We start from the raw sequence: 56035 nt of genomic DNA, 5'->3' as shown, positions 1-56035 counted from the left end.
GGCGGCTTTCCATTCTCGGAAAGCCGCCGCCTCGCTATATTTTTACTGCTTCCTGCTCAGATGGAGGGGCAGAAACTAGGAACAGGGTGCGAGCGCCTCCAGCACCTGCTGCTGGACCGCCGCCGTATTACTTGCCACCAGGGACACCGGGTGCACGCCGGAGACCGAAACACCCGCATGCTCGGGCAAATCGCCCTCCAGGGTGGAGGCGACGCCGCCAGCTTCGCGGATCAGCGGCAGTAGCGCCGCCACCTCGTAGAAAGACAGGGATGCGTCCACGACGGTGTCCACGGCACCCTCAGCGAGCATACACGCCGCCCAGAACGAACCGTACGCGCGGGAACGACCCACGCAGCCCAGAAGCTGTACAAGCTCGCCAGAGCGGTCCACAGCGCCTTCAGAGGCCGCCTTCCAGGAGGAGAGGTCGGTGTACGCGGCAGACAGCTGATCCAGCTGAGTCAGCGAAGACACCTCAAGACGAGTTGCCTGCGCCAAGGACTTACCCGTGTACGCGCCCGAGCCGCGAGCAGCCCACCAGCGGCGACCCAGCGCGGGTGCAGACACCACACCCACCACCGGCTCACCCTGCTCCAGCAGAGCAATCAGAGTCGCCCACACCGGCACGCCGCGGCGAAAATTATCCAGCTCAGCAATCGGTGCAATCACCCACTGGCGCGACGCCTGACCGTTATAGCCGGCATGCGCACCGGCAATACCGTCGCGAGTACGCACACGCGACAGCTGCGCGCGCAGAAGCTCCTCAACCTCCTGAGCCACACCCGAGGCGTAATCGGCAGGCTCCTGCACCGGCGCCTGCGGTTCTACGGGCTGCTGAGTAGCCTGCTGCCACGGCGCCAACGGTGCCGCAGCGGGTGCCGCCTCGGGTGCCGCCTCGGCGGGCTCTACCACCTCGGAAGCGGGGGAGAAGACCGGGCGGTCACGAAAACGCATGGCGCTCACACGATCGACGCTATCGGCAAGAATATGCGCAAGACGCAAATCGTCGGTGTACTGCTGGGGACGGCTCATAGTAATGCTCTTCTTCAGTATTCGGTGATGTAGTCAGCAAAAATGTGTGTGTAGTGCTGTGTGCAGTGCAGGGGAGAGAACCTAGACGAGAGCGCCCAGTTCCTTCTCCGAATCGCCCTCTTCAGGGGTCAACAGCAGCAGCTTACGCAAGGACTCCAGGCGGTCGGGACCGCTCTCACCGGCGTGACCGGCAGCAACGTACGCCTCCAGACCGCACTCGGGAGCCTGCGCCGCGTGCGTACACGCCTTCGGGCAATCCGCCGCACCTGGCGCCAGATCCACGAACGCCTCCACAACGGTCTCCGGCGGCACATGCGCCAGACCGAAAGAACGAATACCCGGAGTATCAATAATCCAGGTGCCCGGCTCCATCGGGTCGCCGTTCGCATTCACCGGACGCAACGCCAACGCCGACGAGGAAGTATGGCGGCCACGGCCCGTCACCGCGTTCACATGACCGGTCGCACGCTCGGAGCCGGTCAGCGCATTCACCAGGGTCGACTTGCCCACACCCGAGTGGCCCAGAAGCACCGACACCTGACCCAGCAGCTCCTGCAGAAGCTCCTGAACCGGTGCCGACTCCAAACCGGCAGCGCCCTCCTGGCTCGGCGCCAAACCATCCGAAGACGAAGACAGCACAATCTTCAAACCGCTCGCCGCATAGTAATCCAGCAGGTTCTGCGGGTACCGCACATCGGTCTTGGTAATGCACAGGATCGGCTCAATCCCGGCATCAAACGCCGCCACCACGGCACGGTCAATGAAGCCGGTGCGCGGCTCCGGGTTCGCCGCAGCAACCACAATCACCAGCTGCTGAGCATTCGCCACGACCACGCGCTCCGACGGGTCGGTGTCATCGGCGCTACGGCGCAGAATCGAGGTGCGCTCGCCCAGACGCACAATGCGTGCCAGGGTATCCTTCGCGCCGGAGGTATCACCCACCAGGTCCACAAAGTCACCGGTCACAATCGCGGTGCGGCGCAGCTCCTTAGCGCGCGCCGCAATGAGGGTACGCTCCTTCTCAGTACCCTCATCAACGACAACCGACCAGCGGCCGCGGTCCACCGTAATGACCCTGCCACGAATCGCTTCTTTGAAGGTCGGGCGGTCCTTCGTGCGGGGGCGGGAGCCCTTCTTGTTTGGGCGCACGCGCACATCCGACTCATCCCATTCGGAGAAATCGCGCACGTTCATACGGGAAGAACCCATTTAGAAGACCTCCTGGTCGGCGGTAACGTCAGAGGTGGAAGCGCCGGCCTGCCATTGCGCCAGCATGTCCTCCCACATTGCGGTAAATTCGGGCATGGTCTTAGCCACGGTGGCTACGTTCTGCACCACCACATTGGGGCGGCGCAGACCAATAATCGCCGCGAAGGTTGCCATGCGGTGATCGTCGTAGGTGCGGGCCAGAACCGGCGCAGCCTCAGCGGCAGCGGGGATGGGCGCCTCAATCACCAGCGAATCGGCGGTATCGTGGGCGGTACCTCCCAGACGGTTAATCTCAGCGGCGAGCGCTGCGAGGCGGTCCGTCTCATGACCGCGCAGATGCGCAATACCGGTCAGCTCCACGCGGCCCTTCACGAAAGCGCAGGCAGCCGCCATGGTCGGCGCCAGCTCACCACCGGCAGACAGGTCAAAGGAGAAGTCGCCCTCGGGAAGCTGCGCCGGACCGCTCACGGTCAGACGGCCTTCAGCGTAGCGAACCTGCGCACCCAGCGCGGGCAGAAGCTCACGCCACATATCGCCCACCTGGGTCGTACCCGCCGAAGAATCAGCCGCGGGTGCCGGCCAGTGAGGAATAGTCACCGACTCGCCGGTAACCACGGCGGCGGCAAGGAACGGACCGGCATTCGAAAGGTCCGGCTCAATGGTCATCTCAAAGCCGGGGAAAGAACCGGGGTGAACCGTCCAACGGTACTCGCCGCCCTCTGCTTCGTTGCCTTGGTTCGGGTAGTGCTCCTGCACCCGAATACCCATCTGGCGTAGCGCCTCCACGGTCATCTGAATGTGCGGGATGGACGGCACCGAAGAGCCCTCGTGCACCAGCACCATGCCCTGCGGCAGGCGAGGCGCCATCAGCAACAGCGCCGAAACGAACTGGGACGACGTCGAAGCATCAATACGAACCACGGGCGCCTCAGAAACACCCTCTGCGCTCGCCAGGCCGGGGGAGCGCAGCACGAAGGGCAGAGCGTTCTCGCCCTGCTCACACTCCACCTGCACGCCCAGCTGACGCAGACCCTCCAGAACCGGACCCATCGGACGCTGACGAGCATGCGGGTCACCGTCAAAAGCGAACTCACCCGGCAACAGCGCCGCCAGGGCGGGCACAAAACGCATCACGGTACCGGCAAGACCGCACTCAATCGACACCGCTTGTGCGGAACCGGGCTGTGCAAAGTTGAGGGGAGTAACTTTTACATCCGGACCGAACGGCGAATCGGTCGGCACCAGCTCAATACCCGCCCCCAGCTGGCGCAACGCCTCAATCATCAGCGCCGAATCGCGCGAATGTAGCGGCGCACGCAAATACGAGGGGGAATCAGCCAGAGCAGCAAGCAACAGATAACGGTTCGTGAGCGACTTAGAACCCGGAATATGCACCAGCGCGTTCTTGCCAACGGCTTCGCTGGAGGCGGGTGCCAGGGGAGCGGGCCAATCACCGGGGGAAAGCTGCACTGCTGCGTCGCTCATACATCCTCTTCTGGTTCAAATCATGGGGAGGGCGCAGAATCAGAGACGCTGCGCCGGTTGATGTCTACCCCTATTCTACCGGTTGAGGGTTTGCGAGCCGCTGAGGGCTCCAGCGGTGAGATAGGCAGCGCGAACCAGACAACACGAACCAGACAGCGCGAACCAATCAATACGCGTAAAGGCGGCGCACCGTTATTGGTGCACCGCCTTCACTCATCATCAGATGTCTGTACCCCCAGCGGGGCAAGAGCTTGAGGTAGCTTAGAGGTTAGCCTCGGCGCAGAACTTCTGCACATCCTGTAGCAGACGAGCCTTCAGCTGCTCGGGCGCCTGCTGAGCGCATGAAGAACGCATCTTCTCACGAATCATTAGCTCAAAGTCCTTCACATCCGCGCACTCGGGGCAGGCATCCAGATGCGCCTGAACCGTGCGCAGCTGCTCGGGGCTCAGCTCCCTATCGAGGAATTCATAGAGGCGCTTGAGGGCCGCCGAGCAGGGCTGGCCGCCGCAATCCTCCAGCGGCTCAGAAGCCGCGGAGGCTTCAGGGACAGAAGAATTCTTGTCTGTGGTTGACATCGGGGTTCCTTTCACACGGAAGGTATAAAGCGTTAGGGGAGTCTAGCCCCAACCTCATGGGGCTAGCTCACGTGTAGAAGAGCGAAGCTAAGAATCTGCAGGCGCCTTGGAGCCAGAGCCCGCCGGAGGGGACTTTACGCCCTTGGCCGCCTTAGTGCCCTTAGTAGCCTTTGCCGGCTGCCCCTTAGCGCTCGCCTTTGCTACGGCTTTCGCCTCAGCCTTCGCTTCTACCTTTGCGATGGTCGACGGGCGCAGACCGTTCTCACGCGCATAATCGAGCAGCTTCTCACGCAGAATACGGCGGCCACGATGCAGACGAGACATCACCGTGCCCAGGGGGATATCCAGAATCTCCGCAATATCCTTGTACGCGAACCCCTCCACATCGGAGTAGTACACCACCATGCGGAAATCCTCAGACAGCTCGTTCAGAGCCTCACGAACCTCCGTATTCGGCAGGGCACTCAGCGCCTCCGCCTCGGCAGAACGCAGACCCACCGCATCATGCTCACCGGCCTGAGCCAGCTGCCAATCCTCCACCGTCTCACCCTGAGACTGCTGCGGCTCACGCTGACGCTTACGGTACAAATTGATGTACGTATTCGTCAGGATGCGGTACAGCCACGCCTTCAGGTTCGTACCCTCGGTGAACTGGTGGTACGAAGCAAAAGCCTTCATGTAGGTTTCCTGCACCAGGTCTTCAGCATCGGCAGAGTTGCGGCTCATCCGCAGGGCGGCAGCGTAGAGCTGATCCACATACTGCATAGCGTCCGCGGTAAAGCGTTCGCGCAGCTCGCGGGTATCCGCTGCGGTGTTGGTTTCAGCCATGTTTCTCCTCTACAGGAACGCGCCAGGCGTTCACTTCCATAACGTAGAATTCTTCTCTTTATTCCGCAGAATGCGCACAAACATCTGCGGGTAAAGCAAAACCCCGGGTCCGAATAATATCCGAAACGCCGGGGTTTTAAAGTGTATGCAAGATACCTTATGCGTTGGGGCGCTTACCGTGGTTTGCGCCGCCCTTACGACGGTCCTTGCGCTTACGACCGCGCTTGCTCATCAGAGCCTCCTTATAGTGTTCATGGATGCACGCCCCACCTTCGCGGTGCGCGCTCCCTATTACCTGCCCTAGCAGAGGCGGTCACCGAAAACCGGTGGCCCACGCTATAAGGGCAACGCCGTCTATTTTTTCATAGAAACGGCATGATTGCATCTTGGAACCGGGATATGAGCTAAAAAACACGAACTTTCTTCGCCTCAGCTCACAACCCCAGCCGGGGGAGCAGGCTCTTAGCCGTGCTCAGGAATGTTCAGCCAGTTGTACCAGCCGCGGTGCAGAACCAGCCACGCCATCAGACCGTAACCGGACTGACCCGGGCGGCCGTCATTAGCGGCAAGGTCGTTGCGCCACTGCTCGTGGTGAAGCAGCGGGTTGAACGTATCCACGTACACGTGGTTACGGCGGGTCACCACATCCGCGTACGCCGCCGAAAGGTCAGCGATACGGCGGTTACGCTCAGCGTCCAGGGTCGGCGGCGGACCAACAACCAGAACCTTAATGTTGTTCTGCGACGCCATGTCCACAATGTTCGCCAGGTTCAAACGCGAACGAGCGCTGGTCAGACCCAAATCAATGTCAAAGGTCGACGGAGCAATAATGAGGCGGTTATCAGCACCGGGAACGAAGCGGCGGCGCGCCTCCTCGAACCAGCGTGCATTCAGCTGCTCGCTACCTTCATTGGGGGCGGCAAGGTTATATGCCGCAATGGATGCGGTGGTCTGCGGGGTGCGCGCCATAACGCGGCCAAACCAGCCGAGGGTACGGGGGTCGCCAACACCGGCGAGCAGGTCATCGCCGACTGCCACAATTCGAATATTGCGTTGCTCCACGGAATTCTTTCTTCAGCAGGATGCGCCCGCCGTGAGAGGCGGCAAGGCACGTGAGTAATAGTCTTCATATCTAGGATAAGCGCTTACCGGCCTCTTTTCGAACTTAATACCCTATCCGGTAAGCATCCGAGACTAAAAAACCCGTCTGCCCGCCAGAAACATCTGACGGGAAGACGGGTTTTGAAGAGCTAAATCATGAGCCGATTAGCTGTAGAAGACCTTAGCCTTCGAAGACCTTAGCCTTCGAAGACCTGCTTGAGCAGAGCCTCAGCCTCAGCTGCGTGCAGCTTACCGGTACCGGCAGCCGGGGAAGCAGCTGCGGGGCGGGAAGCCAGGCGCATGCGGCGGTCGAGCAGCGGCTGCAGGTTGAGAGCCATGAACGGCCACTGACCCTGGTTAGCAGGCTCGTCCTGAGCCCACACAATGTCGGTAGCGTTCGAGTACAGAGCCAGCTGCTCCTTGATCTCCTGCTCGGGTAGCGGGTACAGCTGCTCCACCGAGACAATAGCGGTCTTGGTGTCGCCGCGGCGCTCGCGCTCAGCTTCCAGATCGTAGTAGAGACGACCGGATACGAAGACCACACGCTCAACCTGAGCCGGGTTGATACCCGAACGGTCACCAATCACCGGCTGGAACGAACCCTCGGTGAAGTCCTCGATGGAGGACGCAGCAGCCTTCAGACGCAGCAGCTGCTTGGGGCTGATCACCACGAGCGGCTTGTACGGACGGTGCTGAGAGTGGCGACGCAACAGGTGGAAGTGCGAAGCCGGGGTCGAGGGGCATGCAACAGTCATGTTGTTCTCAGCGCACAGCTGCAGGTAACGCTCAACACGAGCCGAGGAGTGGTCAGGACCCTGACCCTCGTAGCCGTGAGGAAGCAGCATAACCAGCGAGGAGCGCTGGCCCCACTTCTGCTCGGAGGAAGACACGAACTCATCAATGATGGTCTGAGCGCCGTTTGCGAAGTCACCGAACTGAGCCTCCCACACCACGAGCGAGTCGGGGCGCTCCACCGAGTAGCCGTACTCGAAGCCGAGAACGCCGTACTCAGAGAGGAAGGAGTTGTAGATACGGAACTTGCCCTGGTCCTCAGAGAGGTGCTCCAGCGGCGACCACTCTTCATCAGTGATGTGGTCGTGCAGAACAGCGTGACGCTGAACGAAGGTACCGCGCTGAACATCCTGACCGCTCATACGAACGTCGGTGCCCTCCATCAGCAGCGAACCGAAGGCGAGCAGTTCACCCATACCCCAGTTCACGTTGCCGGTGCGGCCCATCTCAACGCGCTGCTCCATGAGCTTCTTCAGCTTCTTGTGGACGGTGAAGCCCTCGGGCTCCTTACCGAACGCATCAGCGATGTGCTGCAGAGTCTCACGGGAAATTGCAGTCTTACCGCCGTGAACGACCTCGGTGTTCTGCTGGGATGCGGGCAGTTCCAGACCGGAAACGTGCGCGCCAGCAGGAGCCGGTGCCGAAGACTGAGTCTCGACGAAGATAGCGTCCAGCTTCGAGTGGTAGGAGTCCAGAACTTCGTCTGCCTCTTCCTGAGAGACATCGCCGCGACCGACCAGGTCCTGTGCGTACAGGGTGCGGGTCGAGGGCAGGACGTCAATATCCTGGTACATCTTCGGCTGGGTCATCGACGGATCGTCAGCCTCGTTGTGACCGCGGCGGCGGTAGCAAATCAGGTCAATGACAACGTCGCGACCGAAGCGCTCACGGTACTCGAATGCCAGGCGTGCGGCGCGAACCACTGCGTCCGGGTCATCAGCGTTGACGTGGAAGACCGGAGCCTTAGTCATGCGCGCAATGTCGGTAGCGTGGGTTGCGGTGCGGCCGTCGTTCGGCAGGGTGGTGAAGCCAATCTGGTTGTTCACCACAACGTGCACGGTGCCGCCGGTGGTGTACGCCTTCAGGTCAGCCATCTGCAGGGTCTCCATGACGATACCCTGGCCAGCGAACGCTGCGTCACCGTGAATCAGGATCGGCAGAACCGGGTGGCCCTCAACGCCCTGCTCGCGGTAGACGTCCTGCTTAGCGCGGACGATACCCTCGAGCACGGTGTTTGCAGCCTCAAGGTGCGAGGGGTTAGCAGCCACGTAAACCTGGGTCTGCTTACCGGAATCGGAGGTGAAGACACCCTCGGTACCGAGGTGGTACTTCACGTCACCGGAGCCACCCTCGTAGGGTGCTGCGGTGCCGGAGAACTCACGGAAAATCTGAGCGTAGGACTTACCAGCAATGTTGGTCAGCACGTTCAGGCGACCGCGGTGTGCCATACCAATGGCAACGCCCTTCAGGTCGTTGTTAGCTGCCTTGTCCAGAACAGCGTCCAGCAGCGGAATCAGGGACTCGCCGCCCTCCAGGGAGAAACGCTTCTGACCCAGGTACTTGGTCTGCAGGAAGTTCTCGAATGCCTCAGCCTCAACCAGCTTGGAGAGAACACGCAGCTGCTCCTCGCGGGTGGGCTTAGCAACGCCGCGCTCCAGGCGCTCCTGGAACCATGCGCGAACCTCGGGGTCCTCAGAGTACATGTACTCAACGGACAGAGAGCCGGAGTATGCCTCGTGCAGGCGCTCCAGGATGGTGCGCAGCGGCAGACGCTCGGAACCGCCGAAGCCACCGGTCGGGTAGACGCGGTCCAGATCCCACAGGGTCAGGCCGTAGTTCTCCAGCTTCAGGTCCGGGTGCGAACGCATCTTGTAACCAACGGGGTTGGTTGCTGCGGTCAGGTGGCCGTGCACGCGGTACGCGTGAATCAGCTGCTGGATACGTGCAACCTTGGAAATCTCGTGAGCGTCATCGACGTGGTTGTCGCGTGCCCAACGAACCGGCTCGAAAGGAACCTTCAGGTCGCGGAAGATTGCGTCGTAGAAGTCGTCGCCGCCGAGCAGGTAGTGCTCAACCAGCTTCAGGAACTCACCGGAACCTGCACCCTGAATGACGCGGTGGTCGTAAGTGCTGGTCAGGGTGATGATCTTGGACAGACCCTGCTGGGTGATGAGCTTCTCGGACAGACCACGGAACTCAGCCGGGTACTCCAGCGCACCCACACCGATGATGGCTGCCTGGCCCTTGGAGAGGCGGGGCACCGAGTGGACGGTACCAATACCACCGGGGTTGGTCAGCGAAACAGTGGTGCCGCGGAAGTCCTCAATGGTCAGCGCGCCGTTACGGCCACGCTTAACGATGTCGTTGTACGCATCCCAGAACTCGCGGAAGCTCAGCTGCTCAGCACCCTTGAGGTTCGGAACGACCAGGTTACGGGAACCATCGGGGCGGGGCAGGTCAATAGCCAGACCAAAGTTCACGTGTGCGTTGTGGATTGCAACGGGCTTGCCCTTCTCGTCCACACCGTAGGTCACGTTCATCGAAGGCATCGCTGCCACTGCGCGAATTACTGCGTAACCAATCAGGTGGGTGAAGGAGACCTTGCCGCCGCGGGTGCTTGCCAGGTACTTGTTGATGGCAGCACGGTTCTCAATGAGCAGCTTTGCGGGGACCGCACGAACGGTGGTTGCGGTGGGGACAGTCAGCGACTCTTCCATGGTCGTGACAACTGCCTTAGCAGGGCCGCGGAGGGGGACAATCTTGTCTTCAGCAGGTTCCACAGGTTCAGCCTTCTTGGTAGCAGCGGGAGGGGTGGGGTTAGCAGGCGCAGCCGCAGGCTTCGGTGCCGCGGGGGCGGGAGTTGCTACAGGTGCGGCAGGTGCAGCCGGTGCGGCGGGTGCCGCAGCAGGAGCTGCACTAGCGGTACCGGCGCCTCCCAGCGCCTTGTCGATGGTCTCAAAAATGGGCCACCATGAAGGGTCCACGAGGTTCTTGTCCTTCTGGTAACGCTCGTACTGTTCTTCAACGAACCATTCGTTACCGGCAAATTCCTCAGGCACCAGATGTTCTGGCAGATTTGGCACGTTAAACGCCTCTTCCAATTAGTGTGAATTTATCCGTCGCGTCCGGGACTCTCCCCGGCATAGACGACCCGCGTCTTCGAGGGGCGAATCATCACGCTGAGCATGTGCGCATCGCCTAAGATGGTGGCTGTATGTGCGGGGTGTGCACCGTACAAACCTGCCTAGCGTGCCGTGAACGTCGGGGTTCATCCGCTTGCATGGCGGCACACTCATGCTCCTATGTATAAGTGTAAAGAGAAGCACGGTGAACTTTCCAGCTCATCGCGCCATATCCGCAATGCAATTTTTCACTCTTACGGATTAGCAATGAGCCGCGTGTGCAACAAGTGCTGTCTTGTGCTTGTGAGCAGGCACTCTACAGCACTGGGAAGAGACGAAACCTTCGCTAAAATATGGGGTATGGATGACCCTTTGAGTAAGACTCTGACTACTAGCCAGCGCAGAATACTGCCCGCGTACTCTGCACAACACGGCACTGTAACACCCAAAAACACCACCTCCGATGCTCAGCATCTGGACAGCCTGGCTGCGGGGCTACCCCGCCAAGCCCAAGGCGCAGCACACCAGTCGATGGAGGCGGTGGCTGAGTGGATCTAATCCTCCTGCTCATCGGCCTGCTGCTCATCCTGGGAACGGGCTTCTTCGTTGCTGTAGAGTTCTCACTCGTGGCGCTCGAAACCGCCACCGTGCAGCAGGCAAAGGACTCCGGCGATAAAGCAGCCGACGCCGTCCTGCGCTGCCTCAAGACGCTCTCTACTCAGCTCTCCAGCTGCCAGATCGGCATCACCATCACCACGCTGCTGACCGGTTACACCCTCGACGCTGCCATCAAGGCGCTCACCACCGGCGCCATCAGCAGCTTGGGTCTGCCCACCAGCGTGACCGACGTATTCACCCTGGTGCTGGCGATGCTCATCGCGACCCTGCTCTCCATGGTCGTCGGCGAGCTGCTGCCCAAGGGCCTCGCTATCGCCGAACCCTACGATGTGGCGCGTCGAGTCGCCCCCGCGCAGCTCGCCTTCACCCGCGTCATGTCCCCGCTCGTGCGCATCATGAACGGCTCCGCCAACTGGATCCTCGGACGCTTCGGCATGGAAGCCAAAGAAGAACTCTCCGCCGCACGCACCCCCGAAGAGCTCTCCTCCATGGTGCGCCGCTCCGCAGAAGAAGGCACCCTCGACTCCGACGCGGCTCGCTTCGTGGACCGCACCCTGCGCTTCTCCGAGCTGACCGCCTCCGAAGTCATGACCCCGCGCGGCCAGGTCGCCATGCTCGAAGACACTGCCCCCGTTGCCGAAGTCATCAAGCTGGCACGCTCCACCGGCCACTCCCGATTCCCCCTCTATAAGGGCGACCACGACAACATCGTGGGCGTCGTGCACGTGAAGAAGGCGGTCGGTGTGCCCCCGGAGGTACGCGAAACCCTCGAAGCCGGCGCCCTCGCAGAAGACGTGCTGCAGGTCCCCGAAACCCTGCACCTGGATGCGCTGCTCACCCAGCTACGCCAGGGCGCCCTGCAGCTCGCCGTGGTCCTCGACGAATACGGCGGAACCGCCGGCATCGCAACCCTCGAAGACCTCGTCGAAGAAATCGTCGGCGAAGTCTCCGACGAACACGACCGCGGCCGCACCGAACGCCCCCTACGCTACGGCAACGGCGACTGGGTGTTCTCCGGCCTGCGCCGCCCCGATGAAATCAACGCGCTCATCCCCGGACTCGAGGTTGAGGAAAGCCCCGAATACGAAACCGTCGGCGGCTTCATGATGGAACGCCTCGGCCGCATCCCCGAAGTAGGCGACAGCGTCCCCGTACCCGGCGGCACCCTGCGCGTCGACACCCTTGAAGGCCGCCGCGTGGACCGCATCCGATTCACCCCCACGCCCGCCACTAGTGCACAGGAACAGACCGAGAAGGGAGGCAACGCATGAACGACTGGGTAGCCATCGCACTGCTCGTCATCCTGCTCGCCGGAAACGCCTTCTTCGTCGCCGGTGAATTCGCCATCATGTCCACCCGACGAGCACAAATCGAACCGCTCGCCGAAGAAGGCAATAAGCGAGCGCAGACCGTCATCTACGCGCTAGAAAACGTCTCGCTCATGCTCGCCACCTGCCAGCTGGGCATCACCATCTGCTCGCTGCTGATTCTGAACGTCTCAGAACCGGCGCTGCACCACATGCTGGAGGTGCCCCTGCACCTGGTCGGCCTGCCCCACGCCATTGTGGACGTAATCGCCTTCGGTATCACCCTGATCCTGGTTACCTACCTGCACGTGATCTTCGGCGAGATGGTTCCCAAGAACGCCGCCGTGACCCTCGCCGCCCGCGGCGTGGCTCTCTGGATTGTGCCGACCCTGGTGACCATCTCCAAGATTTTCGCCCCCGTGGTCGCCCTGCTGAACAACCTGTCCAATAAGCTGCTGGCGCTCATGAAGGTCGAAGCGAAGGACGAAGTCGCCTCCACCTTCACCCTGGGCGAGCTGCAGACCATCGTGGCAACCTCAACCGCAGAAGGCACCGTGGAAGACGACGCCGGCGTGATTGAAAGCGCCCTCGAATTCACCGAGAAGGACGTCTACGAAATCATGGTGCCCGGCGATAAGCTCGTCACCCTGCCCTTCGGCAGCACCCCCTCCGAACTGGAACGCGCCGTGGCACGCAGCGGCTACTCCCGCTTCGTCATTACCGACAGCGACGGAACCTACATGGGCTACCTGCACGTGAAGGACGCCCTCGCCATCGCCCCCGAGCGGTTCGAGGAGCCCTTCCCCTGGTACAAGCTGCGTTCCCTGGATACGCTCACCCCGACTACCGATATTGATGATGCGCTCGCCTCCATGCAGCGCAGCCGAACCCATATCGCACAGGTTATGGATGAACAGGGCGTAACCCTCGGCGTGGTCTTCCTCGAAGACGTGCTGGAGGAGCTCGTCGGCGAAATCAACGACACCACCCAGGATGCGGTGCGTGAGCGTGTACGCCGACAGCAGGCGCGCGAAGTCCAGTAGCCGCATGAAGCACAGTAACCGCATCGTGAGATATCCCGAATAAAACGGGAGAATCTTTGAACGCACAGTCCGCCCGGCGCCCTCGTCAAGGAGGGCGCGGGGCGGGCTGTTTTGCGGTCAAAAACGGCTTATGGGTGCTCCCAAGGGGTGGTCTCAGGCGGCGGGATGAAGCGGCAGTATAAAGTAGCGGTGGGGGAGCGCAGTAGGCTGAGCTAACTATCCCTGTTGCATAAGCTACTAACAGGGAAAAGGGTTGCCTAACAGCACCCAAATGACAACAATAAAGAGTTGTTTATACGGGTGTGCGCATGATGTAGTTAAGGAACCTACAGACTAGAACGAACCGAAAGAGAGCCCTCATGTCGCACCCGAAGATCACCCGCAAGCACTTCCTCACCGCAATGGGCTCACTCGCCGCGTCCTCCCTGCTACTGGCAGGCTGCGCAACCGAGAACAGCACCTCCTCCGGTTCGTCCTCCTCGGCTGGCTCCAACAATGGCAAGGTGAAGGTCGTCGCCTCCACCGACGTCTACGCAGACATCGCCAAGCAGGTCGGCGGCGACTACATTGAGGTCACCGCACTCATCGCCTCCACCAGCACCGACCCCCACTCCTACGAAGCCACCAGCGCCGACCGCCTCAAGGCAAAGGACGCTTCCCTGATCGTCATCAACGGCGCAGGCTACGACCTGTTCCTCGAAGACCTCGCCGGCAAGGACAACGCCTCCCAGAAGATCGTGAACGCGGTCAAGGTCAGCGGCAAGCTCACCGACGCCGAATACACCCACCTGGTCGAGGACCACCGCGGCGGCGAACACCACGAAGACGGCGGCGACCACGCCCACGCACACGAGTTCAATGAGCACCTCTGGTACGACTTCGAAACCATGAAGAAGGTCGCCCAGAAGATCGCTGAAGAGCTCGCAGGCCTCGACTCCGCACACGCTGAGACGTTCCGCACCAACGCATCCACCTTCTCCAAGGAACTGGACGCACTGGACACCACCGCCAAGGCAATCGCCGGTGAAGGTAAGAAGTACCTGTCCACCGAGCCCGTGCCGGACTACCTGATTTCCTCCACCGGCGCAGAGAACGCAACCCCCAGCGAATTCGCTGAGGCGGCAGAAGCCGGCAACGACGTCCCCGCCCTCGTCCTGAAGGAAACCAAGGACATGATCACCGAGAAGAAGGTCCAGCTGCTCGCCTACAACGAGCAGACCTCCACCTCTCAGACCAACGAGGTGCTGCAGGCAGCTAAGGACGCCTCGGTGAACTACGTATCCTTCACCGAAACCCTGCCGGAAAACACCAACTACCTGGCATGGATGAAGACCAACGTCAGCAACCTCGAAAAGGCGCTCTCCTAAGTGACTGACAACAATAACGGTGCCGCCCCCGCGATTTCCATTCGCGGGGGTAGCCTCGCTTTCGGGGCCCGCACCCTCTGGAAAGATCTAACCCTCGACATCGGCGCAGGCGAATACTTCGCCGTGCTCGGACCCAACGGCTCCGGCAAGTCCACCTTCCTCAAAGTCGTTCTCGGCTTGACCGGACTCAACGCCGGAGAAATCTCTGTGCTCGGCAAACCCGCACGTTTGGGCAACGCTGGCGTCGGCTACGTACCGCAGCAGAAGTCCATCCCCACCTCCACCCCGATGCGTGCCCGCGACCTCGTGGGACTTGGCGTGGACGGGCACCGCTGGGGCATCCGCCTGCACGGCCGCAAATACCGCGCCAAGGTTGACGAACTCCTCGAAGCCGTCGGCGCGACCGAATACGCGAACGTGCCGGTGGGGCTGCTCTCCGGCGGTGAGCAGCAGCGCCTGCGTATCGCCCAGGCGCTCGCGAACGACCCGAAGATTCTGCTGGCTGACGAGGCGCTACTCTCCCTGGATCTCAACCACCAGTACGCGGTGGCTGAGCTGATTCACCGGTTCAACCGTGAACGCGGCGTGGCGGTAGTGTTCGTGACCCACGAAATCAACCCCATCATTGAGCATGTGGATCGTGTGCTCTACCTGGCGAACGGTCGTTTCACGGTCGGCTCGGTGGAAGAGGTCATGACCAGCGAGACTCTCACCTCCCTGTACGGAACCCCGGTGAGCGTGCTCAAGTCTAATGGCCGTTACGTGGTGGTGGGTGAGACTCACGCCAGCGACCACTGCCATATTGAGGGCACCGACCAGAACATTCACGGCTCCCACCTGAAATCTGGTCTTTCTGAACCGCAGCGCACTCTACACCTTCCGGGAGGAACCACTCGATGACCATTCTTGCTTCCCTCCCCGCTCTGGCACCGGTTGCCGCCGCGCAGAACGATTTGCTCTCCCGTATCTTCGTTTTTGACCGCTACGGCGAGCTGCTGCAGATGCTGCAGAACTCCATTTTTGCTGGCGCTGTGCTAGGCCTTATTGGCGGTTTCGTCGGCATTTTCGTGATGATGCGCGACCATGCCTTTGCGGTGCACGGCGTCTCTGAAATGTCTTTCGCGGGTGCAGCCCTTGCCCTGTTGCTCGGCTATGACGTGGTGACCGGCTCCATGGTCGGTTCGATTGCCTCGGCTCTGCTGATTGCCTTTCTGGGTTCTAAAGCGAGCAATTCGAACTCGGTCATTGGTGCGCTCATGCCGTTCGGCCTGGGCTTGGGTATTCTCTTCCTCTCCCTGTACCAGGGCCGTAGCGCGAATAAGTTTGGTCTGCTGACCGGTCAGATCGTGTCCGTGGATGCCGACCAGCTGCACACCATGATTATTGGTGCGGTGGTTATTATTTCCCTGCTGGTGATGGTGTGGCGTCCGCTGAGCTTTGCTTCCCTGGACCCGGAGGTCGCGCGCGCTAAGGGCGTGCCGATGCGCTTCCTGTCCCTGGTGTTCATGGTGATTCTGGGTATTGCTGTGGCGCTGTCGGTGCAGGTGGTCGGTTCGCTGCTGGTGCTGGCGCTGCTGATTACTCCGGCGGCTGCGGCGATGCAGGTAACGGCATCTCCGGTACGCACCCTGATTCTGTCGGTGCTGTTTGCGGAGGCGTCTATTGTGGGCGGTATTCTGCTGGCTCTTGCCGGTTCGCTGCCGATTAGCCCCTACGTGACCAGTATTTCCTTCCTGATTTACGTGGTGTGCCGTGTGATTGGTGGCGTGAAGCGCCGCCATAGCGCGTCGGGCCGCCAGCTGGCTGAGAAGGCATAAGATCTATAGAAAGAGCCCCACCTCGGGAATGAGGTGGGGCTCTTTCGTTGTCGTGCTGTGTTAGCGCTACGGGTCATGTACCCGGTGCGCAATGCGGGCTCAACCTGTGTGGCGTTGTGTTGTCCTGTCCAGATGCCCTGTGTGTCGTGCTGTAGTGGCGCCGAAGATCTTTGAAGACGCCGTATCCTTCGTTGAGAAGGTTTTCCCCGGTGGGGGAGAGCTCCTCAGATGGAGGGGCTTAGAGGTTGCGGCTTAGCCTGCAACGTTAGCGTGCAGCGCCGCCCTGCGATTCTTCCTCGCGACGTGCCAAAGTGCAGTCCGGGCAGTAACCGGTCACTTCAACCACGTGCTCCAGCTCCGAGAAGCCGTGCTGCTTACCCATGGCCAGTGCCCAGTCCTCGAGGGCGGGTGCTTCCAGCTCAATGGCGGTGCCGCATCGGCGGCAGAGCAGGTGGTGGTGGTGATCTTTCACCCGGCAGTGGCGGTACAGGGTCTCACCCTCAACGCCCTTGACCGAGTCGAGCTCACCGGCGTTAGCCAGCGACTGCAGCACGCGGTAGGTGGTTGCGAGAGAGACCTGTTCCTTGCGGTTCGCGAGGGTCAGGTGCAGATCCTGTGCTGAGATGAAATCGCCGAGCTCTTCCATGGTCGCCTTGATGATGCGACGCTGGCGGGTATTTCGGGCTTCGGCGGGCTTCGTAATTCTCCGTACGGGAATATGAGTGTCCATTGCTGAACCTTTCGGGGCGGAAATCCGTCCCATTGTGTGGTCGATCTTGTCTTACGACTTTACACTAGAGGCGTTCAAAAGGTGGTTGATTTGCGCTTTATCTCAAAAATTGAAGTCATCAACAGGCACGAATGAGGGTTAACGGTAGACTAAAACTATGAAAATGACGAAGTACACCCACTCATGTATCCGCCTTGAGAATGAGGGGCGCACCCTCGTTCTTGACCCCGGCAACTTTGCTGCAGAAGGCGAACACGCCACCGCGCTGGAAGGCGCCGATTACCTGTTCGTGACCCACGCGCATCCGGACCATTTTGACGGCCCGTCGGTGCTGCCGCTGATTGCTCAGCGTGCCGAGTCGCAGACCCCGTTGAAGATTTGGGCTCCCGAGGCTGTTGCCCAGGTCATTAAGGAGGCTGTGCCCGCTGCCGAGGTTACCGTTGTTTCCTCTGATTCTGAGTTCAGCATCCCCGGTTTTGAGGTGAAGACCTACGGCGGTCAGCACGCACTGATTCACCCGCTGATTCAGACCATCGCCAATGTCGGTTACCTGATTAACGGTGCCTTGTACCACCCGGGTGACTCGCTGGTGGTTCCTCACCGCGTGCGTGCGAATACCGTTCTGGTGCCGATTCACGCGCCCTGGTCGAAGGTTCAGGAAGTCATTGATTTTGTGATTGCGACCGGCGCTCAGCGTGTGGTTCCGATTCACAATGGCATGATTAACCAGAACGGCACCGGCATTATTGAGGGTCTGGTGACGAACTTCGGCGCGAAGTACGGCACTGAGCTGAAGCACCTGAACCCCGGTGAGAGCATTGAGGTTGAGGCGTAAGCCTGACCACTGAGCTTCAAACGTGCCGGTGACGGCGCATGAAGGAGATTATTGTGAGCACGATTTTTACCAAGATTATTGAGGGTGAGATTCCCGGCCGCTTCGTCTGGAAGGACGAGCACTGCGTCGCCTTCCTGGACATCATGCCCCTGTCGGAAGGTCACCTGCTGCTCGTTCCCCGCGCAGAGATTGACCGTTGGCCCGACCTGCCGGCTGAGCTGGCGGCGCACCTGTTCGCTGTGGCGCACAAGATTTCTGGTGCCCTGGATCAGGCGTTTGATAAGGACCGTGTGGCTCTGATGATTGCGGGCTTCGACGTTCCGCACACCCACATCCACCTGTTCCCGGCTGACGGCATGGCTGACTACGATCCCGCTAACGCGAAGAAGGATGCTACCGCCGAAGAGCTGGATGCGGCTGCTGAGAAGGTGCGTGCTGCCCTGCGCGAGCGCGGCCACGGCGAGTTCGTGCCGGAGGCATAAGCGCCCTTTACAGCGTGTATAAACACGACAGCGCGTATAACCACGAAGGAGCCGCCCTCTACACAACAGTAGAGGGCGGCTCCTTCGTTGCTATATCCCGTTGCTATGTTCCGGCGGGAAAGAAGCTTAGTGCTTTTCAGCCTTGGAGATCTGCTCAGCCAGGTCCTCGGGGGAGAGGTTAGCGGAGGAGAACTCGGGGGTCAGCGGCAGGTGCAGCTGCAGGCCGGTACCGGGGCAAATCTCGACCTTTGCCGAGCGCAGCTTGAAGTCGACCACGTGACCGCCCTGAACGCGCTCATCATCGATAAAGTGGGCGTGGCAGCCGGGCACCGAGATGCCCTGCTCGTAGATCGGGGTGCGGAAGCCAACAATCGTGCCGGTCACGTTATCGAACTGGACAATGTCCTCATTCTCGGTGGCCGCAACCATCTTCGGGTAGGGCTTCTCCTGCTTGATGACGGTGCGGGTGCGGACCCATTCGAACTCGCCGTAAATCTTGATGGCGTACATGTAGTTCTTGGAGACGGTGAAGTCATCCAGAATCTGCGAGGCAGACTTACGGAGTAGGTTATGCGGTAGTTCGCGCTTAATCATGGGCACGAAGTTGGTGACCACGGCGTAGGGGGTCTGCTGGCGCAGGTCGGGCAGGGATACGGAGCCGTCGTGGCGCACCTGGTAGCAGACGCCGTCGAGGACGACCATTTCGCCGTCGAGGCCGTTGAAGGTACCCACACCGAAGTTGCCGTGGCTCAGAAGCTCACCGATGGTCATCTCGCCATCGTAGATGCCGTCCAGCAGCTGGGACATGAGGCCGGTCTGAAAAACTTCGTTACGGAAAACAGTTTCACCGTTTAGGATGGTCGGCTGATATGCCATGAGATTTCTCCTCGTTACAGTGGATGCGGCGTCAGACGGGTCGGTCGGTCATCGGCGATACTCGCCCTAGCTGATGCTAAAAAGGGGAAGGGCGGCGGGGAGAACACGGCGTTGTGATGTCGTTTCTCTAGGAATTCGTAGGTGACGCAGGCCGGGCGCACGCACTTTCATTGTACGCCCGTGCAGGAAGAACCCCGGGACTAGCGGGTACGACATCTTATGATGTGGCCCGCGACCTGCTCCTACAAGGGAAGAGGGGGAGGGCCCGCTAGAGCTCCAGAACCATCTCCACATGCTCAATTCCAACCTCAAGATACGGCTCTCCCACCTGCACAAACCCCGCTGCACCGTAGTAGCTGTCCTTTAGGTAGGACTGGGCGCTAATCACCAGCTGACGAGTTTCCGTATTTTCACGGACCCAGCTAATCGTCTCATGCAGTAGGGCGCGCCCCAGGCCGGTGCCACGCGCCTCCTCACGGACAGCTACTCGACCGACGGTCCAAGCACCCTGGATGGGGCGATGATAGCCGTCATCTACTGTCATAAGATCAAAGATTCTTAAGTATGCTAAGATCCGCCCAGACTCATCTGTGTGGAAGAAATGAATACACTCAAAATCAGCCTCATCGGGTTCTTGCGCAAGAATCTGCTGACCCACTGTAAAGACCATCGAACGCGTGATATGAATCTGCTGCAGTTCTCGTAGAGTCAGCTCATTGAAATGCTTGGCCTGAAAATGCGGGGGCGTTAAAGAGGAAGGAAACAAGAGGCTCTCGATCTTTCGTTGGAGGTCAGGGAATGAGCGTACTCCATTAAGGGAATTTGCGTGCAGGAACAGAACCAAAAGCCGCTCTGTGAAATGTAGCGGTATAACCCTCCACAGGTATTTATTGCTCACAATATATCCGTGCAGATAACCATCTAGACCGCGCATGAATTAATAAAGCTCTTATACTGAGAACGTTATTATCACTCAACACCTTGGAGGTAACTCTATGTCTATCGCTGCTATCATGACCTGGACTCTGCAATCAGAAATTCCAGTACCTCAGGATGCTCAAGCCCTTTTGGGGCCGGGCGAAAGCGCCGTCGCAGCCTTTGCTACTTTCCGCGATTCCGCTATTTTCACGACTCACCGACTCATCATTCGTGATGCTCAAGGCCTGACCGGTAAGAAGGTAGAAATGTACTCGCTGCCTTACTCCTCGATTCATATGTGGTCTTCTGAAAATGCAGGAAACCTGTTCGACGCGAATAGTGAAATTGCTCTATGGACGAAGGTTGGCTACATCAAAATCAAGCTGGGCCGAAAGATTGACGTCCGCAAGCTTGACCGGCTCATCGCTCAGCAGGTTCTAAACGCTCAGCAACATTAGGGCATAAAAATAGACTGGCGTTCCCTCCGGTTGCACGACAAAAAGGGAGGGAACGCCAGCACCAACAGCTTAGCCCTTAGAGCCGCTCTAAGCGCAACTAAGGCACACGAAGCTCAACAAGGCAGAAAAATATTAGACACGAACCGTCATCAAAATAGTCCGGTGAGCCTGCACCCCGTAGAAACCCTGCAGACACCCAGCAGAAAACACAACAACGGCCTATACGCTCCCAAAGGAACGTATAGGTCGTTGTGCGCTATCTAGAACTTGCCCCAGAACCCACCCCGGAATTTACCTCAGTGCGGGTGCGGGGCAAAGCCCAGAAGGAAAGATGAGACGCCAGCGAATTAGACGCCAGTGAATTAGACGCCGTAGTACAGCTGGTACTCAAGCGGGTGCGGAACCAGCGAGAGCGGCTCCAGCTCGTTCTTACGCTTGTAGTCAATCCAAGCCTGAATCAGGTCCTCGGTGAAGACGCCGCCCTCGAGCAGGAAGTCGTGGTCAGCCTCCAGAGCCGCCAGCGCCTCCTCCAGGTTAGCCGGAGCCTTCTTGATGTCCTTAGCCTCTTCAGCGGGCAGCTCGTACAGGTCCTTATCGATCGGTGCCGGCGGCTCAATGCGGTTACGGATACCGTCCAGACCAGCCATCAGCTGAGCAGCAAACGCGAAGTAGGGGTTAGCGGAGGGGTCCGGTGCACGGAACTCCAGACGCTTAGCCTTCGGGTTGGTGCCGGTAATCGGGATGCGGATACCGGCGGAACGGTTACCCTGCGAGTACACCATGTTGATGGGAGCCTCGTAGCCGGGAACCAGACGCTTGTAAGAGTTCACGGTCGGGTTGGTGAACGCCAGAACAGCGGAGGAGTGCTCAATCAGACCGCCAATGTACCAGCGTGCGGTGTCAGAGAGGTTAGCGTAGCCGCGCTCGTCGTAGAAGAGGGGCTCGCCGTCCTGCCACAGCGACTGGTGGCAGTGCATACCGGAGCCGTTGTCACCGAACACGGGCTTGGGCATGAAGGTCACGGACTTGCCCCATGCGTCTGCGGTGCCCTTGATGACGTACTTGAACTTCAGCAGGTCGTCAGCAGCCTTGGTGAGGGTGTCGAACTTGTAGTTGATTTCTGCCTGGCCGGCTGCGCCCACCTCGTGGTGGCTACGCTCAACCTCAAGGCCGACCTCGTCCATTGCTACGCACATTGCGTCACGCAGGTCAGCCTGCTTGTCGACGGGGGAGACGGGGAAGTAGCCGCCCTTGACGGGGGTCTTGTTGCCCAGGTTGCCGCCCTCTTCCTTGCGGCCGGTGTTCCAGGGAGCCTCATCGGAGTCGATCTTGAAGAATACGGAGTTCGGCTCGACCTGGTAGCGGACGTCCTCGAAGACGAAGAATTCAGCCTCGGATGCGAAGAACGCGGTGTCTGCAATGCCGGTGGATTGCAGGTATGCTTCGGCACGCTCAGCGACGCCGCGGGGGTCACGGTGGTAGGGCTCGCCGGTGCGGGGGTTCACGATGGAGCAGATGATGACCAGGGTCTTCTCAATGCGGAAGGGGTCAACGTACGCGGACTGAACGTCGGGGATCAGCTGCATGTCGGACTCTGCAATGCCCTGGAAGCCGCGAATGGAGGAGCCGTCAAAAAGCTGGCCGTTGACGAAGAAATCGTCATCAATCGCCTTAGCGGGCAGGTTGAAGTGCTGCTGCACGCCGGGCATGTCGGTGAATCGGATATCAACGAAGACTACTTCTTCGTTCTTGATAAAGTCGAGAACTTCCTGGGGGCTGGTAAACATGAGGACTGCTCCTTGTTCGACTGACGGTGCAGGAGGGTGCTTTCCCTCATCACATTCAGTCTTTGGTTTAGTTTTTGGCCGCGGGCAAAACCCTGTGACATATCAAGCATAGTGGTTATTTTTTGCGCGTGCGTGACTATCGTGTTTCGGTAATGTTACAAATCCTGGAAAGGAGTTACATCTACGTTGCCTCACGAAACACAGTAGAGATGCTAACGCCCTCAGTAGAGCCAGTAGCAAAGCCAATATCAATGCCAGCAACAGCGCAATAACCGGGCGTAACAAAAGGCCCCGACCCTCCCCACACGGGAAGAGCCGGAGCCTTCAAAACCTCATATCAGCGTCTCGCTTAGCGGCCGCGCATCGCACGACGGTCGGGGCGTGCACGCATCGGGTCAACACCCTTCGGCAGACCATTCATCGGGTTACGCATAGTGTTCAGAGTGCTCAGGCGACCAGAAACAACCTGCATCTCCTGCTGAGTCAGAGCCTTCGGAAGCTTGTTCATAGTCTTCACAACGTCCTTGAGCTCAACCTGACCCTCATCGTGACCGGTCTCAATCACATGAACCGGCACACCGGGAGCCACACGAGCCAGGTGCTTCTTCTCAGTGTTCACCAGCGAGTTCACGCGGCTGTGAGGGCCCTCGGTCACCAGCACAATACCGGGACGGCCCAGCGCACGGAACACCAGATCCTGGTTGCGGTTCGCAGCAACGGGCTGCTCCTCAACAATCCAACCGCGGCGCACCGAGTTCATCGCTGCACCACTACGACCGGGCTGGTTCTCAATCTGAGCAAAAGCCGCAGTCTGCGCGCGGCGACCCAGCAGAAGCATCGCCACAATAGCGGCAACGCCCAGACCCAGAATCAGGAAAGTAATCCAGTTACCCAGGGCAATACCGATGAGGAGGAAAACCAAAAGGGTACCCAGAGCCGACAGACTCAGAATCCAACCGATATTCGGGTCGGACTTCTTGGTCATCTGGTAGACCTGCTTCATCTGGGCGAAAGTGCCCGGAGTGCGTTCCTTCTTCTTTTTCTTCTCTTCGCGCTTATCTGCCACGATTCTTCCTCGGCTGGTTCTTCCGCGGCCCCGAGAAGCGCCTCAAACGCTCACGGAACCATAGTGACGTAACGATGCAGTGTATGCCTGCAATTTTTCTAGTTTACCCTACCCGCACAAGGGGCGGGGCATAAGGGGAGGCTCCCCGAACACCGGACGAACACCGGGTTCGAGGAGCCTCAACGCTCTCAGAAAGATTCTGAAAAGGCTTAGTAGCCCGCAGCCACCAGGGAGGAGGCTTCCTGCAGAGCTGCACCCTCACCCTCAATGTGGGCAAGGTTCTCAGGGATCGGGTAGCCGTTCTTACGCATTGCACGAGCCCACAGGCGACCTGCACGGTACGAAGAACGAACCATCGGGCCCGCCATAACGCCAGCGAAACCAATCTCCTCAGCCATGTTCGCGAAATCCACGAACTGCTGCGGCTTCACCCAACGCTCAATCGGGTGGAAGAGCGGGCCGGGGCGCAGGTACTGGGTGAGGGTAATGATGTCACAACCAGCATCGTGCAAATCGCACAGCGCCTCGTAAATCTCGTCATCGGTCTCGCCCATACCCAGAATCAGGTTGGACTTGGTGACCATGCCGCCTTCCTTAGCCTGGGTAATAACATCCAGGGAACGCTCGTAACGGAACGCCGGGCGAATCTGACGGAAGATACGGGGGACGGTCTCCAGGTTGTGCGCGAACACCTCAGGCTTAGCGTCAATCACCTTCTGAACATGCTCGGGAACACCCTTGAAATCGGGGACGAGCATCTCAACGCCGGTGTTCGGGCACATCTTGTGAATCTGACGGGTGGTCTCTGCGTACAGCCACGCACCGCCGTCTTCCAGATCGTCACGAGCAACACCGGTCACGGTTGCGTAACGCAGACCCATGACCTTCACGTTCTTAGCAACCTTGAACGGCTCAGCGTAGTCAACAGCAACAGGCTTGCCGGTCGCAATATTGCAGAAGTCGCAACGGCGGGTGCACTCGGAACCACCAATCAGGTAGGTTGCCTCACGGTCTTCCCAGCACTCGTAAATATTGGGGCAGCCAGCCTCTTCACACACGGTGTGCAGGCCCTGACCGCGAGCCAGCTCGCGCATCTCGTTGTATTCGGGGCCAACAATAGCCTTGGTCTTAATCCAGTGAGGCTTCTTCTCAATGGGAACCTCAGCGTTGCGGGCCTCCACACGCAGTAGCTTGCGTCCTTCAGGTGCGGTGCTCAAAAGTCTTCTCCTTGGTCTAGATGTGCCCTCTGTGCAGGTGGGCCATCTTCTATTTTACGCCCGCTCAGGCGTAGGTGAAACTGATTTTCGTATATGACGAACAAACCCGGGCGCATTACGTGTACGGCCCGTTCGATGCCTCTTGGCTGTGTCTAATCCTGTGTTTATTCCTGCGCTGCAACGGGCTCGAAGGACTCCGCCAGGCGGTCCTGATACTTCAGAAGCTCCGCCTCCAGCGGCTCTAAAATATCGGCGGGGGTGACGGTGCGACCCAGCTGCTCCGAAATAGTGGTAACACCCGCATCGCTAATGCCGCAGGGAATGAACTGCTGGAAGGGTGCGGTGTCGTTGCAGCAGTTAATCGCAAAGCCGTGCATGGTGGTGTTACGGGAAACGCGCATGCCCAGTGCCGCGATCTTCTTGTCCTGGGTGATGCCGTTGCCCAAAATCCACACGCCGCTACGGCCCTCAACGCGCTCACCCTTAATGCCCAGACCGGCAAGGACGTTAATGATGATTTCCTCGATAATGCGCACATACGCCACCACGTCAATGGGCTCGGGCAGACGCAGAATCGGGTAGCCGGTCAGCTGGCCGGGGCCGTGCCAGGTCAGCTTGCCGCCGCGGTCAATCTTGACGACGGGGGTGGACTTGTCTGCGGGGTACTCGTGGTCTTCGGTGCGTTTACCGGCGGTAATCACTGCCTCGTGCTCAAGTAGAAGAATCGTATTCTGACGGGTGCGGTTAGCCACCTCATCGTGGATGCGGTACTGCTCGTCCAGGCACTCAACATAGTTCACATAGTTCGGGGCGAAGCCCACGCGTTCAATCGTCACAGACATACTTTCTACCTTAGTACTGCTGGTGGAGGGAAGAAAATTAGGGCGCCCTGAATCACGTGATGAGCGAACACGTCGGAATGTTACGTGAGGGTGTGCTCAAGGGGAGGGAGGGTGAATAAGCAGATAAATACCTGAATTAACCTTTGGGGTTCTTTGGGGTATTTTAACTATTTTAGTGTACTTAAAGATATTATTTGATGTAATTTGATAACATGATGGTATGAGAAGCAAAGAAGCACACGTTCTGGAAAGCATCGCCAACCCGGCTCTACCCACCCTGCAGATTGTCGAGTACCGGGGCGAAACCACCGAGAGTGCGCCCGCTACACGTTCCGTAACCTCCGCGCACCCCGAACGCTACACCCTGCGCACCATTTCTCACCCCGCCCCGCCAGCTCCCTCCGCCCAGCTGGCTCCTGCCGCGCCCACTCTGCGCGCGGCAGCCAACGGGTACGGATTCGAGGAAAACACGGATGCATCCGCTCAGCGGCACGCCCAGACCCCGCAAGTAGCCGCCGCCCTACGTAACGCGCCCGGACTCGCCAAGCTCCACGCCGTTACTAGTGGGAGCGCCGATAGCGCCAATCGGCTGTGCCTCTGGTACGAGCCCCTCGACGCGGGCACTCTCGACAAGCTCCTGCGCGCTCGCACCCTGACACCCGCCGAGCTCATGACCCTGGCACGAACCCTGCACCGGGCGCTCGGCAGCCTCAAAAAGGTGGGGGAGGGGCGCGCCGAACTAAGCGCCGAATACATCGCGCTGAGCGCCGCCGGAGTGCCCAAACTCCTGCTACCTGACGCCGTCTACCGTGAAACGGCCCCTCAAGACGGAGAACAGCTCACCGCCGCTCGGGGCAACTACGCACGCTCCGCAGCAGCCCTGCTCTGGCAAGCCGCCTGCGGGCACGCGCCGGAACCCTCCACCGCCCGCGTACCCCTCTCACTGCGCATGGATTCACAGCGCATGGGAGCCGCCGACACCGCAACCGAAGGGGCGCCCAACAGCGAGTGGATTGAGCGCCTCGGCAGAGCCCTCGAATACCTGCTGGACGCACCCGCCCAGGAGGCGGCGCTCGCAGGGCTCAGCTCCGTGGTCGCCCTGGCGGAGGAGGTGCCGCCTCGCCCGCTCAACGTCTACCTGAGCTGTTCAGAACGAGCCCGCGCCCTCATTCCCGTAGCTGTGGAGCCCGCGCCGGTACAGAAGCTCTCAAAGACGCAGAAGGCGCAACGCTACCTGGCGGAACGTTTGCCACACGTGAAGAAGCCGGGTGTGAAGAAATCGGGGCGCGCAGCTACCGCAGGTTCTAAGCCACTGACTCCCACTGGGAGCCCTGCGGTGAGCTTCACAAAGAGCCCCGCAGAGACCGCGCCGTCCGCCCTAAAGAACGCAGAAGCGACAGGCACATCCCGCCTGACGGCGCTACGCGGTGCGCTGAGCCGTCCCTCCGTACGTCTGGGCGTAGCCGCGCTCGCACTGGGGGCTATCGCGCTGCCTCTCGGGTTCACCCTCTACGGGCAGAACGCTCCGGCAACGGCGCAGCCCGTATCCGCTCAATCCGTGAACACTGCGGGGGAGCAGGAGCCCGGCGGCACGGAAACACAGGATCAGAGCACACAGGATACAGCCGCGCAGGATAAAAGCGCACAGGGCGATCAGATCCTACGCGCACTCATCGACCAGCGAAACCAAGAACGCCGTGCCCGAGGCGGCGCAGAGCTCACCGTCGACACCGCCGAAGAACTCAGTCGCGACAGCGAGAACATCCGCGTGATGGCGGTAGTCTCCGTGCCCGGCTACCGCGCCGATAAAACCGAGCGGGAAGCCCGCAAGCTCAGCGAAGAAAACGGCGTCACCCGCCAGAAAGTCATCTTCGACCTGCACCGCGGGGAGAAAGGCTGGGAGATAGCCCGCGCCGAACCCGTACCGGCATAGCTGAGGCCGCGTAACTAACACCGTGTAACTGACACCGTAGCAACGCGGACACAACAAAAGGCGGCGGCCCCACCCACCGAAGTGGATGGAACCGCCGCCTTTTTGCTCACTGTCCGGGAAAACCCGGAGAGCTACACTCGGCTACCCATCAGGGCACCGCCACAAGGAAACTTCCTTGAATCTTTGCAGGTCTTAGAGGCCCAGCTCAGACTCGAAGTTTGCCTCCTCCAGGCGGGTCTTGAGGGTGTGCAGGAAGCGACCAGCGTCCGCACCGTCGACCACGCGGTGATCGTAGGTGAGGGACAGGTAGCACATGGAGCGGATAGCGATAACGTCGTTACCGTCAACATCCTTAACAACCATGGGGCGCTTCACGATGGAACCGGTACCGAGGATTGCAACGTTCGGCTGGTTGATGATCGGGGTGTCGAACAGTGCACCGAAGGAACCAATGTTGGTGATGGTGAAGGTCGAACCCGACAGCTCCTCGGGGGAGATGTCGCCGGTGCGTGCGCGGCCACCCAGGTCGCCAATAGCCTTTGCCAGGCCAGCAATGCCCAGGTCAGAAGCGTTCTTGATGACGGGAACCAGCAGACCCTTGGGGGTGTCCACAGCAATAGCGATGTTCTCGGAGCCGTGGTAAGTGATCTGCTTGTAGTCTTCGGTCATGGAAGCGTTCAGAGCGGGGTGCTGCTGCAGAGCCTCAGCGGATGCCTGGACGAAGAAGGGCAGGAAGGTCAGCTTAGCGCCCTCACGAGCAGCGAAGCCGTCCTTAGCCTTTGCACGCAGCTGAACGATGCGGGTCACGTCAACCTCGGTGACCTGGGTCAGCTGGGTGGAGATGTCCAGGGACTCACGCATACGCTTTGCAATAACCTGGCGGATACGTGCGGTCTTCTCGACGGTGCCACGCTTGGGGGAAACCTCGAAGGTGTGCGGTGCCTTTGCGGAACCAGCAGCCGGAGCAGCAGCTGCAGCGGGAGCAGCAGCGGCGGGAGCAGCGGAACCCTTAGCAGCGATAGCAGCCTGAACATCCTGCTTGCGGATGCGGCCACCAACACCGGTGCCCTTGACGGTGGACAGGTCGATGCCGTTGTCCTTAGCGAGCTTACGGACCAGCGGGGTCACGTATGCTTCGCCCTCAGCAGCTGCCGGAGCGGCAGGTGCAGCGGGAGCTGCAGGAGCTGCAGGAGCTGCGGGTGCAGCGGGTGCAGCCGGAGCAGCAGCGGGTGCTGCAGGAGCTGCGGGAGCCTCAGCAACCGGAGCGGGAGCAGCCGGTGCAGCAGCAGCGGAAGCGTCGCCGATGATAGCCAGAACCTGGCCAACCTCTGCGTCCTCATCCTCGGGGATGCGGATCTCGAGCAGGGTACCTGCTACGGGGGAGGGAACCTCGGTGTCAACCTTGTCGGTGGAAACCTCAACCAGGGGCTCGTCAACCTCAACCTGCTCGCCAACTTCCTTCAGCCAGCGGGTAACGGTGCCCTCGGTGACGGACTCGCCCAGTGCGGGCAGTACGACCTCGATGCCTGCAGCAGCAGCTGCGGGAGCAGCCTGAGCAGCAGCGGGTGCAGCGGGAGCCTCAGCAACCGGAGCGGGAGCTGCGGGAGCCTCAGCAGCTGCGGGAGCAGCCGGAGCAGCAGCGCCGGAACCGTCGCCAATGATAGCCAGAGCAGCGCCAACCTCGACGTCCTCGTCCTCGGGGACGAGAATCTGCTCAACAACGCCTGCTACGGGGGAGGGAACCTCGGTGTCAACCTTGTCGGTGGAAACCTCAACCAGGGGTGCGTCAACCTCAATGGTGTCGCCGACCTCAACGAGCCAGCGGGTAACGGTACCCTCGGTCACGGACTCGCCCAGTGCGGGCAGTACTACGGTGTGGGACATAATCTTTCCCGTTCTCCTTGTGAATGCTTGAACTAGAAAAATGTGAGCGGCGACCCGGATGCGCGCCGTATGCGTCAAAGCACGTCGACGCGCATCCAGATAGGGGCGTTGTTCAGCGGACACGCCCGGCAACCGCTAACGACCAACGGTCGTCAATACTAAGCTGACGCGCTAACGCCAGTCAGCAAAATTTATGCGCTGTGCAGCGGGGTGCCGTTCAGGACCATTGCAGCCTCACCCAGGGACTCGTTCTGAGTCGGGTGTGCGTGGATGAACTTAGCGACGTCCTCGGGGAATGCTTCCCAAGCAACCCACATCTGAGCCTCACCAATCTGCTCACCCATACGCTTACCAATAGCGTGAACACCAACGATGGGACCGTCCTTCTGGCGGACAACCTTCACGATACCGGTAGCACCGAGGATAGCGGACTTGCCGTTACCAGCCAGGTTGTACTCAGCGGTCTCAACGTTCTCAGCGCCGAACTTCTCCTTAGCCTTGGGCTCGGAGTAACCAACGGAAGCGATCTCCGGGTCACAGAAGGTGACCTTGGGGATGTTCACGTCTTCAACGATGGAGGGGTTCAGGCCAGCGATTTCCTCAGCAACGAAGATACCCTGCTGGTAACCGCGGTGAGCCAGCTGAACGCCGGGGACGATGTCGCCAACAGCGTAGATGTTGCCAACGCCGGTGTGCAGGCGCTCGTTAGCCAGGACGAAGCCGCGATCCATGGGGATGCCCTGCTCCTCGTAGCCCATGTTTGCGGTGTTCGGGCCACGACCAACAGCAACCAGAACGATCTCTGCCTCGAAGACCTTGCCATCAGCCAGGGTGACCTTAGCACCGTTAGCGTCCTGCTCAACCTTCTCGAAGAGGGTGCCGGTGTTGAACTTGATGCCGCGCTTCTTGAACGCACGCTCCAGAACCTTGATGATTGCCGGGTCCTCGTTGGGAACCAGGTTCGGCAGGCCCTCGATGATGGTGACGTCAACACCCATAGCGTTCCACATGGATGCGAACTCGCAACCAATCACGCCGCCGCCGAGCACGATAGCGCTCTTGGGCAGGTAGTCCATCTCCAGTGCCTCAGTGGAGGTCAGAACGCGACCCTCAATGGGCAGACCGAAGGTCTTGGAGACCGAGCCGGATGCCAGGATAATGTTCTTACCCTTGTACTCAACACCACCGACGGTGATGGTGTCCTGAGCGGTCAGCTTACCCTCGCCGGGGATAACCTCTACGCCCTTCATCTTCAGCAGGCCTGCAAGACCCTTGAACTTACCGGAGACGATGTTGTCCTTGTAATCGCGAACCTTGCCCATTTCGATGGACTGCAGCACAGCGTTAACGCCAACCTTGGACGCCTCGCGTGCCTCTTCTGCCAGCTCAGCAGCGTGCAGGTACGCCTTGGTGGGGATACAGCCAGTGTGCAGGCAGGTGCCGCCGACCTTTTCCTTCTCGATCAGGCCGACGGTGAAGCCTAGCTGGCGTGCGCGAATAGCTGCAGAGTAGCCAGCGGAACCGCCGCCGAGGATGAGGATGTCGAATTCTTGAGCCACGATATTGCTCCCTTGCATAGTTGTGGGGGCTAAAGACCCCTGCAATGAGTTCTTTACCAATTTATTGGTAGGTTTCCCAGCATGCGCGAAAGGCCCGCGACTTACAAAAAATCGCGCGCCCCTCCGCGTACGCAGAAAAACACTTAATACAACAATACCCCCGTTGACGGTCGTTTAAGTTCACTCAGGGCGGTTTTAGCCGATTAATCGCCCAAACACCGTAAATTTTTCACCACGCAAGAAAAGCGGCGCGTCATAGAACAGTGCGATGACAGGAGCACCACAGCGGTCGCACAGAACGTGTCCGAGAACAGACGCAGAGGAGGGCTCCCCGGTAGAAATACCGGAAAGCCCTCCTCCGATCAGCTCTATGCTGTGCGGCTCGCACCAGATAAGGGGCACCAATTAGGATGCGCCAATTAGGGCGCGCGCCCAGCCAATCAGACTACTTAGCGTAGGACTCGATGAAGTTCACCAGGGTAGCGGTACCGAAACCGGTGCCTTCCTTCGGAGTGAAGCCGTACGGGGACTCCTCATTGAACGCGGGGCCCGCAATATCCAGGTGAGCCCAGGGGATGCCCTCGCCCACGAACTCCTTCAGGAACAGGCCCGCAGTCAGCGCGCCACCGTAGCGGGAACCAATGTTCTTGATGTCAGCAACGGGGGACTCCAGGCTCTTACGCAGGTAGGACTCCAGCGGCATCGGCCAGTAAGCCTCACCCGCAGCTGCACCGGCTGCAATCACGCGGTCGCGAATCTCCTCGTCACCGAGCAGAGCCGCAGTGCGCAGACCCAGAGCAGCCATAGCGGCACCGGTCAGGGTAGCGATGTCCAGGATGACGTCCGGGTTCGACTCGGAAGCCAGGGCGATACCATCAGCCATGACCAGGCGGCCCTCAGCGTCAGTGTTCAGCACCTCAACGGTACGGCCATCACGCATGGTGATAATGTCCTCCGGGCGCAGTGCGTGACCGCCGGGCATGTTCTCAGCCAGGCACAGGTAGCCGGTGACAGCAACCGGAACATCCAGCTCAGCAGAAGCAACCACAGCGCTCAGAACCGATGCCGCACCAGCCATATCGCACTTCATGGTCATCATCGAAGCGGCAGGCTTCAGCGAGTTACCACCGGTATCGAAGGTGATACCCTTACCAACCAGAGCAACGTGAGCCTTCGGGTTCTCCGGGGTGTACTTCACAACGGCAAGAACCGGCTTGCGGGGCGAACCCTGACCAACACCGGAAATGCCGCCGAAGCCCTCCTCTGCCAGGCGGTCGTGGTGGAACAGTTCAATCTCAATGTTCGAGTAATCCTCAGCGACCTCAGCAGCGAACTCAGCGAAAGTCTCCGGGTACAGGTGCGACGGGGGCAGGTTCACCAGGCGGCGAGCGTCCTTAGCGGTCTCGCCCAGAACCAGGCCGTGCACCAGAGCCTCTTCAGCCTCTTCCTGATCAATCGAAGAAACAATCAGAATGGACTCGATTTCTTCCTTGATCGAATCCTTGGTCTTGAAACGCAGACCCTCTTCAATGAAGTTGCCCAGCACAGCGCCGTGAGCAATAGCCTCAATTTCCTCTACCGAAGAAACGCCGAAATCGAAAGCGACCTCCTCAGCGGAACCAGCCAGCTGACGAGCCGCAGAACCGGCGGCGTAACGCAGAGCATCCAGGCGCTCCTGACCCTCAGCAGTATCAGAGCCCAGACCCGCCAGCGCCACAATGCCGGCACCGGTGTCCTCAAGGCCGGGCAGACGCAGCAGCTGATCGGGGGCACCCGAGGCGCCCAGCGCCTCCAGCAGCTCGTTAATACCCTCAACAGAGTCCTCAGACAGGGAGCTCGGCGCCAGGTACGCACCGTCCGAACCCTTCAAAACGCCCAGAACCAGAACGTCAGCTTCGAGCGCTTCAAGGTCGGTGCTGTGAATAGACAGAGACAGAGACATCGTTACTCCTTTGCGTATGTCTTCTCAAAATAGTCGGGGCACATCCTCGCGCCCGAAAAACTCAACTGTAGGCCCTCGAAGAGTGAGGATGAATACCGCCGCGCAAAGCCGCGCGGACTACTGCTTCTACTCTACACGGATATGTAGGAGGGTGTGAGGTTCAGCTCTCACCCCAAACAGCTGGCAGAACAGAAAAAATGCACAAGAAGCCGAGCTGCAGCACCTTAAGAACGTCGACGAGACACCAAACAAGTTCACCTATTGCGAGAAAAGCCCGCACACTGTTGAGACAGGGCAGTAGTGGCATAAAATGAAAGACTACGGAAAGCGTCAGATAACAGAAGACGCCCCTTCGCCCCAACACCTCGGGTACCGGCAGAAACACTAAGCCCACCCCGAACGCGGCGCGAACCAGACAGAAGTGAGGAGGCGTAATGCTCAACCCCGAAGATCTCTACTTAGCCAACACCAAAATATTGGACGACCCCAGGATGCACGGGCTAACCCTCGTCATCGCCCTCTCCAGTCCGCAAGACGCAGGCTCCACCGCAGGCCAGCTCGGACAGGTGCTGCTCAGCGAACTCAAAAATATTGAAATCGTCGAGTTCGACAGCGACCAGCTACACAACTACCGTGCCCGCCGCCCCTACATCCGCTACGAAAAAGACCACTTTGAACAGCCGCAATACCCGCAGCTGAAGCTCTACGCCGTAGAAGACAGCCTCGACAAGCCGTTCCTGCTGCTCACCGGCGCCGAACCGGACCTGCAGTGGCAGCGCTTCGAAAAGGCGGTGCTGACCATCGCCCAGCGGGTCAAGCCCTCCCTGGTCGTGCTGGTCTCCGCATTCCCCATGCCGGTGCCGCACACCCGCCCCTTCCCGATTACCGCGCACGGCTCCCGCAAGGATCTGATTCGCGGCATCTCCCCGTGGAAGCCCAGCGCGGACGTGCACGCGACCGTCACCAACCTGCTGGAAGTGCTCTTCACCGAAAACGGAATCGACACCGTCGGCTTCGGCGTGAACATTCCCCAGTACATTTCGGAGGCGGACCTGCCGCAGGGCACCCTCACCGCCCTCGAACACGTGGGCATGGCCGCGCACCTCTCGCTACCCACCGAGAACCTGCGCGAAGCCGCACGCCACGTGCACAGCCAGATTAACGATCAGGTCAAGCAGAACCCCGAAATTGGTCGCATGATCACGACCATGGAAGAGAACTACGACGAGAACTTCCGCACCTCCGACATTGCGGTTCCCCTCTCGCGCCGCGACGCGCACAACGTGCCCAGCCGCGACGAGATTGGTGCGCTCTTCGAGCGGTTCCTCGACGAACAGTAAAGCGTGCGCAGTAGGGGAAAGCACTCGGGGCGCCCTTACTCTGCATGACGGAATATGACGCGGCACCCCGCGCCGCTGTGGACAAACCCCGGTAAACAAACGAACAATACGAATAAATCTGTGGAACCAACGGACACATGAACCGAAGTATCCACAGATTTATTCGTTTAACCTGAGCACCCGCACAAACCATGCCACCGTGAAGGCATGAACGCAAATAATATCCCCAATGGCAACATCCCCAACGGCAATACCCCCAACAGCGACCACTTCCACAGCGGCTACGACACGCCCCCGCCCATCCGCAACGAATACGACGTGCTCAGCTGCGCCCTCCACCAGCACGGCTACTGGCCCGACCACTCACTCATCATCCTCACCGCAACCGATGACACCCTCGGCCCCAGCCTGCGCGTCAACCTACCCGACGAACCCTGCACCCACAGCGAACGCGCCGACTTCCTACACGAAACCTTCACCAAACTCCCCACCCACCACAACGGCGAAACCCTCACCCGCTTCTACGCCATCATCATCGACGGCGACAACACCGTACGCCAACGCCAACTGCACCCCAACACCGCGCAACTTGCCGCCATCGAAGAAATCCAACAGGACGTCGACACCCAAATCCCCATCAACGCATGGCTCCACCTGCTCCACGACCCGCGCATCGTCAGCGAACTACGCTGCGAAGACGTCATCTACGCAGGCGGCGCCAGCATCTGGGCGCTCAACCCCGAACAGCAAGCACTCACCCTCCTCGCACCCATCGAAGAAATCCGCCACAGCAGCTACTACACCTGGCTCACCCGCCACGGCGACACCATCGCCGACACCGCCCAACACAACTACGCCCACAGCCACTGGGACACCGACCCCACAGCCAACCCCGAAACCCGCCACGACTGGGAAAACGCCGTAGAACTCTGGGACCACACCCACACCACCCGCCACGACGAAGCCCGCCAGAGCGTCCGCACCATCTACCGCCAAGCCCAAATCGACCTCTGCTACTGGGACGCCGCCATCAACGCCGCCGCGCACCTGCTCACCACCCACCCGGTCGATAACGCGGGCAACCCCATCACCGGTGACGCGCCCACTATCGGCGACGCACTCCGTGAACTCATCCCCGCCGAAGTCGCAGGGCACCTACGCGCCTCCATCGCGCCCGCAACCCTCAACCCCATCACCGCCGAAATGCTCACCTACCTCGCCGGCTACGGGCTCAACCACGCCCAAAAAGCGCTCGCCTACCTGCACTACTCCGCCCAATACACCTACCACGCCTTCGGCGGCGAATACCCCAGCACCGACCGCGCGCCGCTCGAACCACCCCGCTACGGCACCCGCATCACCCGCAAAACCTACATCCCCGCCAGCTTCACCCACGCACTCAGCGCCACAGTAGGCACCGAACAGCCACACGTACGCGCCGTGCCCGAAAAATGCGTGCAATGGCAAGACTGGATCCGCCGCACCCACCGCACCATTCAGCAGAGCCGCAGCATTCAACAGAACCGCAGCAACCAGCACACCAACCTCAACGGCTGGGCACTCGAAAACCTCACCCCCGCCGACCTCGCCAGCGCCGCCGAACTCAACACCATCAGCCGCGACCTGCTCCCACGCCTCGAGGAACACCCCAAAGACCACAACGCCCACAACAAACTCGAAAACCTCAAACAACGAATCGACGAAAGCTGCACCAACAGCGAATACCTCACCAAACACCACGCCGTCTACACCCACTACCTCAACGCCCTCAAAGGAAAACTAGACAGCCCCCACTGGGCACGCCTCAACGCACTCGAACTACTCACCAGCCTGCTCACACCCCACAGCACCGACGGAGAATACGCCGAACTACGCAACACCCAAGCCTGGGCCAACTGGTACAAGGGCTACAGCACCTACGCCCGCATGCTCCGCCAAGAAGCCCACCGCCACACATTCGGAAAGGACCTCAACATCCTCGATGTACACCTCAACGCAGGCAACCTACCCGCCTGGATCAAATACACCATCTGCGGCGAACCCGGAACACACCGCGAACCCATCAGCACCCTCAAACCCCGAAAACCTTAAAAGCCCGGCACCTAAAACCGGCACCTAAAAGCGAGGTACAAAACGAGGGAGGGGCGCGCCACCGGGCACGCCCCTCCCGCACACAGCCGCACTCACCCAAAACCAGGCCCACAAGCCACCCAAACAGCGCGTCAAGTTGAAAGCAACCAAAAATCTGCAATACTTATATATTGACCCCGTACAGTCAATGCGCTATAACGCGCCCTCAAACCGCTCCACACAACGAGCAACGGAACCCTGCAAACCACCCAACGCACGCGGAATAAAACCCGCCCCCCACAGCGTTAAACCGGACAAACGCAGCAAACACCCCGACCGAGGACGCCAGCACAGACTTGACAGGGTCTTAGGTGTTTTGCAGACAAAGCACCCCACCACAAGCCAGAAAGGGTTCTAGTGGCACCTGCAACCAGCAAGAAGACCGTGACCGGCGACGCAACCGAAGAAACCGTCGCAAAAACCACCACCAAGACCACCCGCACCAAGAAGGCAACCACCAAAGCCGCAGCGGCAACCGAAGACACCACCGGCGCAACCGCCGAAACCGGTGCTGAAACCACTGCCGAAACTACTGCCGAAACCGAGGCAGACAAGCCCAAGCGCACCCGCAAAACCACCACCACCAAAACCGCAACCAAGCGCAAGACCGGTGGCCGCCGCAAAAAGAGCGACGACGAATTCGACCTCGGACTCGACGAAGAACTCGAAACCACCGACGGCGAAGACGAAACCGACGAAGAAGACGAAGAAACCGCAGCCAAAATAGAAGAAAAGAAGGCCGCAGAAGCAGTAGCAGCCAAGGGCTCCGGCTTCGTCCTCACCGCAAACGACGACGACGACGCACCCGCACAGCGCGTCGTCACCCCCGGCGCAACCGCCGACCCCGTCAAGGACTACCTCAAGCAAATCGGCAAAGTCTCCCTGCTCAACGCACAGCAGGAAGTCGACCTCGCCAAGCGCATCGAAGCAGGCCTCTACGCCGAACACAAGCTCGCTGAAAACCCCGACATGGACAAAGAACTCAAGAAGGCCATGCGCTGGGTCATCCACGACGGCAAGCGAGCCAAGAACCACCTGCTCGAAGCTAACCTGCGACTCGTCGTCTCCCTCGCCAAGCGCTACACCGGCCGCGGCATGCTCTTCCTCGACCTCATCCAGGAAGGCAACCTCGGCCTCATCCGCGCCGTCGAAAAGTTCGACTACTCCAAGGGCTTCAAGTTCTCCACCTACGCAACCTGGTGGATCCGCCAGGCCATCACCCGCGCAATGGCAGACCAGGCCCGCACCATCCGCATCCCCGTGCACATGGTAGAAGTCATCAACAAGCTCGCCCGCGTGCAGCGCCAGATGCTCCAGGACCTCGGCCGCGAACCCACCCCCGAAGAACTCGGCAAGGAACTCGACATGACCCCCGAAAAGGTCATCGAAGTCCAGAAGTACGGCCGCGAACCCATCTCCCTGCACACCCCCCTCGGTGAAGACGGCGACTCCGAATTCGGCGACCTCATCGAAGACTCCGAAGCAGTCGTCCCCGCAGACGCAGTGTCCTTCACCCTTCTGCAGGAACAGCTCCACTCCGTACTCGACACCCTCTCCGAGCGTGAAGCCGGCGTGGTCGCAATGCGCTTCGGCATGACCGACGGCCAGCCCAAGACCCTCGACGAAATCGGCAAGGTCTACGGCGTGACCCGCGAACGAATCCGCCAGATCGAGTCCAAGACCATGTCTAAGCTCCGTCACCCGTCGCGTTCGCAGGTACTGCGCGACTACCTGGACTAAAAAAAGTTCATAGCTAGCGGTTCTAACGTGCTGGCGGATGCTCGTGCAGCTGGTCTGCTGTCCGGCACGCGGACGATGCTCGCGGGGCCGGACTCCGTGTGCTTGTTCTTACAGACGGCGCACCGGTTCCCGCTCGCGGGGGAGTGCCCCCTCTTCAGCGCCTGGGGGCGCTTCGAGGACGGAGCCCCCGCTCCGCGTGACCGGCTACGCCGTAAGGTTTAGTTGCACATACAGAAAAGGCTCTCCGAAATACCGGAGAGCCTTTTCTGTACCCTTAGGCAGTTTGTTGCGACGGCTTGTGGACGATGCTCGCGGGGGAGTGCCCCCTCTTCAGCGCCCCAATAAATGAATGGGCCAGGCGCTTCGAGGACGGAGCCCCCGCTACGCATCGCCGCTATGCCGTTGAGGTTCAGCGCCGCTACAGACCCAGCTGACGCAGATAGCGGTCCGCCACCGCCTCCACCTGATCTAGCCCGCGCACACGACCCAGCGCCTGCGACCACGCATCAGCCTCACCGCCGCCCACCGGCAAACCAACCGCCGCCCACAACGCCGCCGTCATCGCACCCACCGAATCCGAATCCGAATCCACCGACACCGCACGGCACAACCCCTCAAACAAGGCGCCACGCACCGTCGCATCATCAGCATCAGTAGGCAGGCCCTTCACAGCATCCGCAGCACACCAGAACGCCACGCCCAGTAGCTCCGGCGCCGTCCAACCCGTACCAAAATGCTCCGCTACAGCCTGCGGCACCGGCACCACGCCGCCCTCCAACAGCTTGACGGCACGACTCAACGCCGCCGCCGTACGCGCAGCATCACCCGGAATCGAATCATCCGCGCCCACCGTGCCGCACCAGTCAAGCACACGGCGGGCAGAATCCAACAACACACCAAACGAGCCAGACTGGGACGCCAACAGGTCACGCACCAACAACGCATACGCCGCCGCCGAAGCCAACGCCTCCGGATGCCCATGCGTCAACGCCGCCGCACGCACCGCCAACAAAACCACCGTACGCTCCTGCGCCACCGGCAAAACACCCAACGCCGCCGAACGCACTAACGCGCCACTACCCAAAGCATCAGGATTCAACGACTTCGACACCAACTGCATCTCACCCGAACCCAACGCCCGCAACGTCGCCGCACCCGGACCACGACGAGCCGTCAACTCGGGCGCCCCATCAATCTCACGATCCAACGAAAACGGCGCAGACTCCGGCAGAACCTCACCAATACCGCGGAACCACCGCAAATACGCCAACCACAAACACGCCAACTCATCCGCCGCCGCGCCCTCATTATTCCACTCCAAAACCTCCGTCAAAGCATCCAGAGTGAAACACGTCAGCTGCGTATCATCACTGACCAACAGCTCACCAAACGCCGAATCCCACGGCTTAGGGACGCGCTCCGCAATCTGCTCAGCCGACAGTAGCTCAAGGGGATAACCCAGCGCATCACCCAACGCAGACGCACACAACAAGCCGCGCACCCTGCCCGTAAACTCAGCCGAAACCTCAGGTGCACGCGTGAACTCAACAGAAGAAAAACTCATAGGGCGATTATCCCACGGGCGGTTAGGATGCGCGGGCTAGGGCATAAGCTGCTTCGTGCTCAGGATGCGCGGGGGTGGGGGTATACCAGGCGGCTTCGTGCTCATGCTCGCGGGGGAGTGCCCCCTCTGCGGCGCCGGGGCGCCTTGAGGACGGAGCCCCCGCTACGCATGAGCACCTACGCTGCGGTGGGGTCTGAGCAGAGGGTTCCGCCCCTGAATGACGAACTGTGAGGCGCAAAACAAGACGCAATGCCATACTGAAACCATGAAGATCCTGCACACCTCCGACTGGCACCTCGGCCGCACCTTCCACCGCAGCCCCCTCACCCGCGAACACCAGCAGTTCATCGACGAACTGCTCAACTACGTGCACGCCGAAGGCATCAACACCCTCCTCATCAGCGGCGACGTCTACGACAGCACCATCCCCACCGCCGAAAGCACCACCCTGCTCGACCAGGCACTCACCCGCCTCATGCGCGCCGGCGTGCACGTCATCCTCAGCTCCGGCAACCACGACTCCTTCCGCCGCCTCAGCTACGGCGCAGCCTTCTTCGAAGCCTCCGGCGTGCACCTGCGCACCACCATCGAAGACGCCACCCGCCCCGTCGAACTCACCGACGGCACCTTGCGCGTACACGTCTACGCCATCCCCTACCTCGCGCCGCGCCTCCACGCCACCGCCCTCGGTGTAGACCCCACCCACCAGGCCGTCCTCGGCGCCGTCACCGACGCCATCCGCGCCGACGCCGCAGAACGACGCGCCCGCGGCGCAGGCGCCGACCGCATCATCGTCATGAGCCACGCAACAGTCAGCGACACCACCGGCAGTGACACCGCCGGCAGCGCAGACACCACACCCCGCAGCGACTCCGAACGCGACATCAGCGTCGGCGGTATCGACTGGGTACCCGCCTCCCTCTTCGACGGCTTCGACTACGTAGCCCTCGGCCACATCCACAAGCGCTACCCCGTCACCCACACCATCCGCTACAGCGGCTCCCCGCTCGGCTTCTCATTCAGCGAAGAACACAACCGCAACGGCGCCTACCTCATCGAACTCAACCCCGGCGAAGAACCCACCATCAGCAGCCACGAATGGGCAACCCGTGTACACATGAAAACCCTGCGCGGCACCATGGAGCAGCTACTCAACGCCCCAGAAAACAGCCCCTACGAGCAGGGCTACTACTGCCGCATCGAACTCACCGACGAAACCCTACCCGTCGGCGCCGTCGACCGCCTGCGCAGCCGCTACGAAACCATCTCCCACTTCAGCTACCGCAGCACCCAACCCGCCACCGACAAACCCACCGCCGCACCGCCCACCCGCGACGCCGACCCCGTCGAAACCTTCGACCAATTCCACCAATACGTACGCAACCGCCCCCTCACCAGCGAAGAACGCGACGTCATCACCACCCTCAGCGACCACATCAAAAGCCACAAGGACAACGCATGATCCTGCACAACCTCGAATTCGAAGCCTTCATGGCATACCCCAAGCGCCAAGAAATCAACTTCGACACCCTCAACAACGCCGGCGTATTCCTACTCAACGGCCCAACCGGTGCCGGTAAAACCACCATCCTCGACGCTATCTGCTACGCCCTCTACGGCGAAACCAGCAGCGACCGCGAATCCGCCAAACTGCACTCCACCTACGCGGCACACAGCGGCACCAAACCGCGCGTGTTACTCGACGTCACCCTCCACGGCAAGCGCCTGCGCATCGACCGCACCCCCGCCTACAACAAACCCATCACCCGCGGCGCCCGCAAAGGCCAGATGCGCGAAGAAAGCGCCAAAGCAACCCTCGCCGAACTCGCACCCGGCGCCGACCCCGCCGACGAAAAAGCCTGGATCCCCATCTCCAGCAGCGTCGCCGAAGTCAACCGCACCATCGCCGAACGCACCCACCTGACCAAAGAACAATTCCTCAAAGTCGTACTCCTGCCGCAGGGCCAGTTCGCGCAATTCCTCAAGTCCAAGCCCAAAGAACGCAAAGAACTGCTCAAAAAGATGTTCCCCGTCGAACACTACGAACAGCTCTTCGCTGCACTCACTGAGGAAGCGAAAACCGCCCAGCAGGAAGTCGCCCAGGACGAAAACACCCAGCGCGGCTACCTTGAACGTGCCCGCGCAGAAATGCTCGCCCTGCAGTCGCTACTGGACGCTGTGGATTCGGGTGCTGAGGAAGCTGCGGAGGCGGGCGAGGAGACTTCCGAACATCTCACCGCTGAGAACGTCACTGCCGAGAACGTCACCGCCGAAACCCTCGACGCATGGGTCGCCTGCGGAGTAGAACGTGCCCGCGAAACCTCCGCACGCGAAAAGCAGGAGCAGCAGCGCCTCACCGACGAAGCCGACCGGAACACCCGCCTGCTCGCCGAACGCGCCCAGCTGCAGGCCGACTGGCGCGAATACGAGCAGCTCTGCGAACGCCGCACCCGCCTGACCGAACGCGCCGAGGGGCATAAGGCGCAGCGTGAAGAGCTGTCGCAGGCGCGTGCTGCCGCGCCCCTGCACGCACAGTACACGCAGGTCCACGCCGAATCGCAGGCGCTCGCCGCCCGCCAGCAGGAGCAGGCTGCGTGCGCATCCGCGCTGGATGAGACCGGTCGCGCCCTGCTTGCGGCACTGCGCGATGAGGAAACCGCGGAAGACGTCACCTTCCCCGAGGAGACGACCTTCGCCGCGCTCCCGGAGCTCGAGCCCGCTGAACAAGAAGCCCAGCTTGAGGCGCTCCTCGACACCCTGCGCGCCTTGCAGAAGAAGGACGCTCAGCTTACCGACGAGGAAGCCGCCGCAGCCGCCCTGCTGAAGCAGGCTAACGCCCTCGAACAGGACAAGTCGCGTGCCGAAAAGACCCTGAGCGACCTGACCGCCGCCGCCGAGCAGCTTGCCGAAGAACTCGCCGGCTACAGCACCGCCGACGAGGAACGCACCCTCGCCGCGCACCTGGTCACCGAGGCGCAGCAGAAGCACGATGCCGCCCAGCAGATGCAGCAGAAGCTCGATGTCGCCTCCGCCGCGGTTGCTGAGGCTGAGAAGCAGAGCAAGCGCACCGCCACCGCCGAGCAGAAGGCGCAGGAAAAGTGGCAGGCTTCGGCTCAGCAGGCGCTCGTAGCCACGGAGGAGTTCAAGAACCTGCAGGTGCTGCGCCTCGCCCAGGCGTCCTCGCTGCTGGCGCGCGAGCTCAAGGACGGCGAACCCTGCGCGGTCTGCGGCTCGGTCGAGCACCCCGCCCCCGCACAGATTGCCGAGGGCGAGCAGCTGGTTGAGCGTGCCGACCTGGACGTCGCCAAGGAGCGTGAAGACAAGGCTCACAAGCAGGCGCGCACCCACGAGCTGGCTAAGGATCGGGCGACCAAGGCGCACCAGGAAGCCTCCGAGGCGCTCGCCGCCGCCCGCACCCAGTATGAGACCCTGGCGGCTCAGGGCGAGTGCGATGTGGAGCAGACTGCCGCCCAGTTGCAGCAGGCGCAGACTCGCCTCGCGCAGGCTCAGTCGCGTGTGACCGCGCGTGACGGCGTGCTGGTGAAGGTTGAGCGGGTGCAGGCTGAACGGCAGAAGGCTCAGGAGGCGCTACGCACCATTGAGGGCGCGGCGGTTGAGGCTCAGACTCGTCACCGTGATGCTGCGGCGCGCTGTGAGGCGGCTGCGGCGCAGTTGGCGCCTGCTCGTGCAGCGGTGGGTTTTGCGCAACGTGTTGAGGCTGTTGAGGGTTACCGTGTGGCGCATCAGCGTCTTGCTCGTGCAGTGTTGCTGTTGGGGCAGGCGCGTGAGCGTCATGCTTTGGCGGCGGCGCAGGCTGAGCGTTTGCTGGCTGAGTCTTCGTTTGAGAGCGCTGAGCTGGTGCAGGCGGCGGTGCGCACCCCCGAGCGTGTTGATGCCCTGGAGCAGGCTGTTGCCGCGTATGAGTTGGAGCATGCCCGCCTCCTTGAGGGCTTTGGTCGTGAGGCGATTGTTGCGGTGGCGGCGCGTGCCGCCGCTGGTGAGCAGGCGCCGGATGATCTGCAGGGTGTGCGTGAGCAGGTTGAGCAGTTGCGTGCGGCGGCGCACCGTTTGACTCTTCGTGAGGGTGAGCGGGAGAGCATGCTGCGTTCTTTGCATGTGCTGCGTGGCGAGTATGCGGCGTTCCGTGCGAAGACGGCGCAGCGTTATGACCGTGCGCAGATGTTGGCGAACCTGGCGGCGGCTGCCCGCGGTGACACGCTGGGCGGCTATGAGCATCAGGTTGACCTGGTGAGTTACGTGCTGGGTGCCGAGTTTGAGCGGATTCTGCACTCGGCGTCACTGCACCTGGATCGCATGAGTGAGGGCCGCTACGGCATGGTGTTCAGCGATCACCGTGCGAAGGGTAGCCGTTCCGGCGGCGGCCTGAACCTGGAGATTACCGACACCTGGACGGGCGAGCCGCGTGAGGCGTCGTCGCTGTCCGGTGGTGAGTCGTTCTTGGCGTCGCTGTCGTTGGCGTTGGGTCTGGCTGAGGTTGTTCAGGCGAATAATGGCGGTATCGAGTTGGATACCCTCTTCATTGATGAGGGTTTTGGCACGTTGGACGCTGAAACTCTGGACATGGTGATGGGCACAATCGAATCGCTGCGTGATAGTGGCCGCACTATTGGCCTGATTTCGCATGTGGAGGAGATGAAGAACCGTATTCCCGCCCAGATTGTGGTTGAAAAGGGTCAGAACGGCTCGTCGGTGAGGGTAAACTCCTAGTAGGCATAAATTCGCTTCCGGGCTGCTGTTATGGCATGTCCGGCGGCTTATTCGTGAAAGAGATGATGACCTCGACACCTCAGGACAGGGCACCGAATTCAACGTATCGTGTGGAACCTTCGGCTGATGCGCACACTAACGCATCCGCGCCGAAGGTTCCTCCGCGCACCATGAAGGTGGCACCCGCCCCCGATACCTCGGATAGGTTGAGTGCTTCGGGTACAGGCATTCCGACGGTTCCGGGCACCTCCCTGACGGATGTGGTGCGCAGTAACGAGCACGTGTTGCAGGAGTTGCCGCCGCGACCGGTTCCTACTGCGGATGAGGTTAATACGAACGCCTCGGTGCCGGATATTTTGCGTCAGCATTGGGCGTTGTTCCTGCGTAACGGTAAGGAGCAGCGTTACCATCTGCGCGGTGTGCTCCGTGATGAGGGCTTTGCCCGTAATGTGTTGACGATTCTGTTCCATATTCCGGCGGCTTCTTCGGCGTTTGCGCTGTATATTCTGTTGGCGAGCCACCTGGGTAGTGTGCATGATGGCGGCTATGCGGTGGCGGCGTTTGCTGGCGCGTATTCGGTGCAGATTATGCTCGGCCCGATGCTGGTGCGTGCCCTGGGTTTGAGGGCGTTGCTGGCGATTACGTCGGTGCTGAATATTGCTGCGGTGCTGAATATGCTGGTCATTGGTTGGCGTTTGACGGTTGACCCGAATAACGTGAGTACGACATACCATGCGCTCTCTTGCGTGGCGATGGGTTTTACGACTCCGCCGTGGACGCCGTTTGCGTTGGAGTCGCTGTACCGCCGCAACTATAAGTACAGTGATGTTCGCTTGTCGACAGCTGTTTCTTGGGGGACGACGGCGAACCTGTCGATGTACCCGCTGGCTGCTCTGCTGGTGCGGCTGGGCGATGCGTACCTCACCCCGAATCATGAGTATGCGGGCTTCTGGATCACGATGATTCTGGATGCGCTACTGTTCATTGTGGTTCTGGCCGCGCCGATGTGGCTGCCGGATATTTCGCGTATTCGCATGTCTCCGCCGAAGAATCTGGTCCGTCCGAATAAGCAGACGGTGGTGTTGATTCTTGGTCTGGTGCTGCTGGGTGCGTGTATGGGCGCGGTCGGTTCGGGTCTGCTGGGCTTCTCGCTGATTCACGGTTCGATGAACTTGTTCATGGCGATGGTTGCGACCGGTACCGGCGCGATGGTGCTTGTGTCTTTCCCCGTGGTTTTGGGTGCCCGTTCGGTGAACCCGTGGCATGGTTGGTTGGTGAGCGGCGTTCTGCTGATTATGGGTGCCCTGTATTTGCCGGCGAGTGATGATACGTCCACGATTTTCTATGCGTTGGTGCTGTGTGGTGCGGTGCTGGGTGTGGCGTTTGGCGGTCATGAGCTGTGGCTGAACCGTTCGCTCAAGCATATTCCTGATGCGCAGGCGAGCTTCTTTACCCGCTCGATGCTGGGTATTGGTCTTGCGATGGGTAGTATGTGGGGCGGCTATATGGGTGACGCTCCGTATTACCGTAATGCGTTTATGGTGCCGGTGATTATTGCGACGCTGTATTTTGCGTTGGGTCATTTGTACGGCTACTTGTGGCGTGAGGAGCATGAGGAGCAGTTGGCTCCTTTGGCTGAGACGGAACGCGGCTAGTTTGGGTTGCTGCTAGTTCCTTGCCGGTAGCTTGAGCGTGATGAGCGCGCGATAAAAGGCGGATGACCCGCCACCTTCTGCAGGTGGTGGGGCATCCGCCTTTTGTGTACCGTGCTCGGTTTGTGGTGAGCCTCGGCCTGAGAACCTCGGTGTGAGAGCCTCAGCCTGTGAACTTCAGCGTGAGGCTACAGTTTAGTGACCGCGCTTGATCCATGCAGGAAGCTCGGGCGCCTCCAGACCGATGCCGGTGCTGTCGCCGTGGCCGGTGAGGACCGCGGTGGACCCGGGCAGGGTCAGCAGGCGGGTCGAGATCGACTCGATGATGGTGTCGAAGTCGCTGTAGGAGCGTCCGGTTGCGCCGGGGCCGCCGTTGAAGAGGGTGTCGCCGGAGAAGACGACGCCTTCGCTGTTTTCCCAGCTGAGGGTGGGTGCGTAGAAGCACACGGAGCCGGGGGAATGGCCGGGGGTGGCGAGGACCTTCAGTTCGGTGTCGCCGATGCGCAGTACATCGCCGTCAGCGAGTTCGTGGTCGAAGTCCCAGGAAGGGTACACCATTTCCCAGAGCACACGGTCTGCGGGGTTCAGGTAGACGGGTGCGCCGAAGCGTTCTGCCGCCTCCTTGGCGCTGCGGATGTGGTCGTCGTGGGCGTGGGTCAGCAGAATCTTCTCCACGGTGCGGCCTGCGACGGTGCGGGAGATCTTGTCGACGTCGTGGGCGGGGTCAATGATGATCACGGAGGAGTCATTGCCGATGATCCAGACGTTGTTGTCGACGTCCCAGCAGCCGCCGTCCAGCGAGAAGGTGCCGGAGGTGACGACTCGTTCAATACGTTCGCTCACGCTACGCTCCTAGAGTTCCACGACCGAGCGCAGCACGCGGCCGGTCTTCATGGTTTCGAATGCTTCGTTGACGTCTTCGAGGCGGATGCGCTCGGAGACGAAGCCGTCCAGGTCGAGGCGGCCGAGCAGGTACTGGTCCACGAATTCGGGGAAGTCGCGGGAGGGCAGGGTGTCGCCGTACCATGCGCTCTTGATGGAGCCGCCGCGGCCGAACACCTCATCCAGCGGGATGTCCCAAGTGGTGCCGGGTGCGGGCACGCCGACGAGGACGACGCGGCCAGCCAGGTCGCGTGCTTCGAATGCCTGCTTGAAGGTGGGGGCGATGCCGACAGCGTCGATGACGAGGTCTGCACCGAAGCCGCCGGTGAGTTCCTTGATGGCCTCGACGGGGTCGACCTTGGAGGAGTTCACGGTGTGGGTTGCGCCGTGTTCGCGTGCGCGTGCCAGCTTATCCTCGTCGATGTCGACGGCGATGATGGTGGTTGCGCCACCGAGCTGTGCGCCTGCGATTGCTGCGGTGCCGACGCCGCCACAGCCGATGACTGCCACGGACTCGCCGCGCTTGAGCTCACCGGTGTTCAGCACAGCGCCCAGACCTGCGGTGACGCCGCAGCCGAGCAGACCGATGGCTGCGTACTGTTCGGGGCTGATGTCAGCGGTGATCTTGGTGCACTGGCCAGCTGCGACGAGGGTCTTCTCAGCGAAGGAGCCGATACCCAGTGCGGGGGTGAGTTCGGTACCGTCCTCGAGGGTCATCTTCTGGGTTGCGTTGTGGGTTGCGAAGCAGTACTGCGGCTGGCCCTTGCGGCATGCGCGGCATTCGCCGCAGACGGCACGCCAGTTGAGGATGACCAGGTCGCCGGGGGCGATGTCGGTGACGTCATCGCCGACAGCCTCAACGATACCTGCGGACTCGTGGCCGAGCAGGTAGGGGAAGTCCTGGCCAACGCCGCCGGTGACGTAGTGGTGGTCGGTCTGGCAGACGCCGCAGGTGAGGACCTTGACGAGTGCTTCGCCCTTGCCGGGGTCGGGTACGTTGATGGTGGTGACGGTGACGGGTGCGTCCTGGGCGAGGGCTACGACAGCCTTAACCTTGTGCATGGTGCTCCTTTGCTGGGCGCGGTTGAGCCTCAACCGCAGATAAAGGTTTTTTGATACGTTCCCATTCTAAGAGCTAAGGCATACCTGATGCACCCCGGGGCTGAGCGTGAAGCCCCCAGGTGAATGTGACGTTTTATGACGTTGTCTCTTACTCCTCCCGGAACCCGCGTAGTCTGCGGCTACTTACTCTGCCGCCTCCACCTCTGCCGCAAAGGCGAGCGCACCGCGTCGGAACGCGCCCGAGGTCAGTGCGTTCACGTGGTCGCGGCCGGCCAGGGAGATGAAGCGGTTAAGCGGATTGTTGCCGCGCACCATGTCGTAGAGTTCCGCTCCGTCGGCGGCGATGGTGTCCGCGTCACCGAGTACCACCGCAACGGGTACGCGCGGATGCGCGCCCGGGTGGCCCGCCGGCAAATCCGGGGATCCGGCACGCAGGGCGGGCACGTCGAAGAACGGGCCGAAGGGAATCCTCACGAACTTCAGCAGCGCGTCGGGTTGAATGGGGGAGTTGTCAATAATCGAGGTGAAGGAGGCAATCGCCTCGTCGGTGGAGTCTGCCGCCGGGGTTTCTGCACTCGCGGAGGCGCTGGTTCCCTCGTGCGCTTCGAGCATGGCGCGCAGGGTAATGAGGTGGTCGTGTAGGGGCAGGCCGCCCAGGGTGAGGGATGCGACTGCCTCCGGGTGGGTGAGGGCGAGTTCCCAGCCGACGCGGGCGCCGAAGGAGAAGCCAATAACGTGCGCGCGGGGCTCCAGTTCAACGCCGAGGTCGTTCTCGGTGGCGACGGTGCGCAGCAGCTGGGCGAGCAGGTTGGTGAACAGGTGCATGGGGGTCAGCGGCTGACCTGCCGCATCGACAGGGGGCACCGAATCGAACGGAATTGTGCGGCTGCGCACGCTCGTGTTGTCGGGGAGTTTGCAGTCGACGGCGTGCATGGATTCGGGGTCTTTGAGGTATTCGTCTGAGTGGTAGGGCAGGGTAACAATCAGCACGGGGTATCCGGCGCGCAGGTATTGGCGGATCCAGCTGGTGCCGCCGTAGAGCTGTTCGCCGCGGGTGGCGAAGCCGTGAAGCATGAGGGCGGGGACGCGGCTTTTGAGCTGCTGCGGCTGGTAGAGGGTGTACTCGAGGTCGGGCAGGGTAGTGCCTGGTACAACAGCATTGGGTACGGCAAAGGGCGCGGGAGAGAATTCTGCACTGGTCATAGTTCTATCTTAGTGACCAGCGCAGGGTTTCTGTCCTGCGCCCTTTGAAAGGTTGAGGCGGTACGCGCTCAGCTGAGCTACCGCTTAGTTCTTCTTGGCCGCACCGGTTGAGTTATCGGTGCCCAGGTCGAAGAGCGCCTCCTGCTGAGGTTCAGCCTTTGCGCTCGCTTCTGCCTTCGCCGCGGTTGCCTCAGAAGCCTGAGCCTCGGCGGCGTCTGCCTTCGCCTGCTTCTTCTGTAGCTGTTCCTTGCCGTTTTCGATGCGTTCCTTACCGTCGGCAATGAACGTGCGAATCATGGTGGTGTTGGTGTCCACCGCCTTCTGCACGCGATCCGCAATGGAGGGGCCCTTCGGCTTGGGGAGCATGTCCTGGCCTGCCGCCTGCTGCTGCAGTTCGCGTCCGGCGGACATGAGGCGTTCGCTCTGTTCTTTCATCGCACGGGATGCGGTGGTGCTGCGCGGCTGAACCTTCAGGTGTCCGTGGTCGTCTTCGCCGGCGAGTACCTGGCGCATGAGCATGATTTCTGCGTCCAGGTGCGCGCCGAAGAGGAGCATATTGTTCATGATCCAGATGAACAGCAGCATCACAATCACACCACCAATGAGGCCGTAGGTGGCGTTGTACTTGCTGAAGTTGTTGGCGTAGAGGGTGAAGCCGAAACCGCCCAGGCTCATGCCGAAGAGCGCCAGCGCCGCACCGGGGGAGAGCTTCCACTGTTTGAAGCGGCGCACGTTCGGGGTGGCGGCGTAGAGCAGAGTGATCAGGGCGATTGCCATGAACAGGATGAGGACCCAGCGGCCGTTAAGCCAGATGAGCTTGATGAGTTCCATATCCACGGTTTCGGGTACATACCGACCGACCATGTCCAGGACGGTTACACCCAGCAGCATCATGAGCATCATGAGTACCACGAGGATGATAATCACGGTGGTGACGAAGACGTTCAGCGGCTTGAGAATCCAGCCGGGGCGGCCTTCACGCACGTTGTAGACCGTGTTGAGAGCTCGGCCGAAGGATCCGGTGTACCCGGAGGCGGACCAGATCGCACTGAGGATACCGGTCAACAGCACCAGGCCTGCGCCATGGTCGCCGGTAATCTGCTTGATGGGGTCTTCCATAATGGCGTACATCTGGGCGGGCGCGTTGTCCTTGAGGAAGGCGAGGATGACGGCGGCGCTTTCCTCACCGTGACCGAATACGCCCAGTAGGGAGACGATCGCCAGCAGGGCGGGGAAGATGGACAGCACGGTGAAGTAGGTGAGTGCTGCCGCCATATCGGTGCCGCCGTTTGCGCCGAATTTGTAGATGGCACGGCGCAGAATGTAGAGAATGCTGCCCTTGGGGAAGTCGCGCAGTTTCACGCTTGCGTACTTGGGGGCCGCGGGCTTCTTCTTACGGGAGAAGAGTCCGCGTCGAGCTCCGGCGGGTACCTGGGTTGAGGAGGTGTCCGTGGAAGAGCCGGTGTGTGCAGCCAATGGGGCTCCTTGAATGAGTGGGGTGTACACAGTGGTGCGCCTATGAGCTTCAGCGTGTGGGCGCACAGAAGGGGCGAGGAGAACAATGAGCTGTCCTTCCCGCCCCTGCGGTGACATTATATAGGGTTTTCTGACCCTCCCGTATTTTTCTGCGAGTGCAGATAGATAACCTGTTTGTCAGTTAGAGAGGGTAACCACCCCGAAAAGCCTCAAAAAGGCTTGTTAGATACTGTTTTCGACTAGCTGAAAACTAGTTGTAAATACCCAGAACCTTAGCGGTGTGAGCCATAACCTCATCAGCCAGATCCGGGTTGTCGTTGAGCTTCACGCCGTAACCGGGGATGAGCTCCTTCAGGCGAGGCTCCCAACCAGCAATCTTGGCGGGGAAGCACTGCTTGAGCAGGTTCAGCATAATCGGAGCCGCGGTGGAAGCACCGGGGGATGCACCCAGCAGAGCTGCGATGGAGCCGTCCGCTGCGGAGACAACCTCGGTACCGAACTGCAGGATGCCGCCCTTCTTCGCGTCCCTCTTCATGATCTGGACGCGCTGACCAGCCTCGATGAGCTCCCACTCGCCGCCGTCAGCCTCGGGGTAGTACTGGTGCAGGGTCTCCAGGCGAGCGTTCTTGTCCTTGACCAGCTCGGAGAGCAGGTACTTGACCAGGGAGAAGTTATCCAGACCTGCACGGGTCATGGGGTATAGGTTGTGCAGGCGCAGGGACTTCGGCAAATCCAGTACGGAACCCTGCTTCAAGAAGTTTGTCTTGAAACCGGCGTAGGGGCCGAAGAGCAGAGCACGCTTGCCGTCCACGTAGCGGGTGTCCAGGTGGGGAACAGACATGGGAGGTGCACCCACCGAAGCCTGACCGTACACCTTAGCGTTGTGCTGGTTTGCGGTTGCCTCGTGGGTGTTGCGCAGGAACAGGCCGGAGACGGGGAAGCCGCCGTAGCCCTTACCCTCTTCAATGCCGGACTTCTGCAGCAGGTGCAGGGCGCCACCGCCGGCACCGAGGAACACGAACTTCGCGTTGATGCTCAGAGGCTCATCCTTGTTGATGCGGTTAATCGCCTGAACCTGCCAGGAGCCGTTCGACTCGCGGTTCAGGTTGGTGACCTGGTAGCCGTAGCGAACCTCAACACCCTTGGTCTGCAGGTAATCGACCAGCTGCTCGGTGAGGGAGCCGAAGTTCACGTCGGTACCTTCGGGGGACCAGGTTGCAGCCATCGGCTCGTTACCCTTGCGACCCTTGACGGTCAGCGGTGCCCATTCGCCAATCTTCTCGCGGTCATTGGAGAACTGCATACGCTCGAAGAGCTTCTCCTTGCGGAAAGAATCGTAGCGCGCAGCCAGGTACTTGGAGTGGTCTTCGCCGAAGACCAGGGACATGTGGGGGACCGGGTTGATGAAGCTGGTGTCAGTCAGAATATTCTTCTCAGCCAGGGATGCCCAGAACTGGCGGGAAACCTGGAACTGCTCGTTAATGTTCAGTGCCTTGGCAGCGGAGACAGTACCGTCGGGACCAGCGGGGGCGTAGTTGAGCTCGCACAGTGCCGAGTGGCCGGTACCTGCGTTATTCCAGGGGTTGGAGGATTCCTGAGCAACCTTGTCGAGGCGTTCGAGTAGGATAATATTCCAGGTCGGTTCGAGCTCCTTGAGGAACACGCCGAGGGTGGCGCTCATGATGCCGCCGCCGACCAGGACGACGTCGGTTCGTTCAGTACGTGCTACCACTGAGTTCTCCCTTAGGGTGAGGGTGCCCATCCTCGGGCACAATGACTGTGGGGTACATCATCTAGCCTACTCCTTTTAGCGGGGGAGGCATAGCTAGAATCAGCAAATAACAGGAGAGTGTTGCAGTTCACACGCTAGCTTCCCTGGAAGGCAAAAACCCTCCAGAGCACGCCAAACATGCGCACAATGCAACACTCAAACCTGAACTGCCTACAACTTACGCAGTTTTCCAAACAGCTCAATCGCATTCTGCTCCGTCTGATAGCCCTGAACCTCACGGCTCACAGCCACCTTAGACGTCACATTCAGCAACGGAACCGCCGGCATGAACTGACCCAACTGAGACACAACCTTCGCGTATAGTTCACGCTGCGAATCCACCGAAACAGCAGAATCCGCGGTACGAATCGCCTCCATCACCTCACTAAAACGAGGCGACGGCGCCACCGCCACAGCAGTAGGCTGCGGCGAAGGTGACGCCGACGGGCTCGGCGAAGCAGAAGCCGAAGCCTCCTCCTCAGGCATCAACGGGTCCGGCGAATAACTCGGCTGCGGGCTCGGAGTCGCAGAAATCCGCACATTCGAATTCGCACCACCCGACGACGGCACATCAGAACTCTTCTTCGTCAAACCAGTCGTCATATCCGACGGCGCATTAGCAATCAACGAACGCACCTGATGCTCAGCAATCAGCGGCGCCAACACCGGACCAAAGAACGCATACGGGTCACGGTACATGCCGTAGAAACCCGCCAAGGTAATACCGCGCTCAGAAGAAACCTCACGGCTCTTCGACAGATACTCAGACCACGGCAGAGGCACCGGCTTAATATTCAGGCCCACCTCAATCAGCGAAGCCACCATCTCCGAATACACCTTCTGCGGAGTATCCATCCACGGCAGAGACACATCGGCAGGGTAATAGCACTCAATCACCTGATTGTCGTACCCAGCAGTTGCCAACAGCGAGCGCGCCATATCCTGATTGCGGTCCGTGTAATCCTTCGCATCATCAGCCTTAATGCGGAACGACGGCGAAATCAGCGTCTGCGCATCCGAGGTGCCCTGCGGGTAATACTGACGTAGTGCACCGCGGTCCACCGCATGCGAAATAGCGCGACGCACCGAAATATTCTTCAACACCGGATGCGCCGTATTCAAACCCAAATACACCAGCGAGAACGGGTCGCGGCCCGGCGTCTGATAGCCATCACGCGCCAACTGACCCAGATCAGACGAATTCACCTGATCGCACGCATCAATGTGACCCTCCATCAGCGCAAAATAACGCTTATCCGACGACGTGAGGGTCGAAATCTGAATCTCATCCAGCTCAGGCTGCTGACCATCAAAATGGGTATTCTTCAGCAGACGCACCGTGCCAGCCTCGAACGACTCCACACGGAACGCACCCGTACCCACCGGGTTACCCGTCAGCTTCTGATCAGAACCAAACAGCGACGGGTCAATAATGCCGAACGCCTGCTGCGTCAAGATACGCGGGAACGCCAGTGAAGGACGCGACAGCGTCACCACCACAGAGTTATCCTTCGCCACCACCGACGAAACCAGCGGCAAGAACGACTGCACCGCAGACGACTGAGCGGAATCCGACTTCTGCGCACCCTTCTTATCGCCCGGATGCGCAGCATCAGAAGCGCTCGCAGAAGTCGATGCAGAAGCAGACGCGCTCGGGGTAGCAGTCTCAGAAACACTCGCAGAAGCAGACGGGGAAGCACTTGCAGAAGCAGACGCACTCACTGAAGCAGACGGGGTAGCCGCACCCGACGGAGACGCCTGAACAGGCGCAGGCTCCACCGCCGAAGGATCAATAGAACCCGGCTTCGGCACACCAAAACCCCACGCAAACAAAGGCTGAGCAGGCACCGCATGAGCTGCAGTACCCTCACCCGTAGCCAACGCCTGCCACCTCTGGAAATTCTGCACCACAGCATCCGCAGTCAACGCAGAACCGTTACTAAAATGCGCCTCACGCAACACAAACGTATGCACCAAACGGTCATCAGAAACCGTCCACGCACTACACAAAGAATCCTGAACCTCAGGATCACCCGTGTAATGATTCGCCACCAACAACGTCTGCAAAACCTGCGCCGTCACCTGATACGTACTCGCCACAGGAAACAACACCGGGTCCAAACCCAACGGCGCCGCACCCTGCGCAAACCGAAACACGCGACGCGCATCAGCAGAGGACTCGCTCGCACTCGCAGACGAACTAGCAGGCGAACCAGAAGAAGACTGACCAGAACACGCAGAAAGCGCCAAACCAGCACTAAAAAGCGCGCCAAAACGCAAAACGGCGCGTCGACTCAAGCCACTCGAGCCAGCAGTGGCTCGCAGCAGCGCATCAGAATTGCCAACAGCTGACGATGCATGAGGCTGATGCTGCACGGGAGGGTCCTCTCTTCCGTCGCGGATGCTTATCTCTCAGGATAACGGTTCAACACCCATCCGGGCGAGACACCCCACCCGGGCAAGATACATACAAGAGGACCCGCCGCCACGACAACCGTGACGGCGGGTCCAATGTAAATGTGTGTGTGCGCGAGGGGGGACTTGAACCCCCACGCCGTAAGGCACAGGAACCTAAATCCTGCGTGTCTGCCAATTTCACCACTCGCGCGCAGTGTCACCCCACATCCGAAGATGCATGCGTCTGAGGCAACAAAAAATTAGTGTACACCAGGAACCAAGGTTCGCCAAGCCTTAAAAGAAGCCCCCATAGGGCAAAAAGCCCGCAAGCACGCCGAACAGCAGCCTCCTCGAGAAGCCACCGAACGGCGATGCGCAAACCCTAAAAAGCACGACCTTACTTCGGGTCAATACCCAAATCACGACGCAACTTAGCCACATGACCCGTCGCACGCACATTGTACTGAGCCACAGAAATAACACCCTGCTCATCAATCACAAACGTCGAACGAATCAGACCCTCATATACCCTGCCGTAATTCTTCTTCTCACCCCACGCGCCATAGGCCTCAGCCACAGCATGATCAGCATCAGACAGCAGCGGGAACGTCAACGACTCCTTCTCCACAAAACGGGCAATAGCCGCCGGCGAATCCGGAGAAACACCCAACACCACGTAACCCAGCGACTTCAACGACGCCAAATTATCGCGGAAATCGCACGCCTCCTTCGTGCAACCCGGAGTCGAAGCCTTCGGGTAGAAATACAAAATCACCTTGCTACCCGCATAATCGCTCAGGCTGTGCTCCTTACCCGACGCGTCAGCAAGGGTAAAAGCAGGCGCCGGAGTACCCGGCTCAAGACGAACACTCATCAATAACTCCTCAAAACAATAAAAACTAGGGGAGGGGCGGATGCGCCCCACACAATACACACAGTCTAGTGTCCCACACACTCCACCCAAACAATGTGTCCAGGCTCACCTCATTTCAACTTGCGCACACCACAAAAAAGCGCGTATAGTATTTTCTTGTTGCGAGGGAAACCTTGAAACAAGCAAGCGCCTCTAGCTCAATTGGCAGAGCAATTGACTCTTAATCAATGGGTTCTGGGTTCGAGTCCCAGGGGGCGCACTTCAAAGAAAATCCCGCTGATTCTTCGGAATCGGCGGGATTTTTGCGTTCCCCTGTGAATACAGTTTTGAGGGGGTATAGATATTTCCCCTTGCTCCTGATGTGAGTGCTTGGAAGACGGTATTCGCCCTCGT

41 protein-coding genes, 2 tRNA genes and 1 pseudogene are annotated in these 56035 nt (G+C 60.4%); 17 read left to right on the top strand and 27 right to left on the bottom strand.

Annotated elements, in window-relative coordinates:
* Positions 1-75 precede the first annotated feature (75 nt).
* The 8 genes from HMPREF3055_RS08110 to HMPREF3055_RS08080 form a co-directional block, all read right to left on the bottom strand.
* Positions 76-1029, bottom strand: coding sequence for an inositol monophosphatase family protein (locus tag HMPREF3055_RS08110; RefSeq protein WP_070738810.1), 954 nt, complete (start codon positions 1027-1029; stop codon positions 76-78).
* An 81-nt stretch (positions 1030-1110) separates the two neighbouring features.
* Complete coding sequence (gene rsgA / locus HMPREF3055_RS08105; RefSeq protein WP_049354305.1) at positions 1111-2238, bottom strand: ribosome small subunit-dependent GTPase A; 1128 nt, start codon at positions 2236-2238, stop codon at positions 1111-1113.
* Entirely contained in the window at positions 2239-3723 is a 1485-nt protein-coding gene (gene aroA / locus HMPREF3055_RS08100; RefSeq protein WP_070738809.1) for a 3-phosphoshikimate 1-carboxyvinyltransferase, read from the bottom strand.
* A 261-nt stretch (positions 3724-3984) separates the two neighbouring features.
* Positions 3985-4299 carry a mycothiol system anti-sigma-R factor gene (rsrA, locus tag HMPREF3055_RS08095; RefSeq protein ID WP_049349515.1) on the bottom strand — a complete coding sequence of 105 codons (315 nt, stop codon included), beginning with the start codon at positions 4297-4299 and terminating at the stop codon, positions 3985-3987.
* Positions 4300-4386: 87 nt separating this feature from the next.
* Positions 4387-5127, bottom strand: coding sequence for a sigma-70 family RNA polymerase sigma factor (locus tag HMPREF3055_RS08090; RefSeq protein ID WP_070738808.1), 741 nt, complete (start codon positions 5125-5127; stop codon positions 4387-4389).
* Positions 5128-5284: 157 nt separating this feature from the next.
* Entirely contained in the window at positions 5285-5359 is a 75-nt protein-coding gene (locus tag HMPREF3055_RS09560; protein ID WP_095343185.1) for a 50S ribosomal protein bL37, read from the bottom strand.
* Between the two features lie 230 nt (positions 5360-5589).
* Complete coding sequence (locus HMPREF3055_RS08085) at positions 5590-6189, bottom strand: GDSL-type esterase/lipase family protein (RefSeq protein ID WP_005505446.1); 600 nt, start codon at positions 6187-6189, stop codon at positions 5590-5592.
* 236 nt (positions 6190-6425) lie between these two features.
* Complete coding sequence (locus tag HMPREF3055_RS08080) at positions 6426-10103, bottom strand: multifunctional oxoglutarate decarboxylase/oxoglutarate dehydrogenase thiamine pyrophosphate-binding subunit/dihydrolipoyllysine-residue succinyltransferase subunit (protein WP_070666777.1); 3678 nt, start codon at positions 10101-10103, stop codon at positions 6426-6428.
* A 411-nt stretch (positions 10104-10514) separates the two neighbouring features.
* On the opposite strand from HMPREF3055_RS08080, the gene HMPREF3055_RS09240 reads away from it, so the two are divergent.
* The 6 genes from HMPREF3055_RS09240 to HMPREF3055_RS08050 all read left to right on the top strand — a co-directional run bounded on the left by HMPREF3055_RS09240 (position 10515) and on the right by HMPREF3055_RS08050 (position 16294).
* Entirely contained in the window at positions 10515-10700 is a 186-nt protein-coding gene (locus tag HMPREF3055_RS09240) for a hypothetical protein (protein ID WP_141747370.1), read from the top strand.
* Positions 10691-12031, top strand: a complete 1341-nt coding sequence (locus tag HMPREF3055_RS08070) for a hemolysin family protein (RefSeq protein WP_070738807.1) — start codon at positions 10691-10693, stop codon at positions 12029-12031. The genes HMPREF3055_RS09240 and HMPREF3055_RS08070 overlap by 10 nt, the downstream gene beginning before the upstream one ends.
* Positions 12028-13110: a hemolysin family protein gene (locus HMPREF3055_RS08065; RefSeq protein ID WP_070738806.1), complete on the top strand. Its 1083-nt coding sequence runs from the start codon at positions 12028-12030 to the stop codon at positions 13108-13110. The genes HMPREF3055_RS08070 and HMPREF3055_RS08065 overlap by 4 nt, the downstream gene beginning before the upstream one ends.
* Before the next feature lie 359 nt (positions 13111-13469).
* Positions 13470-14477, top strand: coding sequence for a metal ABC transporter solute-binding protein, Zn/Mn family (locus HMPREF3055_RS08060; RefSeq protein ID WP_049337827.1), 1008 nt, complete (start codon positions 13470-13472; stop codon positions 14475-14477).
* On the top strand, positions 14478-15377 hold the full coding sequence (locus HMPREF3055_RS08055; protein WP_005508610.1) for a metal ABC transporter ATP-binding protein: 900 nt from the start codon (positions 14478-14480) through the stop codon (positions 15375-15377).
* Positions 15374-16294 (top strand): metal ABC transporter permease, encoded by a 921-nt coding sequence (locus tag HMPREF3055_RS08050; RefSeq protein WP_005505453.1) that lies wholly within the window; start codon positions 15374-15376, stop codon positions 16292-16294. The genes HMPREF3055_RS08055 and HMPREF3055_RS08050 overlap by 4 nt, the downstream gene beginning before the upstream one ends.
* A 265-nt stretch (positions 16295-16559) precedes the next feature.
* Here the strand turns inward: HMPREF3055_RS08050 and HMPREF3055_RS08045 are convergent, their stop codons facing one another.
* On the bottom strand, positions 16560-17024 hold the full coding sequence (locus HMPREF3055_RS08045; RefSeq protein WP_005505454.1) for a Fur family transcriptional regulator: 465 nt from the start codon (positions 17022-17024) through the stop codon (positions 16560-16562).
* Positions 17025-17181: 157 nt separating this feature from the next.
* On the opposite strand from HMPREF3055_RS08045, the gene HMPREF3055_RS08040 reads away from it, so the two are divergent.
* Together HMPREF3055_RS08040 and HMPREF3055_RS08035 are read left to right on the top strand one after the other, a co-directional pair.
* Positions 17182-17859, top strand: coding sequence for an MBL fold metallo-hydrolase (locus HMPREF3055_RS08040; RefSeq protein ID WP_005505455.1), 678 nt, complete (start codon positions 17182-17184; stop codon positions 17857-17859).
* Between the two features lie 53 nt (positions 17860-17912).
* Positions 17913-18341 (top strand): HIT family protein, encoded by a 429-nt coding sequence (locus HMPREF3055_RS08035; RefSeq protein WP_005505456.1) that lies wholly within the window; start codon positions 17913-17915, stop codon positions 18339-18341.
* Between the two features lie 126 nt (positions 18342-18467).
* Here the strand turns inward: HMPREF3055_RS08035 and budA are convergent, their stop codons facing one another.
* A complete protein-coding gene (gene budA / locus HMPREF3055_RS08030) occupies positions 18468-19217 on the bottom strand; it encodes an acetolactate decarboxylase (protein ID WP_005505457.1) in 750 nt (249 codons plus the stop codon).
* A 268-nt stretch (positions 19218-19485) separates the two neighbouring features.
* Entirely contained in the window at positions 19486-19983 is a 498-nt protein-coding gene (locus HMPREF3055_RS09235) for a GNAT family N-acetyltransferase (RefSeq protein ID WP_005505459.1), read from the bottom strand.
* Positions 19984-20212: 229 nt separating this feature from the next.
* On the opposite strand from HMPREF3055_RS09235, the gene HMPREF3055_RS08020 reads away from it, so the two are divergent.
* A complete protein-coding gene (locus HMPREF3055_RS08020; RefSeq protein WP_005505460.1) occupies positions 20213-20593 on the top strand; it encodes a PH domain-containing protein in 381 nt (126 codons plus the stop codon).
* A 362-nt stretch (positions 20594-20955) separates the two neighbouring features.
* On the opposite strand, the gene glnA is transcribed toward HMPREF3055_RS08020, so the two are convergent.
* The 4 genes and pseudogenes from glnA to lipB all read right to left on the bottom strand — a co-directional run.
* Positions 20956-22380, bottom strand: coding sequence for a type I glutamate--ammonia ligase (glnA, locus tag HMPREF3055_RS08015; RefSeq protein WP_060824576.1), 1425 nt, complete (start codon positions 22378-22380; stop codon positions 20956-20958).
* Positions 22381-22729: 349 nt separating this feature from the next.
* On the bottom strand, positions 22730-23446 hold the full coding sequence (locus HMPREF3055_RS08010) for a DUF4191 domain-containing protein (protein ID WP_005505470.1): 717 nt from the start codon (positions 23444-23446) through the stop codon (positions 22730-22732).
* A 209-nt stretch (positions 23447-23655) separates the two neighbouring features.
* Entirely contained in the window at positions 23656-24663 is a 1008-nt protein-coding gene (lipA, locus tag HMPREF3055_RS08005; protein ID WP_005505472.1) for a lipoyl synthase, read from the bottom strand.
* Positions 24664-24827: 164 nt separating this feature from the next.
* A pseudogene (gene lipB / locus HMPREF3055_RS08000) lies at positions 24828-25517 on the bottom strand (lipoyl(octanoyl) transferase LipB); the annotation flags it as partial.
* A 208-nt stretch (positions 25518-25725) separates the two neighbouring features.
* On the opposite strand from lipB, the gene HMPREF3055_RS07995 reads away from it, so the two are divergent.
* Positions 25726-27438: a peptidase gene (locus tag HMPREF3055_RS07995; RefSeq protein ID WP_070690453.1), complete on the top strand. Its 1713-nt coding sequence runs from the start codon at positions 25726-25728 to the stop codon at positions 27436-27438.
* Positions 27439-27630: 192 nt separating this feature from the next.
* Here HMPREF3055_RS07995 and sucB read toward each other — a convergent pair whose 3' ends face one another.
* From sucB to HMPREF3055_RS07980, 3 genes are all read right to left on the bottom strand, one after another.
* Positions 27631-29322 (bottom strand): 2-oxoglutarate dehydrogenase, E2 component, dihydrolipoamide succinyltransferase, encoded by a 1692-nt coding sequence (gene sucB, locus HMPREF3055_RS07990; protein ID WP_049349541.1) that lies wholly within the window; start codon positions 29320-29322, stop codon positions 27631-27633.
* A 191-nt stretch (positions 29323-29513) separates the two neighbouring features.
* On the bottom strand, positions 29514-30899 hold the full coding sequence (gene lpdA / locus HMPREF3055_RS07985; RefSeq protein ID WP_044142607.1) for a dihydrolipoyl dehydrogenase: 1386 nt from the start codon (positions 30897-30899) through the stop codon (positions 29514-29516).
* A gap of 427 nt (positions 30900-31326) precedes the next feature.
* Positions 31327-32823, bottom strand: a complete 1497-nt coding sequence (locus tag HMPREF3055_RS07980) for a leucyl aminopeptidase (protein ID WP_070642706.1) — start codon at positions 32821-32823, stop codon at positions 31327-31329.
* 434 nt (positions 32824-33257) lie between these two features.
* On the opposite strand from HMPREF3055_RS07980, the gene HMPREF3055_RS07975 reads away from it, so the two are divergent.
* The 3 genes from HMPREF3055_RS07975 to HMPREF3055_RS07965 all read left to right on the top strand — a co-directional run bounded on the left by HMPREF3055_RS07975 (position 33258) and on the right by HMPREF3055_RS07965 (position 38033).
* Positions 33258-34163, top strand: a complete 906-nt coding sequence (locus tag HMPREF3055_RS07975; protein WP_070599423.1) for a PAC2 family protein — start codon at positions 33258-33260, stop codon at positions 34161-34163.
* A 207-nt stretch (positions 34164-34370) separates the two neighbouring features.
* Entirely contained in the window at positions 34371-36254 is a 1884-nt protein-coding gene (locus HMPREF3055_RS07970) for a metal-dependent hydrolase (protein WP_070738805.1), read from the top strand.
* A 396-nt stretch (positions 36255-36650) separates the two neighbouring features.
* Entirely contained in the window at positions 36651-38033 is a 1383-nt protein-coding gene (locus HMPREF3055_RS07965) for an RNA polymerase sigma factor (RefSeq protein ID WP_070738804.1), read from the top strand.
* 418 nt (positions 38034-38451) lie between these two features.
* Here HMPREF3055_RS07965 and HMPREF3055_RS07960 read toward each other — a convergent pair whose 3' ends face one another.
* Positions 38452-39597 carry an ADP-ribosylglycohydrolase family protein gene (locus HMPREF3055_RS07960; protein ID WP_049352554.1) on the bottom strand — a complete coding sequence of 382 codons (1146 nt, stop codon included), beginning with the start codon at positions 39595-39597 and terminating at the stop codon, positions 38452-38454.
* A 265-nt stretch (positions 39598-39862) separates the two neighbouring features.
* Here HMPREF3055_RS07960 and HMPREF3055_RS07955 point away from each other — a divergent pair, with 265 nt between their 5' ends.
* The 3 genes from HMPREF3055_RS07955 (at position 39863) to HMPREF3055_RS07945 (ending at position 45980) form a co-directional block, all read left to right on the top strand.
* Complete coding sequence (locus HMPREF3055_RS07955; RefSeq protein ID WP_049352552.1) at positions 39863-41059, top strand: exonuclease SbcCD subunit D; 1197 nt, start codon at positions 39863-39865, stop codon at positions 41057-41059.
* Positions 41056-44325, top strand: a complete 3270-nt coding sequence (locus HMPREF3055_RS07950; protein WP_070738803.1) for an AAA family ATPase — start codon at positions 41056-41058, stop codon at positions 44323-44325. Before HMPREF3055_RS07955 ends, HMPREF3055_RS07950 begins: the two co-directional genes overlap by 4 nt.
* A 65-nt stretch (positions 44326-44390) precedes the next feature.
* Entirely contained in the window at positions 44391-45980 is a 1590-nt protein-coding gene (locus tag HMPREF3055_RS07945) for an MFS transporter (protein ID WP_246822892.1), read from the top strand.
* A gap of 192 nt (positions 45981-46172) precedes the next feature.
* Here HMPREF3055_RS07945 and HMPREF3055_RS07940 read toward each other — a convergent pair whose 3' ends face one another.
* The 8 genes from HMPREF3055_RS07940 to bcp form a co-directional block, all read right to left on the bottom strand.
* Positions 46173-46820: an MBL fold metallo-hydrolase gene (locus HMPREF3055_RS07940; protein WP_049356589.1), complete on the bottom strand. Its 648-nt coding sequence runs from the start codon at positions 46818-46820 to the stop codon at positions 46173-46175.
* A gap of 9 nt (positions 46821-46829) precedes the next feature.
* Positions 46830-47921, bottom strand: coding sequence for an S-(hydroxymethyl)mycothiol dehydrogenase (locus tag HMPREF3055_RS07935; RefSeq protein ID WP_005505506.1), 1092 nt, complete (start codon positions 47919-47921; stop codon positions 46830-46832).
* A gap of 183 nt (positions 47922-48104) precedes the next feature.
* Entirely contained in the window at positions 48105-49124 is a 1020-nt protein-coding gene (locus tag HMPREF3055_RS07930) for an alpha/beta fold hydrolase (protein ID WP_070738802.1), read from the bottom strand.
* 84 nt (positions 49125-49208) lie between these two features.
* Positions 49209-50600, bottom strand: a complete 1392-nt coding sequence (locus HMPREF3055_RS07925) for a YihY/virulence factor BrkB family protein (protein ID WP_070738801.1) — start codon at positions 50598-50600, stop codon at positions 49209-49211.
* 250 nt (positions 50601-50850) lie between these two features.
* Entirely contained in the window at positions 50851-52332 is a 1482-nt protein-coding gene (locus HMPREF3055_RS07920) for a malate:quinone oxidoreductase (protein ID WP_070738800.1), read from the bottom strand.
* A 210-nt stretch (positions 52333-52542) separates the two neighbouring features.
* Entirely contained in the window at positions 52543-54747 is a 2205-nt protein-coding gene (locus tag HMPREF3055_RS07915) for an ABC transporter substrate-binding protein (RefSeq protein WP_070738799.1), read from the bottom strand.
* 150 nt (positions 54748-54897) lie between these two features.
* Positions 54898-54979, bottom strand: a tRNA-Leu gene (locus HMPREF3055_RS07910).
* 186 nt (positions 54980-55165) lie between these two features.
* Complete coding sequence (gene bcp, locus HMPREF3055_RS07905; RefSeq protein ID WP_070738798.1) at positions 55166-55642, bottom strand: thioredoxin-dependent thiol peroxidase; 477 nt, start codon at positions 55640-55642, stop codon at positions 55166-55168.
* Between the two features lie 186 nt (positions 55643-55828).
* Between bcp and HMPREF3055_RS07900 the strand changes: the two genes are divergently transcribed.
* Positions 55829-55901, top strand: a tRNA-Lys gene (locus HMPREF3055_RS07900).
* Positions 55902-56035 lie beyond the last annotated feature (134 nt).

It is taken from the genome of Rothia sp. HMSC061C12 (genome assembly GCF_001815755.1).
Classification (GTDB): Bacteria; Actinomycetota; Actinomycetes; order Actinomycetales; family Micrococcaceae; genus Rothia; species Rothia mucilaginosa.
The sequence above is the reverse complement of the archived record's forward strand: the minus strand, read 5'-3'. Positions and strand labels throughout refer to the sequence as shown.

Bases quoted from the DNA above. Each gene is read 5' to 3' on its own strand.
- HMPREF3055_RS08020 (WP_005505460.1), top strand. From the start codon at position 20,213: ATGTCTATCGCTGCTATCATGACCTGGACTCTGCAATCAGAAATTCCA.
- sucB (WP_049349541.1), bottom strand. From the start codon at position 29,322: ATGTCCCACACCGTAGTACTGCCCGCACTGGGCGAGTCCGTGACCGAG.
- HMPREF3055_RS08050 (WP_005505453.1), top strand. From the start codon at position 15,374: ATGACCATTCTTGCTTCCCTCCCCGCTCTGGCACCGGTTGCCGCCGCG.
- HMPREF3055_RS07970 (WP_070738805.1), top strand. From the start codon at position 34,371: ATGAACGCAAATAATATCCCCAATGGCAACATCCCCAACGGCAATACC.
- rsgA (WP_049354305.1), bottom strand. From the start codon at position 2,238: ATGGGTTCTTCCCGTATGAACGTGCGCGATTTCTCCGAATGGGATGAG.
- aroA (WP_070738809.1), bottom strand. From the start codon at position 3,723: ATGAGCGACGCAGCAGTGCAGCTTTCCCCCGGTGATTGGCCCGCTCCC.
- HMPREF3055_RS07935 (WP_005505506.1), bottom strand. From the start codon at position 47,921: ATGCACAAGGTTAAGGCTGTCGTAGCCCTCGCCCAGGACGCACCCGTC.
- HMPREF3055_RS07950 (WP_070738803.1), top strand. From the start codon at position 41,056: ATGATCCTGCACAACCTCGAATTCGAAGCCTTCATGGCATACCCCAAG.
- HMPREF3055_RS07945 (WP_246822892.1), top strand. From the start codon at position 44,391: ATGACCTCGACACCTCAGGACAGGGCACCGAATTCAACGTATCGTGTG.
- glnA (WP_060824576.1), bottom strand. From the start codon at position 22,380: ATGTTTACCAGCCCCCAGGAAGTTCTCGACTTTATCAAGAACGAAGAA.
- HMPREF3055_RS07980 (WP_070642706.1), bottom strand. From the start codon at position 32,823: ATGTCTCTGTCTCTGTCTATTCACAGCACCGACCTTGAAGCGCTCGAA.
- HMPREF3055_RS08060 (WP_049337827.1), top strand. From the start codon at position 13,470: ATGTCGCACCCGAAGATCACCCGCAAGCACTTCCTCACCGCAATGGGC.
- HMPREF3055_RS07975 (WP_070599423.1), top strand. From the start codon at position 33,258: ATGCTCAACCCCGAAGATCTCTACTTAGCCAACACCAAAATATTGGAC.
- HMPREF3055_RS07960 (WP_049352554.1), bottom strand. From the start codon at position 39,597: ATGAGTTTTTCTTCTGTTGAGTTCACGCGTGCACCTGAGGTTTCGGCT.
- HMPREF3055_RS08110 (WP_070738810.1), bottom strand. From the start codon at position 1,029: ATGAGCCGTCCCCAGCAGTACACCGACGATTTGCGTCTTGCGCATATT.
- HMPREF3055_RS08040 (WP_005505455.1), top strand. From the start codon at position 17,182: ATGAAAATGACGAAGTACACCCACTCATGTATCCGCCTTGAGAATGAG.
- HMPREF3055_RS08090 (WP_070738808.1), bottom strand. From the start codon at position 5,127: ATGGCTGAAACCAACACCGCAGCGGATACCCGCGAGCTGCGCGAACGC.
- HMPREF3055_RS08065 (WP_070738806.1), top strand. From the start codon at position 12,028: ATGAACGACTGGGTAGCCATCGCACTGCTCGTCATCCTGCTCGCCGGA.
- rsrA (WP_049349515.1), bottom strand. From the start codon at position 4,299: ATGTCAACCACAGACAAGAATTCTTCTGTCCCTGAAGCCTCCGCGGCT.
- HMPREF3055_RS07955 (WP_049352552.1), top strand. From the start codon at position 39,863: ATGAAGATCCTGCACACCTCCGACTGGCACCTCGGCCGCACCTTCCAC.
- HMPREF3055_RS07995 (WP_070690453.1), top strand. From the start codon at position 25,726: ATGAGAAGCAAAGAAGCACACGTTCTGGAAAGCATCGCCAACCCGGCT.
- budA (WP_005505457.1), bottom strand. From the start codon at position 19,217: ATGGCATATCAGCCGACCATCCTAAACGGTGAAACTGTTTTCCGTAAC.
- lpdA (WP_044142607.1), bottom strand. From the start codon at position 30,899: ATGCAAGGGAGCAATATCGTGGCTCAAGAATTCGACATCCTCATCCTC.
- bcp (WP_070738798.1), bottom strand. From the start codon at position 55,642: ATGAGTGTTCGTCTTGAGCCGGGTACTCCGGCGCCTGCTTTTACCCTT.
- HMPREF3055_RS07930 (WP_070738802.1), bottom strand. From the start codon at position 49,124: ATGACCAGTGCAGAATTCTCTCCCGCGCCCTTTGCCGTACCCAATGCT.
- HMPREF3055_RS08045 (WP_005505454.1), bottom strand. From the start codon at position 17,024: ATGGACACTCATATTCCCGTACGGAGAATTACGAAGCCCGCCGAAGCC.